The 57,671-nt window shown below is 70.3% G+C and carries 47 protein-coding genes (2 of these 47 cut by a window edge); 28 read left to right on the forward strand and 19 right to left on the reverse strand.

The window, feature by feature from the left end; all coding sequences use genetic code 11:
• On the reverse strand, nucleotides 1–61 hold the start of the coding sequence (locus tag ABEA87_RS03760; protein ID WP_345626558.1) for a TerC/Alx family metal homeostasis membrane protein. The gene continues 926 nt to the left of window position 1, outside the view; 61 of the gene's 987 nt are visible here — the first part of the coding sequence; it begins with the start codon at nucleotides 59–61; its stop codon lies beyond the left edge, outside the window.
• Between the two features lie 519 nt (nucleotides 62–580).
• Here ABEA87_RS03760 and ABEA87_RS03765 point away from each other — a divergent pair.
• Entirely contained in the window at nucleotides 581–1,213 is a 633-nt protein-coding gene (locus tag ABEA87_RS03765; RefSeq protein ID WP_345626045.1) for a DedA family protein, read from the forward strand.
• A gap of 204 nt (nucleotides 1,214–1,417) precedes the next feature.
• Here ABEA87_RS03765 and ABEA87_RS03770 read toward each other — a convergent pair whose 3' ends face one another.
• Entirely contained in the window at nucleotides 1,418–10,633 is a 9,216-nt protein-coding gene (locus ABEA87_RS03770; protein ID WP_345626046.1) for a DNRLRE domain-containing protein, read from the reverse strand.
• Nucleotides 10,634–10,984: 351 nt separating this feature from the next.
• Between ABEA87_RS03770 and ABEA87_RS03775 the strand changes: the two genes are divergently transcribed.
• Nucleotides 10,985–11,866: an AfsR/SARP family transcriptional regulator gene (locus ABEA87_RS03775; RefSeq protein WP_345626047.1), complete on the forward strand. Its 882-nt coding sequence runs from the start codon at nucleotides 10,985–10,987 to the stop codon at nucleotides 11,864–11,866.
• 34 nt (nucleotides 11,867–11,900) lie between these two features.
• Here ABEA87_RS03775 and ABEA87_RS03780 read toward each other — a convergent pair whose 3' ends face one another.
• Nucleotides 11,901–13,916 carry a ricin-type beta-trefoil lectin domain protein gene (locus ABEA87_RS03780; protein WP_345626049.1) on the reverse strand — a complete coding sequence of 672 codons (2,016 nt, stop codon included), beginning with the start codon at nucleotides 13,914–13,916 and terminating at the stop codon, nucleotides 11,901–11,903.
• A 1,046-nt stretch (nucleotides 13,917–14,962) separates the two neighbouring features.
• On the opposite strand from ABEA87_RS03780, the gene ABEA87_RS03785 reads away from it, so the two are divergent.
• Nucleotides 14,963–15,748 carry a hypothetical protein gene (locus ABEA87_RS03785; RefSeq protein WP_345626051.1) on the forward strand — a complete coding sequence of 262 codons (786 nt, stop codon included), beginning with the start codon at nucleotides 14,963–14,965 and terminating at the stop codon, nucleotides 15,746–15,748.
• A 198-nt stretch (nucleotides 15,749–15,946) separates the two neighbouring features.
• On the opposite strand, the gene ABEA87_RS03790 is transcribed toward ABEA87_RS03785, so the two are convergent.
• Complete coding sequence (locus tag ABEA87_RS03790; protein WP_345626052.1) at nucleotides 15,947–16,369, reverse strand: SgcJ/EcaC family oxidoreductase; 423 nt, start codon at nucleotides 16,367–16,369, stop codon at nucleotides 15,947–15,949.
• 243 nt (nucleotides 16,370–16,612) lie between these two features.
• On the opposite strand from ABEA87_RS03790, the gene ABEA87_RS03795 reads away from it, so the two are divergent.
• The 3 genes from ABEA87_RS03795 to ABEA87_RS03805 are packed head-to-tail and all read left to right on the forward strand — an operon-like array spanning nucleotide 16,613 to nucleotide 19,600.
• Nucleotides 16,613–18,082, forward strand: a complete 1,470-nt coding sequence (locus ABEA87_RS03795; RefSeq protein ID WP_345626054.1) for a DHA2 family efflux MFS transporter permease subunit — start codon at nucleotides 16,613–16,615, stop codon at nucleotides 18,080–18,082.
• Nucleotides 18,072–19,061: an RNA polymerase subunit sigma-70 gene (locus ABEA87_RS03800; RefSeq protein ID WP_345626056.1), complete on the forward strand. Its 990-nt coding sequence runs from the start codon at nucleotides 18,072–18,074 to the stop codon at nucleotides 19,059–19,061. The genes ABEA87_RS03795 and ABEA87_RS03800 overlap by 11 nt, the downstream gene beginning before the upstream one ends.
• Nucleotides 19,058–19,600, forward strand: coding sequence for a maleylpyruvate isomerase N-terminal domain-containing protein (locus tag ABEA87_RS03805; protein ID WP_345626058.1), 543 nt, complete (start codon nucleotides 19,058–19,060; stop codon nucleotides 19,598–19,600). The genes ABEA87_RS03800 and ABEA87_RS03805 overlap by 4 nt, the downstream gene beginning before the upstream one ends.
• A 389-nt stretch (nucleotides 19,601–19,989) precedes the next feature.
• Here the strand turns inward: ABEA87_RS03805 and ABEA87_RS03810 are convergent, their stop codons facing one another.
• From ABEA87_RS03810 to ABEA87_RS03835, 6 genes are all read right to left on the reverse strand, one after another.
• On the reverse strand, nucleotides 19,990–20,529 hold the full coding sequence (locus ABEA87_RS03810) for a DinB family protein (protein ID WP_345626060.1): 540 nt from the start codon (nucleotides 20,527–20,529) through the stop codon (nucleotides 19,990–19,992).
• 100 nt (nucleotides 20,530–20,629) lie between these two features.
• Complete coding sequence (locus ABEA87_RS03815) at nucleotides 20,630–21,709, reverse strand: winged helix-turn-helix domain-containing protein (RefSeq protein ID WP_345626062.1); 1,080 nt, start codon at nucleotides 21,707–21,709, stop codon at nucleotides 20,630–20,632.
• Nucleotides 21,710–21,941: 232 nt separating this feature from the next.
• On the reverse strand, nucleotides 21,942–22,940 hold the full coding sequence (locus ABEA87_RS03820; RefSeq protein WP_345626064.1) for a sigma-70 family RNA polymerase sigma factor: 999 nt from the start codon (nucleotides 22,938–22,940) through the stop codon (nucleotides 21,942–21,944).
• Between the two features lie 2 nt (nucleotides 22,941–22,942).
• Nucleotides 22,943–23,110, reverse strand: a complete 168-nt coding sequence (locus ABEA87_RS03825; RefSeq protein ID WP_345626066.1) for a hypothetical protein — start codon at nucleotides 23,108–23,110, stop codon at nucleotides 22,943–22,945.
• 70 nt (nucleotides 23,111–23,180) lie between these two features.
• Complete coding sequence (locus tag ABEA87_RS03830; RefSeq protein ID WP_345626068.1) at nucleotides 23,181–23,921, reverse strand: DUF899 domain-containing protein; 741 nt, start codon at nucleotides 23,919–23,921, stop codon at nucleotides 23,181–23,183.
• Between the two features lie 26 nt (nucleotides 23,922–23,947).
• Nucleotides 23,948–24,253, reverse strand: coding sequence for a hypothetical protein (locus ABEA87_RS03835; protein WP_345626070.1), 306 nt, complete (start codon nucleotides 24,251–24,253; stop codon nucleotides 23,948–23,950).
• Between the two features lie 114 nt (nucleotides 24,254–24,367).
• On the opposite strand from ABEA87_RS03835, the gene ABEA87_RS03840 reads away from it, so the two are divergent.
• Nucleotides 24,368–24,808: an alkaline phosphatase family protein gene (locus ABEA87_RS03840; RefSeq protein ID WP_345626072.1), complete on the forward strand. Its 441-nt coding sequence runs from the start codon at nucleotides 24,368–24,370 to the stop codon at nucleotides 24,806–24,808.
• 87 nt (nucleotides 24,809–24,895) lie between these two features.
• Nucleotides 24,896–25,147 carry a hypothetical protein gene (locus ABEA87_RS03845; RefSeq protein WP_345626074.1) on the forward strand — a complete coding sequence of 84 codons (252 nt, stop codon included), beginning with the start codon at nucleotides 24,896–24,898 and terminating at the stop codon, nucleotides 25,145–25,147.
• An 805-nt stretch (nucleotides 25,148–25,952) separates the two neighbouring features.
• On the opposite strand, the gene ABEA87_RS03850 is transcribed toward ABEA87_RS03845, so the two are convergent.
• Nucleotides 25,953–26,582, reverse strand: coding sequence for a hypothetical protein (locus ABEA87_RS03850; RefSeq protein WP_345626076.1), 630 nt, complete (start codon nucleotides 26,580–26,582; stop codon nucleotides 25,953–25,955).
• 249 nt (nucleotides 26,583–26,831) lie between these two features.
• On the opposite strand from ABEA87_RS03850, the gene ABEA87_RS03855 reads away from it, so the two are divergent.
• The 3 genes from ABEA87_RS03855 to ABEA87_RS03865 all read left to right on the forward strand — a co-directional run bounded on the left by ABEA87_RS03855 (nucleotide 26,832) and on the right by ABEA87_RS03865 (nucleotide 28,774).
• Complete coding sequence (locus ABEA87_RS03855; RefSeq protein WP_345626078.1) at nucleotides 26,832–27,377, forward strand: NUDIX hydrolase; 546 nt, start codon at nucleotides 26,832–26,834, stop codon at nucleotides 27,375–27,377.
• 30 nt (nucleotides 27,378–27,407) lie between these two features.
• Nucleotides 27,408–27,818, forward strand: a complete 411-nt coding sequence (locus tag ABEA87_RS03860; RefSeq protein ID WP_345626080.1) for a RidA family protein — start codon at nucleotides 27,408–27,410, stop codon at nucleotides 27,816–27,818.
• 179 nt (nucleotides 27,819–27,997) lie between these two features.
• Complete coding sequence (locus ABEA87_RS03865; protein ID WP_345626082.1) at nucleotides 27,998–28,774, forward strand: dienelactone hydrolase family protein; 777 nt, start codon at nucleotides 27,998–28,000, stop codon at nucleotides 28,772–28,774.
• 73 nt (nucleotides 28,775–28,847) lie between these two features.
• Here ABEA87_RS03865 and ABEA87_RS03870 read toward each other — a convergent pair whose 3' ends face one another.
• Nucleotides 28,848–29,336 carry a hypothetical protein gene (locus ABEA87_RS03870; RefSeq protein ID WP_345626084.1) on the reverse strand — a complete coding sequence of 163 codons (489 nt, stop codon included), beginning with the start codon at nucleotides 29,334–29,336 and terminating at the stop codon, nucleotides 28,848–28,850.
• Nucleotides 29,337–29,358: 22 nt separating this feature from the next.
• Nucleotides 29,359–29,583, reverse strand: coding sequence for a hypothetical protein (locus tag ABEA87_RS03875; protein WP_345626086.1), 225 nt, complete (start codon nucleotides 29,581–29,583; stop codon nucleotides 29,359–29,361).
• A gap of 271 nt (nucleotides 29,584–29,854) precedes the next feature.
• On the opposite strand from ABEA87_RS03875, the gene ABEA87_RS03880 reads away from it, so the two are divergent.
• From ABEA87_RS03880 to yidC, 6 genes are all read left to right on the forward strand, one after another.
• Nucleotides 29,855–32,197, forward strand: coding sequence for a NucA/NucB deoxyribonuclease domain-containing protein (locus tag ABEA87_RS03880; protein ID WP_345626088.1), 2,343 nt, complete (start codon nucleotides 29,855–29,857; stop codon nucleotides 32,195–32,197).
• Nucleotides 32,198–32,204: 7 nt separating this feature from the next.
• Nucleotides 32,205–32,930, forward strand: a complete 726-nt coding sequence (locus tag ABEA87_RS03885) for a hypothetical protein (RefSeq protein ID WP_345626090.1) — start codon at nucleotides 32,205–32,207, stop codon at nucleotides 32,928–32,930.
• Nucleotides 32,931–33,070: 140 nt separating this feature from the next.
• Nucleotides 33,071–33,622, forward strand: a complete 552-nt coding sequence (locus ABEA87_RS03890; RefSeq protein WP_345626092.1) for a hypothetical protein — start codon at nucleotides 33,071–33,073, stop codon at nucleotides 33,620–33,622.
• 74 nt (nucleotides 33,623–33,696) lie between these two features.
• A complete protein-coding gene (locus ABEA87_RS03895) occupies nucleotides 33,697–34,035 on the forward strand; it encodes a DUF6412 domain-containing protein (protein WP_345626094.1) in 339 nt (112 codons plus the stop codon).
• A 94-nt stretch (nucleotides 34,036–34,129) separates the two neighbouring features.
• The gene (locus tag ABEA87_RS03900) at nucleotides 34,130–34,264 is read left to right on the forward strand and encodes a hypothetical protein (protein WP_345626096.1); all 135 of its coding nucleotides are present in this window, start codon (nucleotides 34,130–34,132) and stop codon (nucleotides 34,262–34,264) included.
• On the forward strand, nucleotides 34,261–35,244 hold the full coding sequence (yidC, locus tag ABEA87_RS03905) for a membrane protein insertase YidC (RefSeq protein WP_345626098.1): 984 nt from the start codon (nucleotides 34,261–34,263) through the stop codon (nucleotides 35,242–35,244). The genes ABEA87_RS03900 and yidC overlap by 4 nt, the downstream gene beginning before the upstream one ends.
• Nucleotides 35,245–35,255: 11 nt before the next feature.
• On the opposite strand, the gene ABEA87_RS03910 is transcribed toward yidC, so the two are convergent.
• Both ABEA87_RS03910 and ABEA87_RS42500 read right to left on the reverse strand, forming a co-directional pair.
• The gene (locus ABEA87_RS03910; RefSeq protein WP_345626100.1) at nucleotides 35,256–37,616 is read right to left on the reverse strand and encodes a DUF6351 family protein; all 2,361 of its coding nucleotides are present in this window, start codon (nucleotides 37,614–37,616) and stop codon (nucleotides 35,256–35,258) included.
• Between the two features lie 271 nt (nucleotides 37,617–37,887).
• Complete coding sequence (locus tag ABEA87_RS42500; protein ID WP_425570743.1) at nucleotides 37,888–38,052, reverse strand: hypothetical protein; 165 nt, start codon at nucleotides 38,050–38,052, stop codon at nucleotides 37,888–37,890.
• 127 nt (nucleotides 38,053–38,179) lie between these two features.
• Between ABEA87_RS42500 and ABEA87_RS42505 the strand changes: the two genes are divergently transcribed.
• The 3 genes from ABEA87_RS42505 (at nucleotide 38,180) to ABEA87_RS03925 (ending at nucleotide 40,125) form a co-directional block, all read left to right on the forward strand.
• Nucleotides 38,180–38,371, forward strand: coding sequence for a hypothetical protein (locus ABEA87_RS42505; RefSeq protein ID WP_425570744.1), 192 nt, complete (start codon nucleotides 38,180–38,182; stop codon nucleotides 38,369–38,371).
• The gene (locus tag ABEA87_RS03920) at nucleotides 38,325–38,726 is read left to right on the forward strand and encodes a VOC family protein (protein ID WP_345626104.1); all 402 of its coding nucleotides are present in this window, start codon (nucleotides 38,325–38,327) and stop codon (nucleotides 38,724–38,726) included. Before ABEA87_RS42505 ends, ABEA87_RS03920 begins: the two co-directional genes overlap by 47 nt.
• 682 nt (nucleotides 38,727–39,408) lie before the next feature.
• A complete protein-coding gene (locus ABEA87_RS03925; RefSeq protein ID WP_345626106.1) occupies nucleotides 39,409–40,125 on the forward strand; it encodes a TMEM175 family protein in 717 nt (238 codons plus the stop codon).
• A 91-nt stretch (nucleotides 40,126–40,216) separates the two neighbouring features.
• Here the strand turns inward: ABEA87_RS03925 and ABEA87_RS03930 are convergent, their stop codons facing one another.
• Nucleotides 40,217–43,897: an ABC transporter ATP-binding protein gene (locus tag ABEA87_RS03930; RefSeq protein ID WP_345626108.1), complete on the reverse strand. Its 3,681-nt coding sequence runs from the start codon at nucleotides 43,895–43,897 to the stop codon at nucleotides 40,217–40,219.
• A 318-nt stretch (nucleotides 43,898–44,215) separates the two neighbouring features.
• On the opposite strand from ABEA87_RS03930, the gene ABEA87_RS03935 reads away from it, so the two are divergent.
• The 8 genes from ABEA87_RS03935 (at nucleotide 44,216) to ABEA87_RS03970 (ending at nucleotide 54,037) form a co-directional block, all read left to right on the forward strand.
• Nucleotides 44,216–44,989, forward strand: a complete 774-nt coding sequence (locus ABEA87_RS03935; protein WP_345626110.1) for a VOC family protein — start codon at nucleotides 44,216–44,218, stop codon at nucleotides 44,987–44,989.
• Nucleotides 44,990–45,039: 50 nt separating this feature from the next.
• Complete coding sequence (locus ABEA87_RS03940; protein WP_345626112.1) at nucleotides 45,040–46,146, forward strand: aldo/keto reductase; 1,107 nt, start codon at nucleotides 45,040–45,042, stop codon at nucleotides 46,144–46,146.
• A gap of 100 nt (nucleotides 46,147–46,246) precedes the next feature.
• Nucleotides 46,247–47,527: an SRPBCC domain-containing protein gene (locus ABEA87_RS03945; RefSeq protein WP_345626114.1), complete on the forward strand. Its 1,281-nt coding sequence runs from the start codon at nucleotides 46,247–46,249 to the stop codon at nucleotides 47,525–47,527.
• Nucleotides 47,528–47,532: 5 nt separating this feature from the next.
• Nucleotides 47,533–48,897, forward strand: a complete 1,365-nt coding sequence (locus ABEA87_RS03950) for a serine hydrolase domain-containing protein (protein WP_345626116.1) — start codon at nucleotides 47,533–47,535, stop codon at nucleotides 48,895–48,897.
• Nucleotides 48,887–49,369, forward strand: coding sequence for a phosphopantetheine-binding protein (locus ABEA87_RS03955; protein ID WP_345626118.1), 483 nt, complete (start codon nucleotides 48,887–48,889; stop codon nucleotides 49,367–49,369). The genes ABEA87_RS03950 and ABEA87_RS03955 overlap by 11 nt, the downstream gene beginning before the upstream one ends.
• A complete protein-coding gene (locus ABEA87_RS03960; RefSeq protein WP_345626120.1) occupies nucleotides 49,366–52,485 on the forward strand; it encodes a type I polyketide synthase in 3,120 nt (1,039 codons plus the stop codon). The genes ABEA87_RS03955 and ABEA87_RS03960 overlap by 4 nt, the downstream gene beginning before the upstream one ends.
• Nucleotides 52,486–52,498: 13 nt before the next feature.
• Nucleotides 52,499–53,308: a class I SAM-dependent methyltransferase gene (locus ABEA87_RS03965; protein ID WP_345626122.1), complete on the forward strand. Its 810-nt coding sequence runs from the start codon at nucleotides 52,499–52,501 to the stop codon at nucleotides 53,306–53,308.
• Nucleotides 53,309–53,383: 75 nt separating this feature from the next.
• A complete protein-coding gene (locus ABEA87_RS03970) occupies nucleotides 53,384–54,037 on the forward strand; it encodes a winged helix-turn-helix transcriptional regulator (RefSeq protein WP_345626124.1) in 654 nt (217 codons plus the stop codon).
• Here ABEA87_RS03970 and ABEA87_RS03975 read toward each other — a convergent pair.
• The 3 genes from ABEA87_RS03975 to ABEA87_RS03985 form a co-directional block, all read right to left on the reverse strand.
• A complete protein-coding gene (locus ABEA87_RS03975) occupies nucleotides 54,030–55,193 on the reverse strand; it encodes a Dyp-type peroxidase (protein WP_345626126.1) in 1,164 nt (387 codons plus the stop codon). The genes ABEA87_RS03970 and ABEA87_RS03975 overlap by 8 nt on opposite strands.
• A gap of 67 nt (nucleotides 55,194–55,260) precedes the next feature.
• The gene (locus ABEA87_RS03980) at nucleotides 55,261–56,610 is read right to left on the reverse strand and encodes a hypothetical protein (protein WP_345626128.1); all 1,350 of its coding nucleotides are present in this window, start codon (nucleotides 56,608–56,610) and stop codon (nucleotides 55,261–55,263) included.
• 113 nt (nucleotides 56,611–56,723) lie between these two features.
• A protein-coding gene (locus tag ABEA87_RS03985; protein ID WP_345626130.1) for an ABC1 kinase family protein crosses the window boundary here: on the reverse strand, nucleotides 56,724–57,671 show its 3' portion. 336 nt of this gene lie beyond the right edge of the window; the window shows 948 of its 1,284 coding nt (coding positions 337–1,284); its start codon lies beyond the right edge, outside the window; the stop codon is at nucleotides 56,724–56,726.

Genomic DNA, 57,671 nt, shown 5'->3' on the forward strand with positions numbered 1-57,671 from the left:
CAGCGATGACGAAATCGGCAACGAGTAGCGTGAGCACGAGCCCGACGGTGCCGAGCCACATCCACAAGGGCGCTGCGCCCAAGCGTCCTCCCAACGAGTGCGCCGGTGAGCGCGAAGCCGCCAGTCCCGCGGGTGCCGCGCCGCCCAGCCGGCGCGCCCTTGACCATCGGGCCGTGCCGGGTGGCGCAGCAGCGTGCTGATGCGGGCAGTGTACGGGTCGGTGGGCGACCTGACAGCCGGTTGTAGGTACAACCATCCGTTCCGGCAATCCGTTCGAGGATTTCGCCACAGCGCTCATCGCCGGAGGCAGTGGCTATACTCGAAGTCACGGATCGATCGGCTGCGGTATTGCCGCATGTGGCGGAAACTGGACCTTCAGCGCTGGCGCCTACCGCGTAGCGTTAAGCGCTGGCCCGGAGGAGATTTCGGCCGGTTGAGTGAATTCGATGACCTCGCAGACCTCCCCGGCTCGCAGCGCGGTCGCCCCTACTCGCCACGCGATGAGGAGCGACACGCGGCCGCACCGAAAACGCGCCGAGTGTCTTGCCCGTGACCTACGGCCGTCGCCGGATGGCGCGCGATGACCGGGTTCCTGCACCGATTGCTGGATCTACCCAGCGCGGTCATCTATCTGATCGTAGGAGTATTCGTCTTCGCTGAAGACGCGGTCCTCATCGGCTTCATCGTACCGGGAGAAACCGTGGCTATCCTGGCCGGCGTAGCGGCCAGTCAGGGTAGCGTCTCCCCGGCCGTCACGTGCGCTGTCGTGGTGTTCGCCGCCATCGCCGGCGATACCACTGGTTATCTGATAGGCGCACGGTACGGCCACAAGATTCTGTCTCTACGCCCGCTGCGCCGGCGCGCGAAGCGCATAGAGTCAGCCCAACAGACACTGGCCCGACACGGCGGCCCGGCCGTGCTCGGCGGCCGGTTCGTCGCCTTTTTGCATGCCGTGATGCCGCTGCTCGCCGGCACCTCCCACATGAGCTACCGCCGCTTCTTCGCCTACAACGCCGCTGGCGGTGTACTTTGGGGAACCGGTACCGTCCTGGCCGGCTACCTGGCGGGAAGCTCCTACGCGGTCGTCGAGAAAACCTTCGGCCGCGCTTCGGCGATCGCTGCCGCCGCCGTTATCGTCGCTGGCCTGGTTGCCTGGCGAGTGCACCGGTGGCGCCGAAGGCGCCACGGCGGAGTGGCGGAGGGCAACTCCTGAAGTCGCGCCCTGAGCCGACAACTTGCGAGACGCCGCGACGACGTGTCCGCGTAACGCGGAGCGTTTTCATGTCGCGCGGCATCGCGACGCGTTCGATCCGTAGGCGCCGGTGCGGGCCGCCCACAGCGCCGTACCCGAGCCGTGATGCGACCGGCGGCGCTGGTTGGCGTCGGCGGCGTGGCCACGCCGGCACGCGGCCACGTGTCACGGCGGGGCGGCTCCCTTGAAGACGTGCTGGATGACGGTGAGGAACAGGTAGAGCCACAGCCGCCAGCCGCTGAGATTCGGCGGGATGGGGCTGGGTAGGCCGGTGCGGTCGTACTTGAACCTTGTGATGTCGTAGCTCGAGGTGTCCGAGCCGGCGGAGTCCACCGGTGTCCGGCCGACCAGGTCCCCTCCGGCGTCCCCGATGGGCTCGAGCTCGGTACCCGGCCCGGTCGACTCCACGCCAGCCGGCTCGATCAGGTCGTCAAGGACCTGCTGCCGCCCGTAGTTGAGCCAGGAGTCCAGCCACGGCTGGGTGGTGGTGTCCACGGCGGTGCCCTGCGAGTCGACGGTGAACCGCGGCTTGCCGGGGCCCGGCTCGTTCGGCTCGTCCGGCCCGTTCGGTGGTTCGTCGGCGCTCGGCGGCGACGGCGGCTGTTCGCCTCCGTTCCCGGCGCCCTCGCCGCCCTGACCCGGCTCGGGGCTGTTGGGCTCCGGGGTGTCCGGCTCGGGCTTGGGTTGGTTGCCGTAGCGCGGCGCCGGCTGGTCGGGCGGGGTGCCGTCGTCCGGCGGCCCCTGGATGTCGTTGTTGGGGGTGTCGGGGTCGGTGGCGGTGGGCGGATCGGTGAACAGGTCGGCGACCTCGATCACCGCTCCGCGCAGCAGGCCCAGACCGCCGGCCAGCAGGGCGCCGACCTGGGTGACGTCCTTGGCGAGCTTGACGAAATACTTGCCGTGCGTGAGCCAGCTCGGCGGTGCCGGGGCGCGCTTGGGGTGCGGGCCGCCGTACACGTCCAGCGGCGGCGGGGGCGGGGGCGGCGGGAGGAACACCGGAGGGGCGTAGCAGGCCCAACTGCACCGGCCGCCGCCGCCTCCGTAGTAGCCGGTGGTGGAGCCGCTGGAGGATGCGCTGCCGCCACCCGAGTGGCTACCGCCACTGCTGAACGGCGGGAACGAACCGCCGCCCACGTCCCAGGGCAGGCCGAAGCCGAAGCAGATGATGTTGTGGTGGCTGCCGCCCCGGGTGCCGTACCCGATACACACCGAGCCGTGGCCGGTGGGGTCGGTGCTGGTCAGCGGCTGGCCGTTGGCGTAGCTGTAGCGGTTGGCGTTGATGGAGTCCGGTACCGGATTGTTGTTCCAGGTGTCCCGGCTGGTGAAGGCTCCGGTGCCCGGGTCGTAGCGGCGCGCGGCCATGTCCACCTGGCCGGTGGCCGGATCGGTCCAGTCGCTCTGGTACCCCAGGTCGGTCTGGGCGCCGGTGCTGGCCGTCTTGTTGCCGTACGGATCGTAGGCGGTTGAACCGGCCAGCGCACCGGTGGCCGGCGCGGTGGCGAACGTGCCGGAGACGTTGTCGTGCACGTCGGTCAGGGCGGCCAGCCCGCCGCCGCCCGCGTCGACCGACGCCAGGTCGCCGTCGGGATCGTAGGCGTAGCTCTGGTCATCGTCGGAGGCCAGCGTGTCGTCAATGCCGCTGTAGGCGAAGGTCTGGGTGTCCGCGCCGACGGAGCGGGTCACCTGGCGGCCGAGCGCGTCGTAGGCGTAGCCGACGCCGCCGGGTGCGGTGACGGTCTGGCCGAAGGCATCTGCGGTGGAACTCTGCGCGCCGCCGCCCGGCGGGGTGACCGACGCGCGGGTGCCGCGGGCCGTCCACCCGTAACTGGTGGTGGCGCCGTCGGTGGTCGAGCTGGTGAGCTGGTCGCGGGCGTCGTAGGTGTAGGTCGTCGCGCCGGCCGTGGTGAGGTTGCCCGACGCGTCGTACCCGTAACCGGTGGTGTTTTCGCCCGTGGTCGCCGAGGCGAGCCGGTCGGCCTGGTCGTAGCCGTAGCTCGTGCTGCCCGACCCGGCGTACCCGCTGGTGGTCTTCGTGGTCAGGTTGTCGTCGGCGTCGTATCCGTAGGTGGTCGAGCTGATCGGGGCGCCACCGGCGGCGGCCAGCGCGTCGCCGCTGGGCCGTCGCAGCGGGTCGTAGGTGTACCCGCGCGTGGGTCCGGTCCCGGTGGCGCTGGCGTAGCCGACGGAACTGACCAGCCCGTCGGCGTTGTACCGGTAGCTGGCCGTGGAGCCGGTGAGTGGATCGCTCAGCGTGGCCAGCCGGCCGGCCCGGTCGTAGCCGTAGCTGGTGGTGCCGGCGGTGTCGGTGCGGCTGGTGAGCCGGTTGTCGGCGTCGTAGCCGAAGCTCGCGGTGCCGGACGGGCCGGCGGTGGCGGTGAGGTTGCCGGCGTCGTCGTAGGTGAACTCATCGGTGCCGCCCGGCGCGCTGGCCGAGGTGAGCCGCCCGGCCAGGTCGTATCCGAAGGTCTGGTCGGCGGTGACGGCCTGCGCGCCGGTGCCGCTGCGCCGGGTCACGTCGCCGAGCTGGTCGTGGGAGGTGGTGATGGCGACGCCGCCGGGGGACGTCTGGGCGGCGGTCTGCCCGTCCGCGTCGTAGACGGTGGTGTAGGTGCGATCGGTGGGGGTGGCGGCGGTGGCGGGCTCGATGACCGACTCGGGCAGGTTCCAGGTGTTGTAGGTGGTCCAGGTGGTGTTGCCCCGCCCGTCGGTGACGGAGGTCTGGTTGCCGTCGGCGTCGTAGCCGTAGCTGGTGGTGATCGAGCTGTCCGGCGATACCGGCTCGATCTGCCGGACCAGCCGGTTGCCCGCGTCGTACTGGAAGGTGGTGGTGACCCCGCGTGCGGTGGTCGCGCTGGTCGGGTTGCCCACCGCGTCGTAGCCGATCGTCGCGGTGCGCAGCGGCGCCGTGGTGCCGCCGGATGGCGCCGTCCAGTCGGTGGTCGAGGTGAGGTTGCCGGCCTGGTCGTAGCCGTCGGTGGTGGAGGTGTTGTCGGGGTGGGTGACGCGGACCTGCCTGCCGGCGTAGTCGTAGCCGTAGCCGGTGGTGTTGCCGTAGGCGTCGGTGGCCGAGGTCAGTTCGCCGGCGTGGTCGTAGGCGAGGGTGCTGGCCACCCCGGTGGGGCTGGTGACCGTGGTGGCCTCGCCCTGGTAGTCGTACCCGTAGGTGGTGGTGTGGTACTGGATGCCGGTGTCCGAGCGCAGCGCCTGGGTGGTGGTGGCCACGTCGCCGAAGTAGTCGTAGGTCGTCTGGGTGATGGCACCGGTCGGATCCGTTGACGAGGTCTGCTCGCCGTCGCCGTCGTAGCCGTAGCTCCACCCGCCGGGCGCCGAGCGCCCGGTCAGCTGGGGGTCGGTGCGGCCGGTCAGGTCGCCCAGGGCGTCGTAGGTGTAGGTGGTGATGTTGCCTAGCGGGTCGGTGATCGCCGACGGCTGGCCGAGCCCGTCGTAGGCCTCACGGGTGGTTGCGGTGATGGTGGCGCCGCCGCCGGGTGGCGTGTAGGCCGGCGTCGTGGTGGCCACGGGGCGGCCGGCCTGGTCGTAGTCGGTGGTGGCGATGTGCCCGGCGGCGTCGGTGGACTGGGTGCGGTCGCCGAAGGCGTCGTACCCGGAGCGGGTCAGCGGGCGGACGGTGGTGGCGTTGCCCCCGTACGCCTGGGCGTCGACCGGTGCGCCGGTGACCGTGGTCAGCGATCCCGCCTCGTCGTAGCCGAAGTCGGTGGTGTAGTCCGCGGCGGTGGCTTCGGCGGCGTTGCCCCGCGCGTCGGTTATCGAGGTGGCCAGGCCCCGCTGGTCCACGCTCCACGTCGTGGTCAGGTCGACCGATGCATCGTGGATGGTGGCGGCGACCATCGCCCCGGCAGCGTTGTAGGCGTAGTCGCCGCGGCTGGCACCGGACGGGTCGCTAAGCGTCCGCGAGGTGACCCGGTCGGCCGCGTCGTAGGTGAAGGCCGTGGTCCGGTCGACGTATCCGGCGGTGGTGTGCCCGGCCGGCGGTGGGTCGAACACCACCCGGGTGGTGCGGCCGGCCGCGTCCACCGTGTAGTTGGTGACCGTGCTGGTCTTGACCGGCAGGTCGCTGGTCGCGGTGGCGACCAGGTTGCCGGCGGAGTCGTAGGTGTAGGCGGTCTGCCGGCCCGGCCCGGTCGGTGGTTGCTGCTGCGCGGCGATCAGGTCTTCGTTGTGGTCGTAGAAGTAGTTGGTGATGCGGCCCATGGCGGTGGTGCGGGAGGCGAGCAGCCCGGCCGGGTCGTAGGCGTCGGACTCCAGCGGGGTGTCCGTGCCGCCGCCGGGGTCGCCGGGGTCGGTGCCGCCGGCCCGCAGTGTCACCGATGTGGTCTCGCCGTACTCGTTGTACTGGTAGGCGAAGGTGTTGCCGTCCGCGTCGACCATCTCGACGAGGTTGCCCGAGCCGTCGTAGGTGTAGCCGGTGGTGGCCCCGGTCGGGTCGGTGATGCTGGCCGGGTTGCCGTTGTCGTCGTAGGTGTAGGTGGTGGTGCGGCTCGGGTCGCCGCCGGTGGTGTCGGCCTGCGTCGCGTCGGTGAGGTTGCCGTCCGGGTCGTAGGTGTAGCGCTCCGCCCGGGTGTGTGTCACACCGGTGATCTGGTTGTGCACGCCCGGGTAGGTCACGCTCAGCGGCTGGTTGACCGGGTTGTAGGTGTAGCCGGTGGTCAGGCCGTCGGGGAAGGCGTCGGTGTAGTCGACCTGGGAGGTGGGCCGCCCCAGGAGGTCGTAGCCGTAGCGAAGCCGCCGGCCGGACGGCTCGGTGAGCTGGACCAGGTCGCCGGCCGAGGAGTACGCGTAACCGGTGGTCGCGCCGTCGGGTGTGGTGGTCGACAGCAGCAGGCCGGCCGGCGTGGTGCCGCCGCCGTCGGCCGGTGTGCCCGCGGTGGAGTAGGTGTAGCTGGTGGTGCGTCCCGACGGGAAGTCGCTGGTGGCCGGGGTGGTGCTGGTGGCCAGTTGGCCCGCCGGGTTGTAGCTGTAGGAGGTGAGGTAGGTGGTGTCGGCCGCGGAGCTCGAGCGGGCGTCGCGCACACCGGTGAGGGTGTTGTTGCGCGGGTCCAGCGGGTCGGCGTCGTTGTACGCGTAGCTGTAGTAGGTCGTGCAGCACCCGGTGCCGGAGGCGGGCTGGGTCGGGTACCAGCTGCGGGAGACCACGTTGCCGTGCGCGTCGTTGGCCAGGCTGACCACGTTGCCGTCCTCATCGGTCACCTGGTCGAGGAAGCCGGCCGCGTCGTAGCCGAAGGTGCGCGTGTGCCCGGCGCCCCGGTCGTAGCTGACCAGGCGCCCGGCGTGCACCGCGTCGTACCCGTACACCTCGTCGCGCCCGGCCGGATCCACCACGGTGACGTGCCGGGTGGCCTCCCCCAGGGTCTCCGGCGAGCTGCGGTACCCGGTGGTCAGCGGCAGCTGGATCTGCCACTGTCCGCCGTCGCTGTCGGTGTAGGCCGAGGCCCGGTCGTGCCCGGCATCGTAGGAGACCTGGCCGCCGGCCCGGCCGGAGGGCAGCGTGATGCCGGTCAGCTCGGCGGATCCCCGGTCGGCCAGCGCGTCGTGCGCGCTGATCGCGGGCTGCCCGAGCGGATGGGGGTAGACCGCGACCTCGGCGATGGAGCCCTTGAAGTGGCCGGCCGGATCGGTGCTGATGACCGGCGAGGTGGCGGTGATGGCCGACGGCCAGTTCAGCCAGAACCCCGCGCCCACCACGTTGTGGGTCATGCTGCCCTGGTCGATGCGCCCGGCCAGGGTGCCGACCAGGCCGCCGTCGAGGTACAGCGACTGGGTGGTGCCGGCGGCGGACAGCACGACGTGGTGCCAGTCGCCGTCGGCGACGCTGTCCGGCGTCGTGATCGGATCGACGGATCCGTTCCAGAACTCGCCGCGCAGCTTGCCGTCTCCGCCCACGTACAAGGCCGGGTTGTGCCGGTCGGCGTTGCCGGTCGTGGAGTTCGCGGTCAGCGGGTCGGCCTGGTAGCCGTACAGCACCCCGCCGCCGCCGGCCGCTTTGAACCACAGGTCCACCGTCACGTAGGTGCTGTCGGAGACCAGGTTGTCGGCCAGGGTCACCGACGAGCTGTACCCGTTGAAGGTGGCGGCGCTCTGCGCCGGCCCGGCCAGCGGCCCGGGGGCGCCGAGCGTCACGTTGGTGTAGGTGCCGCTGTCGGTGCCGAGGTTGACGTCGGTCTGGCTGGTCGCGGCGGTGGCTGCCGGGTCGTCGCCGAGCCGGTAGTACGCGCGGGGCCCGTCGTTGAGCACGGCGCTGCGGTAGTGCGAACCGGTGGCGGCGTAGTCGTAGGAGGTGCAGCCGCCGGTGGGCAGGCAGACCTTGGTCAGCCGGTCCCCGTCGTAGGTGTAGCTCCAGGACAGGCCGGGCTGCCCGGCCGACGGCGCGTCCGTGGTGACCGTGGCGACGTGTGCCACGGTGGTGCCGTCCGGCACGATCCAGCTCAGATGCAGCGCCCGGCCCGAGGCTGCGTCGGTGATGGTGGCCAGGTGCCCGGAACCGTCCACCGTGTAGGTCTGCGCCAGTCCGTTGCGGTCGGCGATCCGGCGCAGCCCGCCGGTAGCGGCGAAGTCGTACCGGTACCCGGACGCGTCCCGCAGCGACCAGCCGCCGTCGCTGTCGTGCACCAGCACGTCGGGGCTGCCCATCGGTGGGGCGAACGTCGCCGTGCCGTTGTTGGCGAAGCGCTGCTCGGTGCCGTCGGCGGTGGTGACCACCACGTTGCCCGATCCGTCGTCGTCCGGGCTCACCCGCATGTCCGTGGTCGTGGACCAGCCCGCACCGAACGCGCCGTCGGTGCGCGGGTCCAGGCTGTGGTAGTCGCGGGCGATGCGCAGCGGTGGTCCCGCCACGGCCACCGCCGCGTCCACCGCCCCGGTGGTGTAGTCGCCGGTCTGCGGATCGGCGGGCCGGCCGGACGGGTCCGCCAGATGTGAGCTGAGCTCCGGCTGGGGCACCGCCGGGGTGATGGACACCGGCCCGACCGTGGTGGAGGTGGTGCCGTCGCTGGCGGTGACGGTCCAGCTGTAGGGCTGGTTCCACGTCATCGCCTGGGTCACCGTCCAGTACGGAACCGGCAGTGGGCCCGAGGTGATGATGCTGGCCGGGCAGGTGATGCCGGGCAGCGGGTGGCAGGTGAGGCTGAAGTTGTAGGTCAGCGCCTTGCCGATCGGGCTGGACGCGGAGGTGGACAGCTGCGGGGTCACCGTCGGGGACAGGAATCCCGTGGGTGGGTACACCCCGGCCACCACCGGCGGCGGGTCCGGCACGTGCAGGCCGACCGCGTAGGGCGCCACGCCCTGGGACGTGAACGACACCGGTGAGGAGGTGTTCGCCGAGGCGTACATGTCGAAGTTGAGGGCGAAGTCGCCCACCGGCAGCGCCTTGACGTTGGCGTTGACATACACCGACCCGCCGGGCGGCACGCTCGCGGGCATCGGGGTGAACACCGGGTGGTCGGCCACCAGCTTGCCGTGGGTGTCGTAGACCCGGTAGGACAGCTCGAAGCCGTTGGTCGCGGTCCAGGTGTCCGCGCCGGTGTTGGTCAGCTTCAGCCGGATCGAGCCGTCCTGGTTGGGCCAGACCTGCTTGACCGGCTGTGGGGAGACCAGTGCGTACGTGGCGCCGTAGCGGGTGTAGGTGAGGGACAGAAACGGGTCGCCGGTCGGGTTGTTGTCCGAGGTGAACCGCTTCCACCCGTAGCTGGACCCCGACGACGCGCCCAGCGCGAGCCCGTTGTTCGCCTTCGTCCCGTGCGTCCATCCGTTGATCAGGTCGTTGCCGCCCTGCCCGAGGTCAATGCCCTCCCATTTCGACGGGCACGGCGAGGAGCCGTAGGGATCGGACTTCCAGCCGGACGCGAAGGACTTGGACGCGATCGCCTTCCCGGTCGAGGGCCCGGGCCAGGATCGGGTGCCGCTGGCGGTCCACGACTCGGTGACCGGGTAGACCTCCACCGGCCGGGCCTGGCAGCTGTAGGACCACGAGTTGAACAGGCCCAGCCGGGCACCCAGAACGTTGTTGTTCCTCAGCGCCGAGGACACGCTGTCGAACTTGAGGAACGACTTGGCGACGTGGCCGCCGCTGTCGTACGTGCCGACCTTGATCTCCGACTCGTCGGAGTGGTCGGCGGATTCACCCGACATCACGTAGGTGGTGGCGCCCGACTTCACCGACTCGACGCTGGGGTCCACGGTCACCGGGAACACCCGCCGCGGGTCGCGCAGCCAGGCCGCGTCGAGGTCCACCCGGATGGCGGGCGAGCCGGAGACCGTGGCCAGCGAGTACCGCACCCCGTCGGAGCGGGCGCCGTCGCCGGTGCGCGGGTCCATCGCGGAGTCCGTCATGAACCCGGCCGGCACCACCGCGCGGACGGTACCCGCGGAATCGGCGAAGGCCACCGAACCGTCGGGCGTCGCCACCGCGTGCAGGCCGTCCAGGCGCAGCGGGAACACCCAGCTGGTCGGGGCGTCGGCGGAGCGCAGCACCAGGCTCTCCTTGACCGATCCGGCCCCGGCGGCGAAAACCACATCGGCATCGGGCCGCGCACCCGGGTAGGTCACCTGGTTGCCGGAGATCCGGCCCGCCACGTGCGCGGCACCGCCCAGCGCGAAGCCGACGCCGTGCGACCCGTCCAGCGGCAGCCGCACGAGGGTGACCGCATCGGCGTACCCGCCGAACGCCTCCGGCTGCGGCGCCGAGCGCACGGTCCAACCCGGCGCCGGGCCGGTCGCGGCGGCCGACGGCTGGGTCGCCGGGCCGGTCGTCGCCGGCGCGGAACCGGTTGCCGGCGCGCTCGCGGCCGACGGCGCCGGGCCGCTGCTGGGCGTGGGGTTGCCCGCCGGTACCAGCGTCGGGTCGATCGGCACCCACGACCCGTCCGGGCGCCGCCAGTTCACCGGCGCCTGGTACACCTTCATCGTCTGGGTGCCGTCGGCGTTGGCGTAGACCTGGCGGTCAGCGCCCCGCTCACCGGTCAGTTCATGGCTGGTCGCCGGGTCGTACCCGGTCTTGGTGTCCCCCGGCGGCGCCGGCAGGACCCGTAGCGCGTCGTCGCGGGAACCGCTGACCGGCAACGTCAGCGGCGACGGCGGGGCGGCCTGCGGCACCGCACCGGGAGCGCGACCCAACGCGGGTGCGACCGGGGTACCGGCGGCAGACACCTTCCCGTCGACCAGCTGCGCCATGGTGGCCGTCGTCGGTACCCGCGAGGGGCGGCCGGCGGCCGAGCCCCACACCGGCTGGCCCGGGCTGTGCCCCACCGGCATCCGTGCCGGTGAATCGGCCACCGCGATGACAACCAGGACCGACGCCGTGACCGCCAGCACCGTCCCGGCCGCCGTATGGCGGTGGCGCACCCGACGCAGAAACCCGCCTCGCATGTGTCCATCTCCTCCGCTCGCCCCGTCAGAAGCGCAGGTGGCGGCGGGCCACACGCAACGCGGACCCGCCCGACCGGGGACAGCCTCGCCGGCGCCGGTAGAGGCGCGGGAAAGTACGGGCATAGCGATCTGACCGCGAGCCGGTGAGAGTGGCGCGACCACTCGAGCGGCGACCGGCTTGCGAGGTGACCGGCTCATGGACACCAGACGAACGGGACCCGTCCGGCTTCGCAACAATCCCTCTCAACGGGACGATCTCCAACGATGGCAAGACCATTGGCAAGGCGCGGCAGGCAGGCTGTCGCCGTTGAGACACCTCGTCGCAGACCGTACAGGGGAAGGGAATTCGCGATGCCGACCGCCACGAGCGCCGCCCCGGCAACGTCTGACGGCGCGCAGGCACCCGGGCCGGCTGGGCCGTCACCGCACCGCGCCGGCGACGCCCGGTACCGGATCCTCGGCCCACTGGAGATTCGCCTCGGTGACCACTGGCTGCCCGTACGCCAGCCGAAGTGGCGCAGCCTGCTGGCCACCCTGCTGGTCGAGGCCAACCGGGTGGTGCCGGTCACGAGGTTGGTCGCCCAGCTGTGGGGGGAGCGCCCGCCGCCGTCCGCGGCGAAGCTGGTTCAGCTCTACGCCGGGCGGCTGCGCCGTACCCTGCACGACCCGGACGGGGCGCGGTTGGTGACCCGCTCCCCCGGTTACCAGTTGCGGACCGTGTCCGGGGAGCTGGACCGCGACGTGTTCGACGACCACCTCCGCGCCGGCGAACGAGCATTGGACGCGGGCGATGCCGAGCAGTCGTTGCGCCGCCTGGACGCCGCGCTGTCACTGTGGTCCGGGCCGGCGTTCGGTGACATTTCCGGGGTCCCGGTCGTGGACGCGGAGCGGATGCGGTTGGAGGAGCTGCGGCTGTCGGCCATGGAGACCCGGGTGGACGCGCTGCTGGCCTGCCAACGGTATCTGGCCGTGCTGCCGGACCTGACCGCGTTGGTAGTCGACCACCCGCTGCGGGAGCGGCTGCGCGGCCAGCTCATGCTCGCCCTCTACGGTGCCGGGCGGCAGGCGGATGCCCTTGCCACATACCGGGATCTGCAGCGGCGGCTGGACACCGAGCTGGGCATCCAGCCGGCACCGTCGGTGCAGCGCCTGCACCTGGCCATCCTGCGGGCCGATCCGACGCTGGAGCACCATGGCCTGCACTGGACGGCATCGGGTCCGCCGGCCTGGTGAGGCCCGCGGACCCGGTGCGGGTGTGCCACAGCGGTCAGGACAGCGCCCACGTCTGGTCGGCCGCGGCTGAGCAGGTGGAGATGACCAGCTGGGTACCGTTGAGGGTGGCGGCGAACGGGTCGGTCAGGCACAGCCCCGATTCGGGGTTGAGCAGGGTACCGTCGGGGCGAACGAGCCACTGCTGGGCGCCGGTGCCGTTGCAGCTGTGCGCCTGGACCGGCGTGTCCGGCGTCTTGCCCGACGCCTTCACGTCCACGCACACCCCGGCCACTCGGATCGTGCCGTCGGATTTGACGGAGAAGGTCTGCGCGGACGTGCCGTTGCAGGTCCAGATCTGGATCGGGTTACCGTCGGTGGCCTTCCCGCCGCTGTCGTTGGCGCACAGGTTGCTCGGCACACCGGAGACCAGCCGCACCGCCGCCGACGCCGGTACCGCGGAAGGCAGGGTCCACCGCTGGTTGACGATGCCCTTGCAGTTGTAGATGACCTGCTGGGTGCCGTTGGTCGTGGTAGCGCTCGGATCGTCCAGGCAACGGCCGGAGTTCGGGTTGATCAGTTCGCCGCTGGGGCCGACGCGCCACTGCTGCCCGACCGTGTGGTTGCAGTGGTACAGGTGCGCCGGATCGTTGTTGGCGGTTCCGCTGACGGTCAAGCAGGCGGTGCCGATGCGGATCGTGCCGTCGGTGGAGAGGGTCCACCCCTGGTTGGCGGTGCCGTTGCAGGTCCAGATGGTCACCGGGCTGCCGTCCGCGGTGCTGCCGTCGTCGTCGAGGCACTTGCCGTACACGCCGGAGGGCAGCGGGCCGGTGATGCTGCCGGTGCTCGAAAAGGACATCGGCCCCTGCGGCGTACCCAGACCGGTAGGGCCGTCGTAGCCGGTACCCGCGTTGCACAGGTACGTCACGCTGCACGTGCCGTCCGTCCCGGCGGTCACGTCGTTGAGAATCGCGGCGCCGGCGTACGGGTAGGCTGCCGGGTACCCGGTGGAGGGTGGCGTGCCGGCCAGCCCGTACGCCGCCGCCACCAGCGGGGCACCCACGCTGGTGCCGCCGCCGACCAGCCAGCCGGCGGCGTTGAAGCTGTTGTAGTACGCGACGCCGGTGGCCGGGTCGGCGACCGTCGCGACGTCGGCCACGGACCGGTTGGCGCACCCGGTGTCGTGCTGCCACGCCGGCTTCGGGTCGTAGGCGGAGCAGCCCGCCGAGGCGAGCCCGTACGCCGACTCCGACCAGCCCCGCCACCCGGTACCGGTACGGGTCAGCGTGGTGCCACCGACCGCGGTGACGTACTGCGAGGCGGCAGGATAGTTGACGCCGTACCCGCTGTCACCCGCGGCCACGGTGACCGCGACGCCCGGGTGGTTGAAGTAGGTGTTGTCGTAAAGCAGGTTGTTGCTGTCCTCCGGTCCGGCATAGCTGTTGGACACGAACCTCGCCCCCAGGAATACCGCGGTGTTCACCGCGGAGCCCAGATCGCTGATGTTCGCGCTGTTCGCCTCCACCAGCAGGATGCGGCAGTTGGGACAGGCGGCGGAGACCATGTCGAGATCGATCGCCGTCTCGTTGGCCCAGGCCGGATCCGGCACGGGGAAGGTGGTGCCGCCGTTCTGGTCGACCCGGGTCAGGCAGCCGCTCGCCACCGTGCACGCCGGCAGCCCGAACTGGCTTCGGTATACGGCCAGGTCCGCCTCGGCGTTGGGGTCGTCGAAGGCGTCCACCACCGCGATGGTCTGCCGGCTGCCCGAGTAGCTGGACGGCAGCCCGTACGCGGCCTGCAGGTCGGCCGGCGCGAACCCGGGCGGCGGGGGGGCGGCCGGCTGCACGCCCGTGCCGGCGCCCAGGTCGGTGCGCACCAGGGCGGTACAGGCCATCTGCCCCGGGGCCGTGGACGGCGCGCACGCCGCGCGTACCCCGTCCGGCAGCTCGGCGACCGCCGTCACCGTCGCGGCCGACCCGGCCGGGCCAGCGGCGAGGGCCGGCGACCCGCCGACCGTCACCGCGACGGCCAGCCCGGCCGTCACGGTGATTTTCGCGAGCTTGGTTCTGAGCACCCAACTTCTCCTTTGGACGCGGTTGCTCCGGCTATGAACACTTCGAGGTGATCGGATAGAAGGTCGAAGCGATGACCACGACGGCGTCGGCGCACCGGATGTCACCGGCCGCGCCGCCCGGGTGTCGGTAGCGTGGACGAACCCGTCGCAGGCCTGGAGACACAGGGGCGCTTCGGGCGCTGGCATCCGGACGCCGCGCACGATCCCGTCCCGCCGCGCACGCGCCCTCCCACCGCCGGCCGCCCTAGGCCCGGGCGGTGGCCGTCCCCCGCCCGATAGTGGCCAAGACAAGGGTGGCCGAGGACGGTAGAGGACCTGGAAAGTATCGGTAGAGCGATGGATCGGCCTCGAAGTAGGGGTGCGGCATGGGCCCAAACGCTCTAGACCGGACGCTCGGCCCGGGGAAGGGTTCTTAGGTCCTCAAGGGTGGCGGATCGGCGGATCAACCTCGGTCGCCGGCTACCCCTGCGCGCGGGACTGCTCGGTGCGCGTCGACCTGGCCGTACACGGTCATGGTGTGGCCCGCGCGTTCGACCCGCAGGTCCGGCAGCAGCCGCCGCAGCCAGCGCATGACGATGTGGTTGCCGCAGAGCACGTCGCATCGCAGATGTGGTGGTGCCGACGGCGGCGACGACGTCCGAGCTCGCACACGAGCAGGTCGCCGATCCCCCGCCGCCGGTACGCCTCGGCGACAACGATGCCGACGTCGACCGTGCGCTCGGCGACGGGGACAGCGCGTTCAGAAACGTGCCGACCGACCCACCGTCCCGGCAGTGGGCCGGCCGGATCACCACCCTGGTCTCGACGACCATGGTTGGGGCGCGGTCTCGGCCATGGCACGTCCTTCCAGCGCTATCGGGTCTGCCGAGCACTATGCGGTGGCGGGTCGCACCGCCGCTACCCGCGAAAGCGGGTAACCGCATCGCGGCGGGGTCAGCTTCCCGCGAGCCGCTTACCGTGGGCGGGTTGCGCGGCGGTGGTTCACTTACACGCTGGAGGCCGGCGTGCGATGTCTTGACCATCCGATGGGTGGAGTGGAGGCGACAGTGGGCAGTCATGGCGGGGCGATCCAGGTGTATGGCCCCTCCCGGATGCGCTGGTCGGCCCCGCTGCTGGCTCCGCCGGCCAGTAGCTACATGTCCTGGGCGATCGTCCTGGTCGCGGGCACTGGAGCGGCGCTGCAGACAACGCACCTGTGGCTGCCCGGCCTAGCCCTGATCGGCCTGGCCGCGCTCATGACTGTCCTCCTTGTGGCGACTGCGCTCATCCGACCTCGCGTGGTCCTCGCCGGGCGTGAGCACCTCAAGACCTGGCAGGGCGTCGAGACGGCCTGCGTGGTCGTCCAGCGGGCCTGGCCGGCCGTCAGGAGCATGACGGGTGTCAAGAATGTCCGGCCGGTTATCGAGGACGCGCGATGGGATCTGGCGTGCCTCATCGCCAGCCGCGGCCGCCTGTCCGGGGCGTGCAACGAGGCCAAGTGGGCCGGGTACGGCCTGGATGATGACGACCCGCTACGCGGTGAACTCGCCACGCGACGCGACCAGCTCGCCGGTCACCTGTCGTCGATGGACGCCGAGATCGCCGCGCGTGCCGATCGGCTGCGATCGTTGGCGGACCGCTGTGCACGCTTCGCCTCCCATCAGGGCGCCCTACGTTGGGCGCCGAAGGTGGCGCGTCGCGCTCGACGGGCCGTACAGGCCGCGGACTCGGCGATGATGGACGAGGCCGCCTGGCGGGTCCGTCCCGATCCCGCGACGGACGTCTCGGAGCGGACCGAGGCGGTGCTGGCCGCGTACCGGGAACTGACCGCGATACCGGGGTACCGCCGGTAGCGGCGGCACGGCGGCACGGCGGGGTGACCCGCTCTCTACCCCTGCGATCCTCGCGGGTTGACCAACTGGTCCATCGGCTTGCGGGGGGGCGTCCCGCTGGGCGAGACCGTAGGCACGGCGCGGTGCGCCCACCACCCCGACCACCGGATACACGGTCAGGGCCGGGTGGGCCCTGACCGTGCACGGTGGCGGCCGAGGTCAGGCGGCCGGACAGTCGTGGTAGGCCTCGATGAGCCATCGTCCGGTTCGGCGGGACAGGACCCAGGTCGCGAGCGACCACCGGTCGTCGGAGGGCGCGCTCTGGCCCGGGAACGCCGTGCCGCTCCGGCTGGTCACGATGGCCGTGGCCTGGTCGAGGAACCGCACGCCGCGTATCTGGTGGATGCGCCGGGTTCCCTTGAGCTGCGCGGCGAAGGCCTCCGCCATCCTGGTCCGGATGTCGGCCCTGTCGAGCAGGGCGAGCCCGGGCACGATCGCGGTCGCGTCCTCGGCGTAGTGATCGACGAACGCCGCCGCGTCGTTGTCCCCCCACGCCTGTGATACGGCGTCGACGACCGCGCGCACCGCGCGCTCGTCCCCGACGAAAGCCGATCCGTTGCTGGGGGATGCTGTCGAATCCATGTTCTTGCCTCCACGTTGCTGGTCTGTGATGTCGTACGCCGCCGGTGGTCGACAGGTCCTCGGCACTTCCGGCGACGTCGGTACAGACTCCGGCCGAGCGCCGCATCAATCGGCGCCGGCCGCGGAAAATGTGGGCCGCCGGCCGGGTCGACGACGCGGGCCGGACAAGGTCGCCCGTTCACCGATGCATTTCGCGCGCCGATCGGGTCTGTATGAGCGACGACCTGATGAGAGGACCGCACAATGACCGTCGCGCAGACCCGCAGACCGGCCCCGCTGGGCTGGGTGCTGGTCGTGACCGCCGTGGCCGCGCTCGTGGTGGCGCTGGACCAGTTGGTGGTGGCCACCGCCCTGCAGACCATCCACGAGGACCTGAACGCGAGCATGTCCAGCCTGGAATGGACCGTCAACGCCTTCAGCCTGAGCTTCGCCGCCCTGATGATCCCGGGTGCCGAGATCGGCGACCGGATCGGCCGCAAGCGTGCGTACCTGGGCGGCCTGGGCCTGTTCGCCGTGGCCTCGGCGGCCTGCGCGCTCGCACCCAATATCGGGCTGCTCGTCGCCGCCCGCGTCGTGCAGGGCGCGGGCGGTGCGCTCATCTCTCCGGCCGCGCTGGCACTGCTGACCGCGGCCACGCCGCCACGCAAGCGCGGCGCCGTCATGGGGATCTACGCGGCGGTCATGGGCCTCGCCGTGGTGGGCGGCCCGCTCGTCGGCGGGGCGGTCACCGAGGGCATCGCGTGGCAATGGATATTCTGGATCAATGTGCCCGTCATCGCACTTGTGCTGCCGTTCGCCGCGGTCAAACTGGACGAGATGAAGGGAAATCGCGTTCGCGTCGACCTCGTCGGCCTCGTTCTGGCCGCCGGATCGATGTTCTGCCTGGTCTGGGCGCTGGTCCGCTCGGGCGCGGCCGGCTGGGACAGCGGTGAGGTTCTCGGCACCCTCATCGGGGGCCTGGTCCTACTCGCCGGGTTCGTCGCCTGGGAGCGGCGCGCAGCGGCGCCGATGATGCCGATGACGCTGTTCAGTGTGCGCGCGTTCGCCGCCGGAAACGCCTCGGCGCTGCTGCTGACCGCGTCCCTGTTCAGCACCGTGTTCTTCCTGGCCCAGTACCTGCAGCTCGCGCTCGGGAACACGCCGCTGGGTTCCGGGCTGCGGTACCTGCCGTGGACCGTACCGCTGCTGGTCATCGCGCCGGCGGCCGGCCGGGTCCAGGACAGGATAGGGCCGCGCTGGCTGATCTCCTTCGGCCTGCTGTTGCAGGGTCTGGGCCTGGTGTGGCTGGCGATCGCCGCGCACCGTCACGTCGGCTACCCGTCCTGCGTCGCCGCGCTGGTCATCTCGGGCATCGGCACGTCGATGGCGATGCCGGCCCAGCAGAGCGCGGTGATGACATCGGTTTCGCCCGCCTCCATGGGCAAGGCGGCCGGCACGTTCAGCAGCGTCCGGCAACTCGGTGGGGCGCTGGGGATCGCGGTGCTCGCGGCGGTGTTCGCCGCGAACGGCAGCGACCGTTCCCCCGCGCAGTTCGCCGACGGCTTTTCGGCCGCGATCCTCGCCGCGGCGCTCATGGCATTCCTCGGCGCGGTCTTCGGACTGTTCGCCCCCGGTCGCAGCTCGGTGATGGGCCGTGCCGAGGGCACGGGGAGCGCTCCCGCTCCTGCCACTCCGGCTGGCCCGGCCGCTCGGGAGGGTGTCGGTGTCAGCTGACGCGCACGTGCTGGACGACGAGTTCGTCCAGCGCGCCGACCCCTACCGGCGAGAACTGCTGGCGCACTGTTACCGCATGCTCGGATCGCTGCACGATGCGGAGGATGTCGTGCAGGAGACGCTCATCCGGGCCTGGCGGGGCTACGAGAATTTCGACGGGCGGTCCTCGATCCGCACCTGGCTGTACCGGATCGCCACCAACGCGTGCCTGACGGCGCTGCAGTCCCGCCACCATCGGGTCCTGCCGTCGGGTCTCGGTACGGCAACCGACGGCTCAGCCACCACGAACCTGTCCAGGGTCGACGGGGTGCCCTGGCTCGATCCCATACCGTCGGGGCAGCTCAGCGAGCGTTGGGATGACCCGGCGACGATCGTCGCGATCCGCGACAGCACCCGGTTGGCGCTCCTTGCCGCGTTCCAGCGGCTTCCCCCTCGGCAGAGGGCCGTACTGCTCCTGGTCGAGGTGGTCGGCTACCGGCCCGCCGAAGCGGCCGAATTCCTGGCCATCTCCGCTGCCGCCGCCCGCAGCCTGCTGCAACGCGCAAGGGCGACCCTGGCGGCCGACGAGCCCTCCGACGTCAGGAGCCCGGCGATCGCCGGTGCCGACGACGCGGTCCTCGACAGGTACATGGCCGCGTTCGAAGCCGCGGACACCGCGGCGATCGCCGCACTGCTGCGGGAGGACATCGCGTACGAGATGCCGCCGATACGCACCTGGTTCCGGGGCAGGGCCGCCGTGGTCGACCACCTGGTGCGCCGCGTGTTCAACCGACCCCGACGGGCCATCCCCACCTCGGCCAACGGGTACCCGGCGCTGGCGACCTATGCCGAGGACGGTGATGGGGGGTTCGTCGCGCACGCGATCCACGTCCTGGAAACCGACGGCGAGTCGATCGCGCGCATCGTGGTGTTCCTCAACCCCACGATGTTCCCGTCGTTCGGCCTGCCGGCATCGTTGCCGGCATCGGTGACGTCATGACCGGGCGCTCACCCGCACTGGGATTGCTGGCGTGGGCGGCCGGTGTGGCCAGCGCGAGCATCAGCGGCGCCGTCCACGCCGACCCCAGGAGCCCGACTCCGTGCGCGGAGTGGGACCTGGGGATACTCGTGCGCCATGTCGCCGACTCCGCCGCGACCATCCGGGAGCTCCTCGAAGGCAGCCCGCCAGCGGGCCCACCACCGGCCGGTTGCGGCGCGGCCCGGGCCGAGTTGAGACGGCTGGCCGAAGCGATCGACTCCACGCCACCCAACCGTCCCGACCTCGACCTGACGGCCCTGACCGGCGCCTATGAACTCGCGGTGCACGCGTGGGACATCGACCGGGCCACCGGTCGCCCCGATCAGCTGCCGATCGGTCTGGTCGACACGCTGCTCGTCTACGCGCCCGCGGTGCTGGGCGAGATCGAGCGTTGCGGACTGTTCGCCGCCGAAGTACCACCCCTGGAGACTCGCACCGACACCGACCGGCTACTGGCGATGTTCGGACGGCGAGGCAACCAACCGTTACGAGGGGATTGACCCGAGCGCCGCCATTGGGCGCGCGGACCTGACACACCAAGACAACGTCCGGGAGTTGAGGCCGTCAAGCTCACCGCAGCGACCTCGGACGGAACCCACGGCCACGGCCAGGGGCCGAGCAGGCCGCCTGCCAGCTCAACGAAACCCCGTGATCTCGTTGGGCTGGCAGGCGTGCGTTGCGTCCCGCACGGGCTCAGTCGGTCACCTGGCTCGCGTACGCGCTGGTGCCCGGCAGGAGGATCGCTACGGCTGTGGCCAGACCGAGCGCGAGTGTGGCTGTTCTCCCGAGTCTCATGGGGGGCGTCTCCTTTCTGATGTCGCGACGTCCAGTCGCGGCATCGGAAACGGGAGCGGCCGAACCTCCGCGGCGCGCGCTCGCACGCTCTGGCTCACTGACCGGTCGATCCGTCCACGGACTCGCGGATGAGGTCGGCGTGCCCGCTATGCCGCGCGTACTCGTCGATCACCGTGACCAGGATCCACCGCAGGCTCGGCGGCTGGCCGTCGGGCCACGCGCGCCGGGCCCGTTGCCCCAGGTCACCGGCTGCCAGCGCCTGCGCCACCAAGGCCCGGGAGCGGTCGGCGGCCTCACGCCAGAACGTGAAGAGCTGCTCGGGTGAGTCCTCGGCGGCCGACTGCCAGTCCCGGTCCGGGTCCGCCTTCCAGTCCACGGTGTTCCACGGGGCGGCCGTTTCTCGCGCGTGCAGCGCGTAGGAGAACCAGTAGTCCTCGACCCGGGCTAGGTGCTTCAGCATTCCGCCGAGGGTCATCGGGGACGGCCCAAGCCGCGCCGCGAGACCGGCCGCGTCCAGCTCGGAGCACTTCCACGCCAGGGTCGCCCGCTCGTACTCCAGGAAGCCCAGCAGCGTGTCGGTTTCGTCGGCCGAGGTGGGCGGTCGAGGGCGGTGCTGCTCGTCCAGGTCGCTCATGAACGGCGAGTCTAGGTAGCCGCGATCGTCCCTGGTACACCCTTAAGCCGACGCTGAAAGGGTGGCGCCAACCGACTTTCGCCCCGCATAGTGGATGGCTCTACGTCGCGGGCTGGGGAGTTGGGGTGGTCGGGATCGCCCCCAGGTCAGATCCGGCGAGCAGGGATCGGCCGAGCGGCGTGAGGTCGTGCACGACCGAGGAGCCGTCACGGACCGTGGTGATGAGACCCGATCGTCGCAGCACACTGGCGTGTTGGCTGGCTCCGGCGGCCGAGATACCGACCCGGCGGGCCAGCGCACTCGTCGTACAGCCGCCCGCAATGGCGGTCAGCGCAGCAGCACGGGTGCGGCCCAACAGTTGCGCCAGCGGCCCGTCGCCGCCGTCCGCCCCGCTCGCCTGCGACTCCGCGTACGGTGTGAAGATCTTCGCGCCACCGGTGAGACTGGACAGCGCCGGATAGAACAGCACCGCGGGCGCGCTCGGATCGTCGAGGCTCCAGAACGGTCCCTCGACAGCGTCCAGGAACACGACGGGAACCAGCTCGATGCCCCGACCCCGCAGGTGCACGTCCGCCGGCGGCCCCGGGCGCGACAACAGTTCGAGCGTGGAGGCGTGCCAGCGAAGCGTGGGGTGCAGCGACCGGAACAGCGACTCGATGCCGCCCGTCGCGATGGCCTGCATGCGTGCGGTGGACTCGACGGCCAGGTGGCGCTGGATGCGGTCCCAGTAGGGGGCCACGACCGCGGCGTGGCACGCGTCGATCAAAGGGGCGAGGATGCGCCCGGGCGCGACGTCGGCGGCCAGCAGGTTCACCCAGGCGGAGGGCCACCGCGTCCCATCGAGCCCGCGCCGCTCGCGCCAGCGCACCGCGGCCTCGATCTCGCTGCTCAACCGCCGGCGGCTCATCGCGATGATGGACTCGAGACCCTCGGCCGCCGTCGGCGTCCTACCGACAAGGGTGAAGATATCGAACGCGGACTCGGGGCCCATCACCTCACCCAGCGGCGCGGTCCAGCGAGGGTGGCCGCGCGTGACCCGTCGCCGCCACAGTTCCGGTACCGCGCCAAGCTCTCCCGTCCGCAGCGCTCGAAAGCCGAACATCGCCTCGACGAGCGGGCCGTGGGTGGGCACGACCCTGACCCTGGCGAGATCCTCCTGGGTGAAGTGGACGCGTAGCACTTCCCACCTCCTGGTGCGTGGAACTCGGCCGGCCGTGGACGCATGCTAGCCCGAGCATGGCTTCGCCGGCCTCCAGGGACGGGATCGCGACGGCCCGAACGGTCGACCGTCAGGCACCGCTGGCCGTGCGGATCGCGTTGGTACCGCCGAGGAATCCAGGTCACAGTCAACTTCGTCGAACTCGACCTCACGGCGGCGCGGGGCCACCCGAACGAGCGGGCCTACCTGCGACTTACTGGCGATGCTCACGGGCTGGGCGACCGGCGGCGAAAACCGGCGGCAGCCCGCACGCGGCGAACAGGTCCGGGTCGAGGAAGGCGACGACGCCGGCGATCCCCGCGGCGGTGACCGTCAACACCTGGATCGCGTGCGGCCGGTACACGCCGTCACGGTCACGCGCGTAGGAAGCGAAGGCGGGCTGACCGTTGACGCCGATCGGGACCAGCCGGTGGACCTCGGGTCCCAGAACTCGGGTGGCGAGGAACCGCACCACGGTGTCCCGGCCGGCGAACCACGCCGGGATCGGCGGCATCTCCCAGGTCACGTCGTCGGTCAGCACCGCCGTGAGCGCGGCGATGTCGGCGTTCTGGAACGCCGTGGCGTACCGGTCGAGCAGCGCCCGCCGGCTCGGGTCGGTCGGCTCGCGCAGCCCCTCCTCGGTCGGCGAGACCTGACTGAGCTGCGCCCGGGCACGCTGCAGCGCGCTGTTGACCGCCGCGGTGCTGGTGCCGAGTACGTCGGCGACCTCTTCGGCATGCCAGGCCAGCACGTCACGCAGGATCAGCACCGCCCGTTGCCGGCCGGGGAGATGTTGCAGCGCGGCCACGAAGGCCAGCCGCGTGCTCTGCCGCGACACGACAATGTTCGCGGTGTCCACGGCGAACAGTGCGTCGGGCGCGGGTTGCAGCCACGGCGTGTCCAGCCCGCGGCGCCGGACAAGGTCGCCTCCGGTGTCGTCGCTTGGGCCGCCCAGACCCGAGGGCAACGGCCGGCGACCCACGCTCTGCAACGCCTTGAGGCATGTCCTGGTCGCGATCCGGTACAACCAGGTACGCAGCGACGAACGCCCCTCGAAGGCGCCGTATCCGCGCCACGCGTGCAGGTACGTCTCCTGGACCGCGTCCTCGGAGTCGTGGATCGAGCCCAGCATCCGGTAGCAGTGCGCGAGCAACTCGCGCCGGTAGGGCTCGCTGAGCCGGACGAACTCCTCGTTACGTGCCGCGGCCACCATGTTCAGGCCGCCGGCCAGAGCATGGCCGACATGACACAGGCCATGACCGCGTGGGCCAGATGCGAGACCCGGGATCGGGTCGCGGCATTGGAGTTCGGGCGCACCGCCTGAACTCCGAACCACAGTCCGATCGCGGCGAACAGCCAGCTCAGTGGTACGGATTCGATCATCACGGAACTCCTCTGGTCGGTACCCGGGGTGGGCTGCTGACGGCCGGCCACCCCGGGTACCGGTCGTGCCTCAGTGGTGGAGGTGGGTGTGCTCGGGCCGAGCCTCCGCGGTGCCGTAGGTGTCGTGGTAAGGGAATGCGTTGACGTAGCGGGTGCGGCCGCGCGGGGTCAGGTCGAGGTAGTGGTACGTGCTCAACATGACCTCGGCACCCCGCCCATAGGTCGTGTAGGTGTGGAAGATCGCGTCGTCCTCGCGGACAAAGACGCTCATCGCCTGACCGTCGCCGTTGATGACGTACGCCAGACCCTCCCGTTCCAGGGTCGCCTTGTCCTTGTAGTTGTACTCGACCGGAGCGATCGACTCGTCGTTGGTCACATGGAAGTCGTAGTTGAAGTCACTGCCGGCCGAGGAGTACCACGGCACCGTCCAACCCATCCGCGCCCGCCACCGTTCAAGCTTGGCCAACGGCGCGCGGGAGACGAGGGCGAACGTGGTGTCCTCTGCGTGCAGGTGCTCCAGCCGGCCGACGTTGTCCACGGCGTAGGAGCAACTCGGACAGCCGTCTTCCCAGTCAGGGTGGAACATGAAGTGGTAAACGATGAGCTGGCCGCGGCCCTCGAACAGGTCGGAGAGGCTTACCGGACCGGCCGCGCCCTCGAAGGCGTAGTCCTTGTCGACCCTGACCATCGGTAGTTCGCGCCGCGTGGCGGTGACCGCGTCCTGCGCCCGCATCACCTCCTTCTCCCGCGCGAGCAGGTCCAGCCTGGCCTCCAGCCATTCGGTTCGGGACACGACCCGTGGAATGCTCACGATCTTTTCCCTCTCATACCCTCTCGTCAATCCTGAAGCAACCGGTAGGAACCAACCAGCGTGGCCCCGGCCCGGACCACCGGGCCGGCCAGGCGCTCGGCCATCCCACGCTGGAACTCCGCGAACGCGCCGCAACGTGCCAACGGATTGTCGTCACCCTCGTTGATCGTGAGGTGGACGAAGTCCAGTCCCCCGTCCAGCTGGAACGCCGCGTACCGCAACCCCGCCGGGTTCGACTCATTCAGTTCGCGGAAGACCCGCGCGATCAACTGCTGGTTCTGCGCCGCGGCGTCAGCGCGCGTCGTGTACCGGACCACAACTGTCTCGCTCATACGGCAACCTCTCCTTCTCGACATGGACCTTGGCCGACGGCGGCACCCACCCGCCGACCGTTCACCGATGCAGAGTCGCCGGCGCCCCGAAATTCATCGCCGGGACCTCAAGGAGTGACGCTGCTCACTGCTGCGGTACCGGCTCGGGTGTCTCCCGGGCGATGGGAGACCTTCACCATCGCCGACCGCTACCACTCATCGGTGCTCGGCCCCACCATGCCCAACCGGCTCATGTGGTCCACCGGCGGCATCGACCAGCAAGGTCTCGCCGGCGGCCCCTTCCTCGAGACGGCCATGAACTACATGAGCCTGACCTACGAGACCGGGGCCGAGACGCTCTACAAGGCCGGGATCAGCGTCAAGCAGTACAACTGCGATGGACGCTTCGACGAGCTGGGGGCCTGCTGGTTCCTGTTCGACCAGGTCTGGAACAACAAGCTTCCCAAGGACCTGCTGAACAGGATCCGGACCGGCTCCACCGACTTCCTGTTCGGTGACGGCACCCCCGGGGCATCGGCGACCCGCTGGCGCCCATCCAGCCGACGGAGCGGTTGAAGGCCTTCCAGGAGGCCCTGGTCGGTCGGCGGGAAGATCTTTTCCGAGGTCAGCAACCACACCTCCTGCCTGCGGCTGATCGAGTCGGTGTCCGTCGCCGGCGGCCTTTCGGGCAACGGCCCGGTCGTCTTCCCGAACATCACCCGGTGGCGCCGGCAGACCTTCAGCGACCTCACCGGCGCGCTCTCGGGACGCCAGCAGCCGGCCCCGTCCAACCCCGAGTTCGACCCGGCGACCCGGGCGGCCAACGTCGCCGCCCAGCAGGCGGCCTCGACGCTGCCGCCGTTCCCAGGCGCGGACCAGACCAAGCCGAAGCAGGTCAAGAAGCCGCACGCCTGATCCCGAACGGGCCACGCCTGGCACGCGGCGTCCCGCGGGCGGCTCGCGCCGACCGGCGGGACGCCGCGGCCCTCCCGTGGGTTCGCCGTCAACCAAGCTCATCTCTACCGCGAACGGGGGCCGGTTCGTCAGGCCGCGGGTCCTACCCGCGGGAGGAGGGGATGTCCCTCTGGATTTTCGGCGGGTCCGGCGGGCGCGGAACAAAGTCGCGAAGAAACTGCGCGTCGCGCCGCCTCCGCCGCCGAACAAGGGTTCCGATGGTCGTCCCGATGGCCGAGCCAAGCACCGCGGCCAGCACAACCTCCAGCGACCACCCAACGGAACGGTGCATCTCGTTACGTTGCACAAGGTAAAGGCCTACACAAATCGCGATGGCAAAGACGATAGAGACGGCCCAGAGAATCTTGCGAGCACCTGACGATCGCATCGACAGCCCTTCCCTGCGAATGGACTGATGCTATGCCGCCGCCGCCAGTAACGGAGATGTCCGCGCGGTGACCGTCAATCGAATTCCGGTCGAGTCGCCGGCCCCCGCGACCACCGTCCGGAGTGGGCACTCGGCTACCGTGCCGCCGGCAGTCAGCGCGCCATCGGCTGGCGAACAACCGCATTGACGCTCAACGGGCACCGCCGAGGTTGGGTCAGGCAGGGCGTGCTGGGAGCGCAGGGCGGGCAGCGTAGCTTCCCGGGAAGCACCACCAGACGCGCGCCGGCGTCGGCGGCCCGACCAACCAATCCCGCTACGGTCGCCGCGGCCGAGACCGTACCCGGTAGCGGACCGATTGACAGATGATCGATACCGCTGTCAGCCGTGGAGCCGCTGCGGCCAGTAGAGCTGGCCATCGTCACCGACGAAGACGAGACCGACGAGCAGGTGCGACACGTCGACCGGCGCCGCGGCGTCAGTGCGTCTAGCCGGATCGCCAGAATCGGCGCTGGGAAACACTGCGACGAAGGTCACCGTCGTGGCTCCGGAAGCAACCAAGACCGACAGATCCTCGCCGGTCTCCCACCAGGAGCCGTCCCGGTACGTCGCGCCGGCGCCCCGCAACCAGGAATAACGCGCCGCGACCTTGGTGTCCCAGGGGCTCGATCCGACGGCGACCCCCGCGCTGCCGGTCGTGATGTAAGACGGCTTCGCATGCGTACGCTCGTCGATCACGTACAGGCTGAAGTAGCCGACCGACCTCGGCGGTCTCCGCCACCTGACCTCGCCCGCGATCAGTTGCCCGCCCGTCCCGATCAGCGGAGCGTTCACCGCTGGCCCCAAGAATGCCTGGGCCTGTTCGTTGGTGACCGGACGAAGCGTGGCCGACGCGTGAAGAGCGGATGGCCGGTACGGCGGATGGTTGTGCCACCACCGCTGGGTGAGCACCGCGCCCGCGGCAACGGCCGCGACGACACTGAAGACGATCAAGGTGCGGACGCGGGTCACGGCGCGACGCAGACCAGTGACGCGTCTCTACTGAACATTCCACTCGTGAACATTCGTCGCCGACATCGCACCATTGACGCTCTCGGGGGCATAACGGGCCCCAATTAGCTTAAGGGAATCGCGGCCAAGCCGACAACGTCACGCAGCACCCGAGCGCAGTTGGGGTCGATACCGACACGAGGTCGGTCAAGTCCGGGGACCCGTCGGCGGTCGTGCCAGAATCACCGCGTGCGGTCTTCCGTTGCCACGGTGCGCGACATCATCCGCGGGCTCGTTCCCGGCGATTCGCTGGAGGCCGAGCACCAGTCGGACACGCTGCGTTGGCTGCGGAGCACCGATGATGTCTTTCGACGGGTCAAGCCGGCAACGCCACCACGTCATCTGGTCGCCTACATCGTGCCGGTCGACCCGACCGACGGCAGCGTTCTCCTGGTGGATCACATCAATGCCGGCCTGTGGTTGCCGCCCGGTGGGCACGTCGAACCCGACGAACATCCCGCGCGGACCGCGCGCCGGGAGGCGCGGGAGGAACTCGGTATCGACGCCGACCGTGGCCGCTTCGACGAACGGCCCACCTTTCTCACCGTCACCCGTACCGTCGGCCTTGACCACGGCCACACGGATGTGAGCGTGTGGTTCCTCGTCCACTGTCGCCGGGGAATGCCTCTCGAACTGGACCGGAATGAGTTCCGGGAAGCCCGGTGGTGGTCTCCATCGGAGCTCGAGGCCGGCGACCCCGGGCAATTTGATCCACATTTCGCCCGATTTTTGTCCAAGACCAAGCAGCGGGTGTAAACCCTGGTTCAAGAACAGCAAGGAGACGCCATGGCCACCATCACCCCCATCTCGGCCGAGAATGCCGCCCCGTTCACCCTCAACGGGGTGCCGGTACACGGATCGCAGGCAGTCCTGGTCGACTGCGGCACCCACCGGCTGCTGTACACCTCGGGTCAGGTCGCCCCCGCCGGCCCGGACGGACGCGGCGACATTGAGACACAGGTCCGGCAGGTGCTGGACCGGGTGCGGGGACTCGTCGAGGCCGCCGGCGGTCAGCTGACCGACGTGGCGAAGCTGATGGCCTGGGCGCCGCGCCGGGAAGACGTCGCGGTCTACGCCTCGGTACGCAAGGAGTACTTCAGCCACGCCCCAGCCAGCACCACCGTGATCAGCGAACTGGTCGAGCCCGACATCCTCATCGAGGTCGAGGCAATCGCGGTGATCTCGCCCGCTCGCTGAGCCGACTGCCCGAGTCCCGCGGATCCCGTCGGAAAGGCCTTCCTGTCCCGGCGGGCAGCCGGAGCCGTGCCGGGTCACGTCGGTCGAATCAGGCAACGGCAGCCTGGCAGACGCGGCGGGCCGTCACCGGTGTGAAACCGCTCGCGTGGACATCGGTGCGCCAGTTACGATCCGCGTTCGTGACGATCGACGTCGCCGGTGCACCGGCCGTGCTGACATCTCGGCACGCCACCGAGGTCGCCGCCCGGCGCGGAACTGTGCTGGTCTACCACGGCTTCGGCGGTGACAAGCTGGGACTCGAGCACCTCGCCGGGGCGCTCGCGGATGCCGGCTTCCTCGCCATCAGCGTCGACATCGTCGGGCACGGTGACCGCCGTCTTCCCGATTGGGACGAGGTTTTCTCGGACAAGCGTTGGGCCGAGGACGAGCACGCGACCGAGGCCAGATATCTCGCGCTCCTCACGGCGACGGCGGCCGAAGTCCCAGTGATCGTCGATGAACTCGTCGCGCTCGGCTGGGCCCACGAAGGCCGGCTGGGCATCACCGGCCGTTCCATGGGCGGCGAGGTCAGCTACGCGGCGATCCTGAAGGAGCCGCGCATCCGTGCGGCGGCGCCGATGGTCGGATCGCCGCAATGGACGCTGCCGTGGCCGGACAGCCCGCATCTGCACGCCCGGCGGTTTTACCCTGTCCCGATTTTGTCGCACAGCGCCGAGTTGGACGAGTCCGTCCCTGCGCATGACATCCGGGACTTCCGCGACCGGCTTGCGCCCCTGTATGCCGAGTGCCCCGAGCGTTTGCGCTACATCGAGTACCCGGGCGTCGGCCACCTCCTGACGCCGGAGCTGTGGCAGGAGGCGTACCAGCGAGTGGTGGCCTGGTTTCAGCGCTGGCTCGGACCGGCCGGTGACCCGCCGCTGTCGGCGGCGCCTGGGACGAGGGTCTTTTCGCGCTGACCCGCGCATCACGCCCGGCCGCGCTACCCGCCACAGGACCCGACGTTGACGAACCGGAGATCCGGCCGTCCGATCAGGGTGCGGGCGAACATCTCCTCGTGCGCGGACGAGCCGACCGGCCGCGCCCGACCAAATGGTCGGCGGCGCCGAAGAACTCGAGCAGCCCGAAGGCAGACTGCCGATCGATGTGCGGCACGCCGCGAAGCTCGACCGGTGGCCCGGCCACCATGGAGGCACGCGCCGCTACGAGCTGAGCGTCGTACTCGGCAAAGCCTGACGGCGCACTGCGCAGCTGTTGAACCTGTGCTGGTAGTGGGCACACAGGTTGAGCAGTGGGCCTTTCCTGGGCACCGCCACGAGCATCAACGTATTGATACGGCGCAAACTCCGCCCACCCACGAATGGCGCGATGTCCGTGACCGATTGGTTCGCGGAACGTCTCGGCGCGGACCGGACCCGTCAGCGCTAAATGCCCGTTAATGATCAGCAATAAATCCGCCCACGCCGCAAACAGCAGCAGTAGGACGAACGGACCGAAAAGCCAACCGGTGAGCGCGGCCACAGACCCCGCCACCATCGCCCTACTACCTCTGCGCACCGATCAGGTCGCCGCTCGACCAGCCGGAGCACGCCAGCGCCCTCGCGGTGCATGGCCGGACCGGTCCGGGCTCGGGCTTGGCCAGTGCCGGACCCAGCCACGCGGCCAACGACACCAGTGCCGCGCCGTACCAGGCGGCCGTGACCGCGACACTCCGCCAGGCGCAACCGGGTCGTCGCGCACCCCGGGTCGCCTCGGCATCCGCGATCATGAATGAGAAGTGTAGCGAAGCGCTATTTAACCAACTCCGGGGGAAGATTTCCGAATAGCGGTGTTCGAAGAATCGGCAACCGGGACGAATACCGCTGCATCAGCCGCGGCGAACCAACCTCATGGCAGTCCGTGTGCCGCCAATCGGATCAGCGACGGCAGCCGGCCCGGCGCCATGTATCGACTTACCCATCGAAGCGGGCCTATAGTGACGGCCGCGACCACATTTCGGGGGTGGGCCGATGCACGATCGATTCCGCGGCAGGAGCTTGTTGGCAGCCGCTCTCGCCGTCTCACTGATTCTCACCGGCGCCGTGGTGGGCCCACGGGCCGCCCACGCGGAGGACGACGTGCCGCCCACGACGGGCGGTTGCGCCAACATGGCCGTACCGGAGGAGAACCACGCCGCCATCCGGCTGCGGGTCGATCAGCCGGCCGCTGACGCGCAGCTCCCCGTCGACGACCACGGAAACATCACGGTCGACGGCATCCTGCACAAGCACGCCACGATGGTCGACGTGTCGGACGGCCCGACGGCGACCAACGATTTCACCATCGGACCGCCGCCGGACGGGGTCCCGGCCTTCGCCTCGTCCTGGACCACGACCATGCGGCCGCCGCACCTGGGTGCGAACCAGCTGTGCGTCCGGGCGAAGCGCGACCCCAAGCGGACCGCGCGGATTCTGCGCTCGTTCAGCGTGGTGGATCTGATTCCCCCCAGCGACGTGCACGACCTGGCCATCGGCCACATCACGTCGACCACGGCCGTCGCCAGCTGGGGCGAGGCCACCGACAACTATGGCCTGGCCGGATACGAGATCAGCGTCGACGGCGGCGCCCCCCAGCGGACCACGGTCGGCACCCGCTCGTACACGATCAGAGACCTGAGCCCGTCCACCGACCACACCGTGTCCGTGGTCGCCATCGACCTGGCCGGCAACCGTTCGACGACCGCCGCCACCGCGTCCTTCAGGACCGCCGAGCCGCCGCCACCACCCAACGGGGACCTGAGCTTCGACCCCGAGCAGGGCGCCGCCGGAGCGACCTGGAAGCCCGATCTGCCCACGGAGGCCAACTACCGCGTTTTCCTAAACGGTCAGCAGTTGGCCGAGTTCCCGGTGGACCAGTACTGCCAGGACGCGGGCGGCAACCCGGCCAGCCCGTGCACCGAGCAGGACGTCGTCAACTACACGATCGCCCCGCTCGAAGAAGGCACGCCATACACGTTCCGGGTCGACACCTTGCACGCCGACGGCACGCTGGCGCGAACCCTGTCCGGCTCGTTCACGACCACGACCAGCACCCCCACCGTGCCGGACGCCGTCGTGCAGCAGATCGCCACCGAGAGCTCGCAGTGCGCCGGCATGGGCGGCAGCTTCTACATCTCGCCGAGCCAGCGCGGCCGGGTGCCGCTGCCGGCGGGCAGCACACCACTGTTCGCCGGTTGCTACACCGTCGCCAACCACAGCTGCCTGGACGCGTTCCTGCCGCCGTCCGGAGACAAGTTGCTCGACTGCGCCGATGACGTCACGCGGCTGCTGCTCTCGCTGGCACCCGCCGGCCACGGGCCGGTCATCTCATCGGTGGACGGCCTGGTCGACTACGGTGCGCAGCCGGCGACGGCGGCCCCCAGGGTCGCCCCCACGGATCTACTGGATGAGTCGGTCACCTGGTGCACGGAGCACACGGCCTGCACGGTGGTCGTCGAGGCGGCGGTGGAGGTGGCGGCCGAGACGGCGATCGAGGCGGTCGCCGCGGCCTCCGTCTCCTGGATCGTCGTGCTGGGCGGGGGGATCGTGCTCGGCGTCGCCCTGGCCGCCGTTCTCGAGGCTCTGTTCCCCACGCCGATCGGCTTCGGCGGTCTGATCGAGTACCCGATCCACTTCGACACCGACTTCGACACATTCGACAACTGGGGTGCGGGCCAGGGCAAGTGGATCGACAGCCTGAAGACGTACGCCGAGGTAATCAAGACCACGAACGAGTTGGCCGCCCAGCGCGGCCTGCCCTTCTCATGGAACTCGACCGAGGACAATCGGCTGAAGGAAACCATCGACCTGGCGTGCGGCGCCCAGGCGGGTAGACCCCCGAACGTGGGCAACGTCTGCGGCAACGGCTTCGCCATCTACGTTCCCGGCGGCCAGAACTATCTGGGCAAGTCCATGAAGGATACCGGGACGCACATCGTGGAGGCCCTGGGCAACGGGATCCCGAACCCGCCGGCGCGGTCCGCATGGTTCTATCCGGCGCGCAGCGTGAACGGCCAGGCCGCCATGAACCCGCCATGGAACTACCGCCCCGGGTGGTACGATACGGCCGCGTTCAAGCCAAATGTCTGTAGCACCCGCAATCCCTCCTTGCAGACCTGCGATGAGTTCCCGTTCTGGTCTACCAACCAGGCGGTCAACCTGTCGGGCCAGCTCGCCGACATCCGACCGGTGCCGGGAGCAGAGACGCGGCCACAAGCCAATGACGTCATCGGCTTCTACAACAAGTGCAAAGTCAAGGACAACGAACGCTTCCTGATCCTTCCCGTACCGTCGTGGGTGGCGGCCGGCGGGCCCAGCTTCGGGTTCCGAGTCGATCAGGGCGCGGCCAGTCTGTGTATGCCGTGAGGACCTGATGCTCGACGACCTGGACGTTCTGCGCGACGCCGTCGCGGCGTACCGTGCGGCGGCGACGGCCGCCGGGGTGACCTGGCCCGACCAACCCGGCCGGACCGACGGGCAGCCGCCCGAGCTGGTCTACCGGCTCTTCGGCGTGGACCACATCGCCGAACAGCTGATCTGGCTGGAATCTCAGGGGTGGCACGCCCAGCCACTGCTGCCCCAGGGCGGCGGGCTCATGCCCTGGTCGACCGACGCGGACGAAGCACTCGACAACCTGTCCTTCGCGATCGCCACCCCGTTCCCCTGGCGACAACAGATGCCGCTCTTCTTCTTCGGCCGGATCTTGTATACGTTCGTGCTCAAGGGCGATCACGAGGGTGAGGTCTGGCGCTCCGAGGCCGACCCCGACGCCTGGGATTCGGTGCGCGCCGCCACGAGCCTGGCCGCACTGTTCACCCAGTGGACGCGCGGGATCGAGGCCGGCGTGGTGTCCTACGGGCCGCAGGTCAGCTGGCTGCAAGTGGGCGACGATGTGCACGACCCGTTCGACGTGCTCCAGGAGCGAGCTGCCCACCTGGACCCGTTCGCCTTTCCCGTGTCGTCCATCGCGCAACAACCACTGCTGCGGGCACGGCAGCGCGAATGCGGCGTCGACATGACGTGTATCGAGCGCGGCTTCGACTGCCAGGAGGAACTGCTGGCCGCCATCGATGCCGTACGCGCATCGCTGAACAGCTGATTTCCCGGGCTGTTCACGTGCCCGAGCGACGCCCTGCGCGTAGCGCCGGTTGATTCCCGATCGCTTGAGCTCGGCTTTGTTGAGGCCGGTGACCCAGCGGCACGCCCGCTCGGATGGACATCGGCGGCTACTGTGTGGCCGTGCAGTCGAGTCAGGATCCGCGACGCATCCGCAGCGCCGGTTGGCCCGACCAGGACGCCGCGTCGCGCGCCTGGACGGACCCGCCGCGCACGCCTACCGGGGTCGTCCTGCGCCGGTTGGCGTTTCCCTCCCTCGCTGTCCTACTTTGTCTGGCCGCCCTGGTGTACGGCTCGCTGACCCTGGGGCCGGGGATACAGGTGGCCCGCGGGGAGGCCGTCCCCGGCACCTTCCATGTGCTCTGGCAGTACTGCCACAACGGCTGCAACGCGCGCGGCGACTTCGTCAGCGACGACGGCTCGATCAGACGCGAGGACGTGGACCTCTACGACGCCTCCCGTCGCGACGGCGTGGACAGCGAGGTGCGCGCGTTGGATTCCGGCAACCCGTTCGGGGTCTATCCGGCGACCGGATCACACGGGTGGATCTGGAGCATCATTCACCTCATCCTCGGTAGCGCGGGCCTGCTCGGCTGGATCTGGCGCTACCCGCTACGAGCCCTCAGACGGCGGCGCCGGGCCGGCAGCGCGTCCGGCTCACCTGGCCAACCGTAAGGAAGCGGTCGCCCCTGAGGCGCGGCTCGCCGCGACCACGACCCGAGTGACGCCAGTCGGGGCGGTGAGGGCCGGTGCCGTTCACCATCGCGTTCATCGGCGTGGTTGCGAATCACAGGTATCGTGGTGGTGTGATCTGGTTCGGCGCGCTCTGGCACGTGGTCGGCGTGCTGATCGACGTCGGCCCGTCCGGCCTGCTGGTCGGTACGGCCGCCGCGACCGGCATCCTGCTGACGGCCATGCTCGCCGCCTCGATCCTGCTCCGGCGGGTGGTTGCCGATTCCTGCCCCGGGGTTACCCGGCGGGTCCTGCGGCAACATGCGCAACGGACGGGCATCCCCCGCCATCGCGATCCTGACGCGGCGGGCCGATCCCGCCCCAGAGCCCCCACAGCGGTCCTCGCGGCCGCCTGAGCCTCGTCGCTCATTCTTCCCACCGCTCGTCGGCGGCCGCTTGTGACTGTTTCGTGTCCAGACCAGTCATCGGTCGTCCCCGAGGGGGTTCTCCATGCTCATTCCACTGCTCGACGATGCGATCGCCGTCGGGTCTCCACCCGTCGCTGGCCTCGCCGCGCCGCTGCTGTCCATGTCCGGTGAACGTTCCCGGATCAACCTGTACCGAGCGGGCGGAGCGGTGCGATGAGGACACTGTTCAGCCCGCTGATGGCACCGATCTACTGGGTCATCTCCGAGGTCCTGAAGCTCTGGCAGGCCGCGTGGCATCAGGTGCTTGGAAACGCCACCTGGCTGGGGACCGACTGGTCCTGGGTGCTCGGCATCGTCTTCCTGGTGCTGACCGTCCGCGCGATCCTCTTTCCGATCTTCGTCAAGCAGACCAAGTCTCAGCGTGCCATGCAGGCGTTGCTGCCCAGGGTCAAGGCGCTGCAGGAAAAGCACAAGGGCGATCGGGAGTCCCTGCAGAAGGAACTCGTCGAACTCTACCGGTCGGAGAAGTCGAATCCGCTCATGGGCTGCCTGCCAATGTTTCTACAGGTACCCGTCTTCATCGGCCTGTTCCACGTGCTGAAGCACCTCACCCCGACGATTACGAGTGAGAAGTCCCGCACGTTGTACGGCTGGACGCTGGATCAGTTCGACAGCGCCTCGCACGCCAAGCTGTTCGGCGCGCCGATCGCCGCGAGTCTCAGGTCGACGTCCGCCGCGCTGGAGCCGCTGGGCGCCGGCGGCGCCACGGTCAAGATTGTCGGGGCGATCCTGATCGTCATCATGATCGCCACTACGTTCCTGACCAGTCGTCAGATGATTCGCAAGACCGGCCGGGCCGAGGACCCGCAGCAGCGGATGGTGCAGCAGCTAATGCTCTACGGTGTGCCGCTCTCGCTGCTCATCTCCGGTTCGATCTTCCCGATCGGTGTGGTCATCTACTGGGTGACGCAGAACCTCTTCGCGCTCGCTCAGCAGTCGTGGGTGCTGCGCAAATACCCGCCACCGCGGGTGGACGGCAACACCGGCGCGGCCGAGCAGTCGGGCGAGCCGCGGGCCAGCGCCGGGGCCAACGACAGCAGCGGCAACGGGACGGACCGGCCCGCCCCCAGTGCGCCGGGCCCGAAGGTCGGGGCGAAGCCGGTCAGCCCCAAGAAGGGCGGTGGAGCCAGGCCGTAGGTGGGGCTGTCCTACCTGGACCCACCGGTGAGGTCGGCCGGGGGCTTGCGGTAGTCGCAGACCCCGGTCGGGAAAATCTGTTCCAGCCGGGCCCGCTGGGCCTTGTCCGGGCGCCAGGTGCCGTAGCCGCCCTGCGCGATCGCCTTGGCGACCGGCTCGAGCTGGCACTTGAAGCTGTCCTCGTCGAAGGGGCCGCCCGCGACCACACGGGAGGTCGAGTGGATCGGGAACACCTGCGTGCAGGCTCCGGCCGGCCGGTTGTCGAGGATCCCGTCCCAGACGTGCGGGCCGGCGGCGATCTGCGTGCCGTCGGTGGCGAAGCACCGGTCGGTCGCCAACGCCGGCTTGTTGCCGGCCACTCCACGGGCGGGATGCTGGCGGATGTTCGTCAGCCACTGATCCATCACCTGGAACGCCTGGCCGATCGCATCGCTCTGCGGCCCGTCCGGGCGCGCGTCGGTGAACCAGATGACCTGGTTGTCGGCGTTGCCCTTGGCCTCGATGATGCGCTGCCGGCTCACGAAGGACTGCCGGCTGTTGTGCATGTTGAGGGCGTCCTCGAGGTAGTTCCGCCAGTCGATGACCGGGATGTTGATCCGGCCGCGGAACACCAACCCGTTGTCGTAGGCGGCACGAATCGCACCGAGGTCGCCCTGGGTCCGGGCCGCCGGGGTGGCGCCACCGTTCGGGCTCAGCGTCATGTTCCGCGAACTCCACGGGTCCCAGCTGCCGCCCGGGACGAACGGAGCCCCCTCGGGCACCATGTCCTCAGAGCTCTTCCAGCCCCCGACCGTCGCGTTGAGCTTGAGGAACTCCTCCGGTGAGATCTTGTGATCGACCAGGGCCTGCAGGCCGTACTGCACACCGACGTTGTCGTACGTGGTCCGGGCGTAGCCGTCCGGCTTGACGCCGTAGATGTTGCGCAGGTCGTCGTAGGTGGTCCACTTCACGGTGTCCATCACGCCCGCGGGCTCCATCAGACTCTGGTTCGAGCCCGCCGAACCGTACGTCGGGTCGAGCAGCAGCGGCGTGAGCCCACGCCACGCGTTGACGCACTCGTCGGAGCCGTTCGTGCCGGTGTACGGGTTGGCCACCGTGTCGCTGGCGTTGAAGCCCTCAAGCAGCGACCGGTTCGTCCAGTCCTTCCACATCGGATTGCCCGCGTCGGTGACGTCCATGAAGTATTCGAGCAGTTCGCAGTCGCCCACGTGGATGGCCTGCGTCACCTCGTCCGGGTAGGAGTACACGGGGATCGCGGCGTCGATCAGACCCGGGAAGTCCTGGCCGAAGACATACGATTCGATCCCGCCGCCGGACGCGCCGACGCCCACCGTGTACTGCGGGACGCCGTGCTCCTCGATGAAGTGTTCCTTGACCATCAGCGCGGTCTCGCCGGCGAGTTGGAGGTTGTAGTGCACCCCGGTGACATTGCCGGTGGAGTAGGCCACCGCGTAGCCGGCGGCGAGTCCCTGGGTCGCCTCGAACATGGAGTCCGGCGTGCTGCCCAGCGTGCCCTGCTGGTGGCCGATCCCCACGCCGCCCGAGCTGAAGCTGTAGATCAGCCGACGGTTCCAGGCGGAGTCGTCCGGGTGGGCCGGATCGTCGCCCAGCGGCGCGAGCATGGCGATGCTGTAGATGAACCGGTCGATCGTGCCGCGTTCCCAGCGGACGATGAAGTCCCGGGTCCTACCGTCGAGGGTGGTGGTCGTGGCGAGGTCGGTCGGGCGGCTGCCGTCCGCCGGCAGCGGCTTCCACTGATTCTCGGTGGTGCGGTAGAGGTAATCGACCCGGGTGGTGGCCGCACAGTTGCTGCTCCAGCCGACGATCTGGCTGGTCTTGTTGCCGCCGGCGTCGAGGGCGAAGACCGGCAGGCCCGTGTGGTTGTGATTGTCGACCAGCGGCTGGCCGAGTCCCGACTGCTCGGTGTCGCACACGAACGGCTGCTGCTGCGGCCCGGAGAAGATCGGCCCGCTGGTCGGGAAGTCGGTCAGCCGCAGGCTCGTCGACCCGCGTTCCCGGGCATGGCCCCTGCCGGTGGCGATCAGAGTGTTCGCGCCGAGGCGCAGGCCACCGACGAGGCCGACGAACGAGCCCGGGGCATCGGAGTGGAACTCGGCGGTGACGTCGGAGCCGTTGCGCCGCACGGTCACGTCGGACAGCGACGCGGCGCCCGGCACCTGGACCTGGACGAGGGCGTTGCCGCCGGTGACCTGATCGGGCCGGCTGGACAGCACGGTGATGCCCACGCGGTGACCGGCGTCGGTCGCGGGGGCGGCCGCCGCCGGCGGTACCAGGCCGGCCGTCACCACGACCGCGGCGGCAAGGATGACGGCTGCGCGCCGGCGCGAATGCCGGCCGATGGCGGCGAACATCGAGCATTACCTCCGTGGTTGACGGTCGGGCTGGGCGACGACGGCACGGTCGGGCGGGACGGCGGTGGCACAGGCATCGAGTTCCGTTAACATTCTTGCTCATGCATGCCGCCCCTGACTAGATCATGATTTGAGCGTGAGCGAGGATCGGCGGGCACGGGCGTGGGAGTTCGCGGTGGCCGCGCCGCACAGCGCGCCCGGCGTAGTGTCGATGGTGGGCTACCGCGCCATCGACGTCCCCGAGGGCATCCATCGGGGACTGCCGTCCGCCCTACTGACGTTCATCGTCGCCCTTGACGGCGGGATCGAGGGCGCGCCGACCGCGGAGGCGCTGGGTGACACCCACCCAGTGGCCGTCGTGCTCGGCGGCCTGCACGTGCGGGCCAGTCACGTCCGGCAGCGGCCCGGCCAGGCCGGCGTGCAGCTCGCGGTGCATCCGCTGGCAGCGCGAACGTTGTTCGGGGTGCCGAGCGCCGAGCTGAGCGTGTCCGACTTCGACGCGAGCGCAGTCCGCGGAGATCGCCGCCTCGGTCCGGCGCTCTGGCCGAGTGAGTCTGGCGAGCGTGGCGGCGGCGACCGGCTACTACGACCAGGCACACTTGACTCAGGAGTTCGTCCGGTCCACCGGTGTCACGCCGCGAGCATGGGTGGCCGAGGAGTTCGGAAATATCCAAGACGGTAGTCACGCCGGTCGGCCAGAGTGGGACCATGACCAACTCGAACCCGACGGTATGGCTCACCCTGCAGGCTTCTGATGCCCCGGCCCTGATCGATTATTACGTGGACACGTTCGGCTTCGTCGTGGCCGCCCGGTACGGCGAAGGGAACACTGTCGACCACGCCCAGCTCAATTGGCCCGAAGGCCGCGGCGGCATCATGCTGGGCAGCCACCGCCCCGGCAACACCTGGTCGCGCCAGCCCGGGACCGCCGGAGGCTACGTCGTCACCACAGACCCGGACGCTTTGTATGAGCGCGTCACCCAGCGCAAGGCGGACATCGTCCGGCCGCTGGCCAAGACCGACTACGGAGCCCGCGAGTTCGCGGTACGCGACCCCGAGGGCAATCTCTGGTCCTTCGGCGACTACACCGGTGAACTCGCCGCAGGCTGACGAACCACGGCTCAGGAACGTAGCAGCGTGCTGCCGACCACCGTCGCATCGCACGCGGCGACCGGTTCGTACCAGCCGTAACCGAGGTTGAGGGGACCGCGAACGCCGCGGCCGCGGCGATCGCGACGCCGAGCGCGACCGCGGCGCGACGCAGACTTCTTACCAGCATGGATGGATCACTGTCCTTCCTTCGGTCACGACGTGAGGTGCAGGCCCTCGACGGGAAAGGTGCGACAGCGCCGCTGCTGCGCAAGCACGGCGAACTGCTGATCCCCTGGTTCACAGGCCGCGTTGTGAACTCATGAGAACAATTCGCCGGCCCTCAACCCGGATCGCGGATGAACGCGGACCGGCCGGTCACCGGTATGGCACCGCGAACACGTGATCATTGTGGCCGCGACCCGTGGCGCCTGTCGTGGATTCCGGGCATCGCCGGAATTCTCCGAAAAACGCCGAGCACCCAGCCGATGATCATCGACTCATCAACGCCCTGACCGCGGCCGGCGACCCGCCGTGCCGAACGCCGATGGCCATAACTCGGACTTTCGTTCCGGTACGTAGAGATAGCCGGCTAAACTCTCGATATCGCCATCGATTGATCAGTTCCGTTCCGAGTCGGGGGGCCCATCCGCGCCGTGACACCGTCATTCCCCGGTACCCGGCCAGCGCGGTGGACGCTTCAATGACGAGCTGGATCCGCTCCCTGGCCCAGGCCCAGAGACCGCAGGCAGGCGCAACCGACCCAGCGTTCGGGATGGAGCGCGGGCCCAGGAGGGTTACCGGGTTCACCGATGCGGTCTTCGCCATCACGAGCACTCTTCTCGTCCTGGACATCCGCCTCCCCAACGGAACCGAAAATCTGGACCGAGGACTTCTGACCCTGTGGCCGTCCTACCTCGCCTACGCCGTCACCTTCCTTCTGATCGGCCAGACCTGGGTCAATCACCACATCATGTTCGATCACATCCGATCCGTCGATCGGCTCCTGCTGCTGCTCAACACCTTGATGCTGATGATCGGCGCGTTCCTGCCCTTCGCCGCGTCGGTCCTCGCTCAGGCGTTCCGCACCGGGCAAGGCGAGCGCCCAGCCACCGTCTTCTACGGCGTCACGTTCATGCTGGGGGCCATCGTCTTCAACCTCATCTGGCAGTACGCGCGGCATGACCACCGGCTGCTCGGCAGAACCATCGATCCAGAGGGCGCACGCGTGATCAGCAGGCGTCTGCTGCCCGCGCCCTTCTGGATCGCCCTCGGGACAGGGCTCGGCATCGTGGTTCCCTTGCTGGGCGTCTTGGTGATCGCTTCGCTGATCCCGTTCTACTGGCTGTCGATCCCGGGCGAGAACCGGTCGAGGCGCCAACGAGGCAGTACCGGCGACCGCGGGCAAGCGCGCGAATGACGCGCCGCATCTCACGGCCGAGACGCGCGACGGCGATGGCGCGACGGCGCGAGCCAGTTGGTGGCGGGACTTCCGGCGGACGAGGCCGACCTCACGGGGCGCCGCCCACCCCGGCCGTCGCGGTGAAGGCGTCCCACATCCGCGCGTAGGCGCCACCGGCCGCCAGCAGTTCGCCGTGCGTACCGTGCTCGACGATCCGGCCGCCGTCGAGCACGACGACGCGGTCCGCGCGGGCCGCCGTGGTGAGGCGGTGCGCGACGACCAGGGTGGTTCGCGCCCGATCCGCTCCGCCGGCTGCCCGCAGCACGGCCGCCTCGGTGGCGAGGTCGAGCGCCGCCGTCGGCTCATCCATCACCAGGATGTCCGGCTCGACCAGCTCCGCGCGGGCCAGCGCGAGCAGCTGGCGCTGGCCGGCCGACAGATTGCGGCCGCGCTCCGCGACCGGGTGCAGGTATCCGCCGGCGAGCCTTCTGATCATCTCGTGCGCGCCGGCCGCCCGGGCCGCAGCTTCGACCTCGGCCTGGCTGGCGCCGGGCCGGCCGTAGGCGATGGCGTCCCGCACCGTACCGGGGAACAGGTAGGGCTCCTGCGGTACCAGGGCCAGGCGGTGCCGGTACCGGGTCAGGTCGAGGTCGCGCACGTCCGTTCCGTCGATCCGGATCGCGCCGGCGGTCGGGTCGTAGAACCGGAAGACCAGCTTGACGAGCGTGGACTTCCCCGCACCGGTCTGCCCCACCAGGGCCACCGTCTCGCCCGGCGCGACCCGCAGGTCGATACCGCGCAGGGCCTCGGCGGCCTCGGCGGAGTACCGGAAGCGCACGGCCTCCACGACCAGCTCCCCGCGCAGCCGGGCCGGCACCGGTATCGGATCGGCCCGCACGGGCGTGGAGGTCGGCGTACCGAGCAGTTCCCAGGACCGGCGCAGCCCCACCGCGGCCTGCTGGTACCCGTCGAACACCTGGGACAGCTGCTGCAACGGCGAGAAGAACAGCTCGATGTAGATCAGGTACGCGATGAGCCCACCGGCGGTCAGCGTGCCCCCGCGTACCATGCCCGTCCCCGCCGCGAGCACGCCCGCGGCCACCAGGGTCGACAGCAGCTCGATGAACGGGAAGTACACGGCGGCGGCCCGCTGCGCCCGCATCCGGGCGGCCCGGTACGCGTCGCTGCGCTGGGCGAACCGGCCACGGTTGTGGGTCTCCCGCCGGTACGCCTGGGTGACTCGCAGCCCCGCCACATTTTCCCGCAGGTCGGCGTTGACCGTGCTGACCTTCTCCCGCGCGTCGGCGTACGCGCGCGCCGACACCGAACGGAACACCAGCGTGGCCGCCACCGCCACGGGCAGCGCCGCGACCGCCACCAGGCCCAGCTCGGGACTGATCACCAGCAGGGCGAGCAGGATGCCGGCGAGGGTCAGCAGGCTCACCACGGTGTTGGTCAGACCGTCCTGGACGAACACCGCCACCGCGTCGGCGTCGGTGGTCATCCTGGTCAGGATGCGCCCGGACATCTCCCGCTCGTAGTAGTCCAGGCCCAATCGCTGCAGGTGCGCGAACATTCTCAGCCGCAGCGTGTAGAGCACCCGCTCGCCGGTGCGGGCGGTCACCAGCACGTGCGCCCGCACGATGAACAGGTTCACCAGCGCCACGGCCAGCGCGATCCCGGAGACCACCGCCAGCGCACGCCCGCTGCCGCCGACCACGCCCCGGTCCACCCCGTCGCGGGTGAGGACCGGCAGCACCAGCGCGCTCAGCGCGTCCAGCGCCACCAGGACCAGAGCGCCCAGCACCGTGGCGCGGAACGGGCGCAGTAGCGCGCGGATCCCCGGGGCGGGGCCCGCCTCGACCGCGGCCCGCTCGTCCACTGCGGGCTCGTCGCGGGCGGGCGGCAGCGCCGCCACCCTGGCCAGCATCTCCCGGCTGGGCGCCATCAGCCCGAAGATGCCGGCGGGGCCGGTGGCCCGACCCTTCGGTGCCTGACGCGCGATGGGTTCGGGCACCCGGGTGGAGTCCCAGAGTGAACCCTCCGGCTCGACGGCCACCTCGCCCGCGTCGACCCCCTCCGCGTCCTCGCCGGGGCCGGAGACCAACAACCGGTACCGTGCGCAGCGCGCTCGCAACTCCTCCCGGGTGCCCACGTCGACCAGCCGGCCCTCGTCGAGCACCGCTATCCGGTCGGCCAACCCCAAAGTGGCGCGGCGATGCGCGATCAGCAGGGTGGTGCGTCCGCGCATCACGTGCCGCAGCGTGCGGTGGATGTCGGCCTCGACGCGGGCGTCCACCGCCGAAGTGGCGTCATCCAGGATGAGGATGTGCGGGTCGGTGAGCAGGGCGCGGGCCAGGGCGACGCGCTGGCGCTGCCCTCCGGACAGCGTGAGGCCCCGCTCGCCCACCACCGTGTCGTACCCATCGGGCAGCGCCGCGATGAACTCGTGCGCCTCGGCCGCCCGCGCGGCGCTCACCACCTCGGCATCGGACGCGTCGGGACGCCCAAAGGCGATGTTGGCCCGCAGGCTCTCGGAGAACAAGAAGCTCTCCTCCAGTACCAGGCCGATCCGGGCGCGCAGCGAGTCGAGGGTGAGGTCGCGGACGTCGTGACCACCGACCCGGACGCTGCCCGACTGCGGGTCGTAGAACCTCGGCAGCAGCAGCGAGATCGTGGACTTCCCGGAGCCGGACGTGCCGATCAGCGCCAGGGTCTCCCCCGGCCGTACCCGCAGCGACAGGTCGCGCAGCACCGGTTGCGAGGGCAGGTAGCCGAACGTCACGCCGGCCAGCTCCAACGCGAAGGCGGGCTGGTCCGGCAGCGCCACCGCGCCGGGGACGTCGACCACCTGCGGCTGGGAGTCGATCACCTCGAAGACCCGGGACACGCTGGCCCGGGCTTGCTGCCCCACGGCCAACAGCCTGGTCAGCGACTGGATCGGTCCGGTGAGCTGGGCGAGATAGGCCCAGAACGCCAGGAACGTGCCCAGCGTGATGCTGCCCCGCAGCGCCAGCGTGCCGCCCAGCGCGAGCACCCCGACCTGCCCCAGAGCGGGGATCGCCTGCATCTGTGACTTGTACCAGGCGCCCAGCCGCAGTCCCCGGATCCGCGACGCGTAGAGCCTGCGGGCTGCGGTCGACAGCTTGGCCTGCTCCTGGTCCTCCTGACCGAATCCCTTGACGACGCGCACCCCGCCTACCGCGTCGTCGATGACGCCGGCCACCTCGGCGGCCTGCTGCTCGGAGTCCCAGGTCGCCGGGAACAGCCTACGGCGGCCACGCTCCCCGATCCACCAGGTCGCCGGGACCACCGCCAGTGCGACGAGCGTGAGCAGCGGGGACAGTACCAGCATCACGACCAGCGATACGGCGAACAGCACCAAGCTCCCGACCGCCATCGGGATCGACGAGACCAGGGTCTGGGTCATCGCGACGTCCGAGTTGGAGCGGCTGAGAATCTGGCCGATCTGCAGGCTGTCCTGGCCGAATCCGTCCAATCGCGACAGTGCGTCGAAGATCTCGGTACGCAGGTCGTGCTGCAAATTCACCGACAGCCGACCGGTCAGAACCCGGCGCAGGTACGTGGTGACGAAGATGAACACACCCAGCCCCATCAGGGCGCCGACCAGTGGCCAGAAGTTCCGGTCGCGGCCGGAGACGACGCCGTCCACAATGGACCGCTGGAGTAACGGCAGGACCGCGGACGCACCCGTGCCGAGCACCGAGGCCACCGCGATGATGACCATCGTGGCGTGGTGACGCCAGCAGTAGCTCAGCAACCGTGGCATGACGCGATGGTAACCAACGACATGAGGGCAGCTCGTGAATCTCGCGTAGTGTGCGGACAGCGTCAAAACGCGGGCTGCTACGCAATCTCCGAGAAGTCTCACGACCCGGCGGCGGACTATCGTGCCGGTGCCGGCCAAGGAATGTCCGCCCGGGACCCTCGAACTCTCTCTGCGGTGCGCGCGCTCCACGCGGGGCGTCGGCTCGGATCGCGGTGCGCAAGAACGAAGAAGTGCCGCCCGCGCGGCCTGGTCGAGACTGGCGGAAGTCGTGACGGTACGGGCAGGGGCAGCCGGGGTTTGCGAGGATGGAGTGGCGTCGTGATTACCAGGATCAACACCGTGTCCCTGTACGTCGCGGACCAGCAGCGCGCGCGTGACTTCTATGTGGACACCCTGGGCTTCGAGGTCACCGAGGACGCCGATCTGGGCGATCAGGGGCGGTGGATCGAGGTCACGCCGCCGGGCGCGCGCACGGCCCTCGTGCTGGCCGACGCGGCGGGCTTCGGGCGTACCGACCGGGTCGGAGAGCCCGCGGACGTGACGCTGAACTGCTCCGACGCGGATGCCCTGCACGCCGACCTGGCGGCCCGCGGCGTAAAGGTCACCGAGCCGGAGCAGCAGCCCTGGGGAACCTTCTTCACGCTGACCGACCCGGACGGGCACGAGATCGTGATCAGCCAGGAGACGGAGCGGGAACACGAGCGCAGGCTCCAGAAGTTCACCGCGTTCAAACGCCGGTTCGAGCAGGCCAGTCGCGACAAGGATCGGGACGCGCTGGAGCTGATGATCCATCCCGAGTTCAGCATGGTGACGCCGGACGGGGACGTGGTCGGCAGGAAGGGCGTACTCGCCGCGATCACCTCTTCGAAATCGACCTTCATGCCCTTCTACCAGCGGCAGGAGCGGACCGTGTCGTTCGACCCGAACGGCGACCTCGTGCGGGAAATCGCCGATGTGAACATCGGTGGGGAAATCCCGGGCCGCGGCGAGCTGACCGGGCAGTACACCCACTCGGCCGTCTTCGTCCGGACGGAACGCGGCTGGCAGTTCTTCGGCAACACGCTGACCCGCAAGGTACGGGCCGCGGACTAGACACGCCGCCCAGGCGCCCGCGACGACCCTTCCCCGGAAAGAGACGTGCCATGCGCTACAAGTTGCTCGGCAACAGCGGACTACGGGTCTCCGAACTGGGCCTGGGAACCATGACCTTCATGGACGACCTGAGCTGGGGCACGACGCGGGAGCAGAGCTGGCAGATCTTCGACGCCTTCGCGGAGGCCGGCGGCAACTTCATCGACACGTCCAATTCCTACGGTACGAGCGAGAGGTACCTGGGTGAGCTGATCAAGGCCGAGCGCGACCGGTTCGTCGTCGCCACCAAATACACCGGCAGCGCCCGCGGTGAGCACGTCAACGGTTCCGGCAATCACCGCAAGAGCCTGGTGGCCTCGGTCGAATCCAGCATCCGCCGGTTGCAGACCGACCACCTCGACCTGCTGTGGCTCAACGCCTGGGACTTCATGACCCCGGTCGAGGAGATCATGCGGGCGCTGGACGACCTCGTCCGGCTCGGCAAGGTGCTCTACGTCGGCGCCTCCAACGCCCCGGCGTGGTTCGTGGCGGCCGCGAGCACCCTGGCCGCGGCGCGGGGGTGGACCAGGTTCATCGCCGTGGAGGTGCTCTACAACCTGCTGGAGCGCGACGGCGACCGGGAACTGCTGCCGATGGCCCGCACCCTGGACATCGGCGTGACCGCGTGGACCCCGCTGGCCAGCGGCTGGCTGACCGGCAAGTACCGCAAGCCACCGGACGAAGCCCCGGCCGGCACGCCCGCCCCGGCGGGCCGCCTCGACGGGCCCGGCGCCTCGCGCTTCGTGCGGCGCGACGAGCGCGCGGTCGCGATCCTGGACGAGGTGGTACGGGTCGCGGGCGAGTTGGGTTGCTCTCCCGCCCAGGTCGCGCTGAACTGGTTGCGGTACAAGGACGTGATCCCGTTCTTCGGCGCCCGCACCGCCGAGCAGGCCGGGGAGAACTTGCGCTGCCTTGAGGTCACGCTGCCGGACGAGCAGGCCCGCCGCCTCGACCAGGTCAGCGACATCGCTCTGGGGTACCCGCACGACTTTCTGGCCAGCGGCATGGTGAAGCAGCACATCCACGGCGGCTGGTTCGGTGACATCGACGACCACCGGGGGGCCACCGACCTGATCCGTTCCCGCTCCGCCGTCGGGGGGCGCAGCCGTGCCAGCTGACGAAACCCTCCCGCCGCGCCCAGGCGACCCGCCGCGCCCAGGCGCCCCGGCGCGAGTCGGTGATTCGGCGCGAGTCGGTGACCCGAGGCGCGCCCGGCGGGTGACCAGAGCCGTACGGGCGCCAGCGGAATCGGCCTGGGAAGCGCTGACCGATCCGCGGCTGGCCGGGCAGTGGTGGGGCGAGGTGTCACCCGAATTCCGGGTGGGTCAGCTGTCCCAACTGGTGATGGGCGACGGCGACGTGTACGCGCTGGAGGTCCTGCGGCTGGACGCGCCGCACCGCCTGGAGTACCGCCGGCGGCGCTTCGGCATCGACGTCAAGGAGACGATCTGCTGGGACCTCACCCCGCACGGGGACGGCTGCCTGATCACCGTCGGCTACCCCGAGGGCGGCACCGGCGCCGACCGACGGGAACCGGAGCACGAGGAGTGGCTGCGCCACACCGACCGCCTGGAGCGGTGGCTCGTCGGCGCGCCCGTACCCCCGATTCCACCGACCCAGGAATTCATCCTCAGCACCGACCTGCCCGGCGACCCGCCTGCCGTCCGGTCGGCCATGGCGCAGTTCCTGCAGAAGGCGTTCCAACTCCCTGGCGACCCCTATTCCAGGTGGTTTTCGACCACGCTCACCCTCACCGACGGCGGGGAGCCGGGCGAGTTGCGCCTGACGCTCGGCGCGGCCGGCGACCTGAGTGGCCCCAACGACCTGAGCGGCATCGATGGTGCCGGTGGCAGCGGCGATGAGCGCACCGCCAGCGATGGCGGCCAGGACGGCATCGACAGGGGCGCCGAGCCGCTGCTTGTCGAACTCGAACACCCGTCCTGGTGGTTCCCGACCGCCGCCGAGCTGCTGCTACGGCGGCAGGGTCAGGGCACGAGGCTGACCGTGCGCCACCGGGGATGGGAGGGCACCGGCGCCGACGACGACGCCCGGGGCCGGCAACGCCGGCGGTTCGCGCAGTTCTGGCACCGGCTCTTCCTGCGCTTCACTCTCCAGTACGCCCGGTCCCTGCGGATACCGACCCTCACGGCGGTCGACCTGAGCAACCGGATGGACCGGCCCGACCTGTTCGTCTTCGACGCCAACCGCACGACGCTGTGGCAGCGCGGGCACGTGCCGGAGGCCGTCTTTGTCGGGCAGGAGGACATCCCGGTCGACCGGCTGCCTGCCGACCGGCAGGCACAGCTGGTCTTCTACTGCCGGGACTCGATGTGCCTCACCGCCTACCTGAGCGCGGCGAAGGCGCGGACTCTCGGCTATCCGAACACGTTTGTGATGGAAGGGGGCCGAAGGGCCTGGGCGGAATCGGGATTTCCCCTCGTGTCGGAGACCGGTGAAAGCGCCGCCGACTGGGAGAAGCCGGAGTCCTTTGAGGAGTGACGTTGATGAACCAGCCACAGTGGTGGCGCCGGGTCACCGAGGAAATGAGCACCTATCAGGCAGCCCACCCGGACAACCTGCCCGGTACCGCCTTCGGCGCCGAGACGAAAGAGGACGGCCGGCTGCTGGGCAGCGCCGGCCAGGCGTGGGATGTGAACACCATCTGCGAGATCGGTTCCATGACGAAGCCGTTCGTCGCCGCGGCGGTGCTGCTCGCGCTGGAGGAGCGCGGGATGCTCGACATCGAGACCCCGGTCTTCACCCTTCCGGGAATGGATTTCTACGCGCTCGATCCGCTCCGGCGCGGGATCCTGCTGAGGCACCTGCTCCAGCACACCTCCGGACTGCCGCACACCCGCCACTACACCGACTGGCCCCGCACCTCCTGCAACGATCCGGCCGGGCCGCCACCGGCCGCGGGCGCCGGCCCGCTGGACCTCGGGCCAACCTCCGAGTGGCTCGGCGCACCGGCGCTGACCAACGAGTACGTCCACGCGAATGGCCGCTGCCAGCCCGCCAGGTGCGTCGACCTCGACGGCGTCAGCCTGCACATCATGCGCACCTACCCGGTGAGGGCCACCCCGCCGCCCGGTTCGGAGTACTCCTACGCCACCGTCAACCACATCCTGCTCGCCCGCATCGTCGAGCAACTGACCGGGCAACCGGTCAACCAGTACATCAGGCAGCGACTGTTCACCCCGCTGGAGATGTCCGACTCCTTCTTCATCGCGGGCCGCACCGGCGATCCCGAGGTCGACGAGCGCCTCGACGAGGGAGTGACCGACGAGCAGCGCGCCCGCGTCGCCGACTTCGTGCTGATCACCAAGGACGGCCGGTTTCCCCCGGAGATCGCGTCGGGCCCGGGCGGCGTGCGCGACAGGCTGCGCTCGGGGTGGCGCTTCGTCAATCCGGACGCCGGGATGTTCTCGTCGGTCAACGATCTGCTGAACTTCCTCAGGATGCTGCGCGACGGCGGCCTGTTCGGTTCCCGGAGGGTACTCTCGCCCCGGATCGTCAGCCTGCTCGTGAAGGATCAGGGGCACGGGCACACGATGGGGTTCGGGTACCGCAAGCGAATCACCCCGTACGGCCAGCGCGGCGGCACCCTGGAACATCTCGGCATGAAGATGACCTACTTCTGGTACGACCCCGACCCGGACAACCCGGTGCTGGGCGTGTTCCTCAGCCAGCGCATGCCCAACTTCATCGCCAACACCAACATGGGCGAGGGACTGGCACCCATCTTCAGGGTCTTCGTCCCGCTGGTCACCTCGCGCGCGGCCGACCCACCGCAACCGCGCGCCGGGGAGTTGGCGGACGGTGAGGCGCCGGACAGCGAACGGACCGCCGGGGCGGCGCGTGGACACTGAGGCCGCGCGCTCGCGGCGGATCCAGCGGGCGATCGAGGCCGTCTGGCTCGACGTGCTGAAAGTCCACGAGTTCGACGTGGACGACAACTTCTTCGAACTCGGCGGGACCTCCTTCGACGCGGTCATGGTCAGCGCCCGGCTGAACGAGGAGTTGGGCACCGACCTCTCGGAGATCGGCCTGTTCGAGAGGCCCACCATCCGTGCGATGACCGAGTTGCTGCGGGCCCTTCCACCGGCGCGGCCCCTTCCGCCGGCGCCGCCCCTTCCACCGGCGCCGCCCGCGAACCCGAGCGGCGATCCGGAACCGCCGGGCGATCCGGGAACGGAAGCGGCGCGCGGGCAGGCGGCGGCGGACGCTGCGGAGAGGGACGGCGTCGCCAGTACCGCACCGTCCCTTCAGGACAGTCTCCTGCGGGGACAGCGGCGGCGGGGGGACGGCCTGGCGAAAAAGCGGCGGGGTCGGATGCCGTGACCGCCGGGCCGGAGGACGAGCTGGACATCGCGATCGTCGGCCTGTCCGGCCGGTTCCCCGGTGCCCGCGACGTCGAGGAGTTCTGGGACAACCTGCGCCGCGGCGTCGAGTCCATTTCGTTCTTCGACGATGAACAGCTCCTTGCGGCCGGGGTGCGCCCGGAGGAGCTGCGCGACACCCGTTATGTCAGGGCCGCGCCCGTGCTGGCCGACGTCGACCGGTTCGACGCGCGGCTGTTCGGGTACCCGCCGCAGCAGGCCAGCCGCATCGATCCGCAGCAACGGATCTTTCTGGAGTGTGCCCGGGAGGCCCTGGAGGTCGCCGGGTACGACCCGGCCAAGTTCGACGGCTCCATCGGCGTGTACGCCGGCGCCTCGATCGGCACCTACCTGCTGTTCGGCGACCTCCTGCCGCAACTGCGGGAGGACTACCTGCTGACCGTGCTGGGCAACGACAAGGATTTCCTGCCCACCCGCGTGTCTCACAAGCTCGATCTGACCGGTCCGAGCATCGGCGTGCAGACCGCCTGCTCGACCGCCCTGGTGGCGGTTCACCTGGCCTGCCAGAGCCTGCTGACGATGGAGTCCGACCTGGCGCTGGCCGGCGGCGTCTCGGTCCGGGTACCGCAGGCGTCGGGGTACCGCTACCAGGAGGGCGGGGTGCTCTCCCCGGACGGCCACTGCCGGGCGTTCGACTCCGGGGCGGCGGGAACGGTCTTCGGCAGCGGTGCGGGCGTCGTGGCGCTGCGACGCCTGACCGACGCCCTCAACGACGGCGACCACATCCGCGCGGTCATCAAGGCGTCGGCGGTGAACAACGACGGCGCGACCAAGGCGGACTTCGCCGCGCCCAGCGTGATAGGTCAGTCCCGCGCGATCGTCGAGGCCATCTCCCGGGCCGGCATCGATCCGGCCACTCTGTCCTATGTGGAGGCGCACGGCACCGGAACGCCGCTGGGCGATCCGATCGAGGTGGCCGCGCTGTCGGCCGCGTTCCGGGCGTTCACCCCGGCCACGCGGTTCTGCGCGATCGGGTCGGTGAAGACGAACATCGGCCACGCCGACGCGGCGGCCGGAATCATCTCACTGATCAAGACGGTGCTTGCCCTGGAGCACCGGCTCATCCCGGCCACCCTGCACTACCGGCGACCGAACCCCGCCTGCGACTTCGACAACTCCCCTTTCTACGTCAACGACCTGCTCGCCGACTGGGCGGGCGGCCCCGGCCCCCGCCGGGCCGGGGTCAACTGCCTCGGGATGGGTGGCACCAACGCCTTCGTCATCCTGGAGGAGGCCCCGCCCGCGGCGGCCGCCGAATGGGCGCGCGCGCACGAGGTGCTTCAGCTAGCCGCCGGCACCCGACCCGCGCTGGAGGCCGCGTCGACGCGGCTCGCGGAGCACCTGGCCGGGCACCCCGAACTCGAGCTGGCCGATGTCGCCTACACACTTCGGGTCGGGCGCGCGGATCTGCCGTACCGGCGGGTTGTGGTGTGCCCGGACGCCTCGTCGGCGGTCGACGCGCTGCGCGTACCCGACGATCCGTCCGTGCTCACCGCGCACACCGGCTCGGCCGGCCGCGACGTGGCCTTCCTGTTTCCTGGGCAGGGCACCCAGTACGCTCGGATGGCCGCCGGGCTGTACCGGACCGAAGAGGTGTTCCGGCGGCAGTTCGACCGCTGCGCCGAGATCCTGCGACCGGTGCTGGCGGAGGATCTGTCGCAGGTGGTGTACCCGGACCCGGCGGCATCCCGATCCGAGGACCTCGACCGCACCGAACTCACCCAGCCCGCCCTGTTCGCTGTGGAGTATGCGCTCGCGCGGCTGTGGATGTCGTGGGGAATCCAACCCGCGGCCTGCATCGGGCACAGTCTCGGGGAGTACGTGGCGGCCTGCGTGTGCGGCGTGTTCTCGCTGGAGGACGCGCTACGGCTGGTCGCCTACCGGGGGCAGCTCATGAGCCGGTTGCCGGCCGGGTGGATGCTCGCCCTGCCGCTGTCGGAGAACGAGGTCCGGCCGTACCTGTCCCCGGCGGTCTGCCTGGCAGCGGTCAACGGGCCGGCCCAGCTGGTGGTGGCCGGCCCGGCGGCCGAGATGAACGGGCTCGCCGAGCGGCTGGCCCGCGACGGTGTCACCGGCCACCGCCTGCGGGGGTCGCTGCCTTTCCACTCGGCGGCGGTCGACGGTGTGATGGACGACCTGGCCCGGTTCGTCGCCGGCATCGAACGGCACCCGCCCCGGATTCCGTACGTCTCCAATGTCACCGGTACCTGGGTCGCCGATCGGGAGCCGACCGATCCCCGGTACTGGGCCCGGCAGCTACGCGGCACCGTACGGTTCGCCGAGGGCGTCAAGGAGCTGATCGACGGTACCGACGGCGTCCTGCTGGAGGTGGGCCCCGGGCACACGCTGGGCAACCTGGCGCGCCCGTACCTGGGCCACCTGCCCGGCCGCGCGGTGCTCGGCTCGTTGCCGGATTCCCCCGGCGCCGGTCGGCGCTCCGACGAGGCGGTGCTGGCCGCGACGGTGGGCAGGCTCTGGCTGGCGGGATGCGGGGTTGACGCGACGGCGTACCACGCGGGCCAGCGGCGGCGCCGGGTGCCGCTGCCGACCTACCCGTTCGAGCGCGAACGCTACTGGATCGACCGAGCCGATCCGGCCCACGGCGCGCACCCGACACCGGCGGCGGCCCGCGACCCGGTACCGGCGGCGCCCGGCGGCCCTCCGGCATCAGCGAACGGCGGGCCGGCTCGCCGACCGGGCGGCGAGGGAGCTGCCGGGGCCGGTGACGGCGCGCCCGTCGCCGGCGCCCCACCTCCGGCCGGCGAAGGGCCCACCGCGCCGCACACGCCGGTGCAGGCCGCCATCGCCACCATCTGGCACACGGTGCTGGGGATCGACCGCCTCGGCGTGCACGACGACTTCTTCGCCCTCGGGGGCACCTCCATCCTGATCCCCCAGGTGCTATCGCGGCTCAACGAGCTGTTCCAGGTCGACCTGCCCGCGCTGACCCTGCTGGAGTCCCCGACCGTGGCGGGACTGGCCCGACGCGTCGAGGCGGTGTACCGGCTCGCGAACCCGCCCACCGCCGGCTCGACCACGCCGCGTGACACCGACTGACCGGGAGGAACGTGTGAACGGCCAGACCAAACTCACCGGGGTACCGGAGACCATGCTGCTGACGCTCTACCACCGGGCCCTGGAGACCGCCCGCCCGGACCGACTGTTCGCGGACGAGTTCGCCGTGTCCTTCGTCGAGCGGATCGACCACGACTTCGCCAAGTTCGACGACTGGCGGATGCGCTGGGCGATCCCGGTCCGTACCTGGCTGATCGACAACGCCGTCCGGGAGTTCCTGCGCCGGCACCCGGAGGGTACGGTCATCACCCTCGGGGCGGGGTTGTGCACCCGGGCGCTGCGCCTGGACAACGCCCAGGCGCAGTGGTTCTCCGTCGACCTGGCGGAGATCCGGCCCCTGTGGCAGGAGCTGATCGGTGAGTCGGCACGCAACCACCTGGTCACCTGCTCCGTCACCGACCTCGCCTGGATGGATCGGATCCCCCCGGCGGCCACCACCCGACCCATGCTGTTCGTGGCCGAGGGGTTGTTGCAGTACCTGGACGAGTCGAGCGTCAGGGACCTCGTGCTGGCCATCCGGCAACGGTTCCCGGGCTCCGAGCTCGTCGTCGAGGTACTGGGCACGTTCACTGTCAAGAACACCAGGCTCAACCCCACGGTGGCCGGGACCGGTGCGGTGTTCCGGTGGGGGTGCGACGACTGCGCGGAGCTGGAGACCTGGGCGGAGGGCATCGTCCTGCTCGACCAGTGGTACCTGGTGGACTACGAGCCGCAGCGCCAGAGGTACCTGGCCCGGCTGCCCGGCATGCTCGGCGGAAAGGGGCAGTTCGGCAAGGTGGCCCGGCTGCGCCTCGGGACGCGATGAGCGGCGCCGGCCGCCGCGCGGTCGCGGCGTGGCGCCGTTCTATGCTAGGAAAAGTGAGCAATCGGGAGGAGGACGATGGCGGAGCGGCGGCACTACGGGCAGTTCTGCGGACTCGCCTCCGCGCTGGACGTCGTCGGTGAGCGCTGGACGATCCTGATCCTGCGGGAGCTGCTCATCGGGCCGTGTCGCTTCAACGACATCTTCGACAACCTGCCCGGCATCGGACCCAACATCCTCACCGAGCGCCTGCGCATGCTGGCCGACGAGGGAGTGATCACCTCCGAGGTCGTCCCGAACGACAAGCGGGGCAGGAGCTACCGCCTCACCCCGCTGGGCGAGCAGTTGGGCCCGCCGATCCTCGGCCTGGCGCACTGGGGCATGGGCCGGCTGACCGAGGAGGCGGCGAGCACCGAGGCCAGCCGCGCCGCGTGGGGCTTTCTCGCGGTACAGGCCATGATGGACGCCCGCCGGATTCCGGAGGTGACCGAGAGCTACGAGTTCCGGGTCGACGGCGAGGCGTTCCACATCTCGGTCGAGCAGGGTACGGCCAAGGCGGCGCGCGGCCCGGCGCCGGACCCGGTACTCGTGATCACCACCGACGCCGTGACGTTCATCCGGATCGGGGCGCAGCTGGTGAGCGCGTTCGACGCGGTGATCAGCGGGTTGATGAAGGCACAGGGCGACCCGGCCGCGGTCCTGCGCTGCACGACACTGCTCGGACTCAGGTAGTCGCGGTCGCGAGGCCGTCGAACCCGTCCACCGGCGCGCTGGTGACCAGCGTGCGCAGCACCTCGCCGAGGTCGCGCTGCGCCCGGGGTACGAAGTAGTAGCAGCCGGTCAGTGGCTCGACGAGGCCCGCCTCGGGTGACAGCAACGGATCGGGAGCCCCGTTGAAGTCCGACAGCAGCCATTCGTTGTGGATGAATTCGAACCCGCCGTCCTGGATGTCCGCCTGGAACGCGAGGAACAGCAGGCCCTCGGGGTCGCTGGTCGGATAGCCGCGGCGCAGCAGCCGGACGTCGGGCGGCACCACCTCGTGGCCGAAGTTGGTCAGCCCGCGGCCCCGCGGGTTTGCCTTGCGCAGGTGGGACTGCCGCAACGCCGAGGCGCCCTGGGCCTCACCGGCCCGCCTCGGCAGGTGGTCGCCGGTGTCCGCGTCCAGCACGCTGCCGCAGGACCGGCACCGGCCGATCACCTGCTCCGGGGTGAGCGTCCTGGTCTGTTCGCCGCGATCGTCGGGCACCACCACCGGGTCACGCATTCGCTGCGGGAACAGCCGGTACCGGCGGAACACCAGGTACGTACCCTCGAGGTCGAGATCCGCCTCGCGGTGGATCAGGTGCTCCTCGTACCGCCGAGGGTCCTCGGCGCGCAGGTCCTGCAGGTTGCTGACGCCGTCGTGGAAACCGAACGGATCACGGCCCTGGGGCCGCAGCTGCCCGCGGTGTTCGCGGACCGCGCCACCGAGCGGGCCGGACATCTCCCGGACCGCTCGGGACAGCTGTTCCGGGTCGGCGGACTCCAGCAGGGCGATGAGGTCCGTCTCGTGGCCGACGCGCTGTTGGTCGGTCCGGAACGACGGGAAGTCGTTGTCACGCTTGGCCTGCATCGCGCGCAGCGACGCCGGGCAGCGCACCGGCCGGCCCCAACGGCTGGAATCGTCGGCGTCGTCGCGCCACGGCGTCCACGGCCCCTTCAGCAGCCGCGCCGAGACGCCGAGCAGGTACGTCGCCGTGGGTGCCGGCGGCGGCCCGAACCCGGCCGCGAATCCCGCGCCCTCGACGCCGCGCACGACGGCACGCAGCACGGTGGCGCAGGCGTCGGGGTCCGCTCCGGGCAGGTCGGCCTGCACCACGGCCAGGTACGGCGCCGGGGTGGTGTCCACGCCGACCCACCTGCCCGAGGGTGCCGGGCCACCGACGGGCGGCGGCCCGGCACCCTCACAGTGGGTGCTACGCACCAGGGAACTTGAAGGTGATCGGCGTGATGCCCAGGACCGCCGGCTCGGACAGCGACATCACCGCGAACGCCACCCGCTGCGACACCAGGCGCTTGCGGATCGGCGCGTTGACCTCGACGACCTGGGTGGCCGTCTTGGAGCCGGCGGGGCCCAGGGTCAGCGGAGCGTCCGTGCTCGCGAACGTGACATCGGTGTGGTCACCGATCATCATCCACCGACCCGTGAACGGGGTCTCCGTCTGGTTGGTGACCTGGAACGCGGTCTTCAGGACGCCGGAGGCGAGGGTCTTGGCCGCCAGCTTCTTGATGGTGACTCCGTTGTAGTCGTACAGCCGCAATTCGTTCTTGATGATCTGCATGACCTCGCGGTCGGGTGCCGCCTCGTCGTAGAACGTGATCGGCCTCGACAACTGCATCGGTGTCGCGTAGACCGGCCAGTTCATCGACGGGTTCGGCAGCCGCATCGGGTCGGTGGAGATGGCCGAGCCGCCGAGGTCGAGCATCTCCATCCGACAGTAGAGGACATTCTCGGCGCTGGCCGGGAAGAAGCTGGCCCCGCCGAGGCTGTCCATCGTCACGGCGGAGAGCTTGTCCTGCTGGTAGGTGAAGCGGAGCAGGCCCAGGACGTCATCGCTGCCGTAGTACCGCGCGTGGCGCCAGCGGATCTCGCGGTGCGTGGCGCTGAACGGGATCACGTTGCCCATCACCGCGGCACGCACCCGCAGCTGCGAGGTCACGGTGTTCGCTCCGACGGCCGCGACGGCGTCCTGCCGTTCGGCGGTCATGTGCGCGGCCATGGTGGTCATGAGCGCGCCGATACTCTCCCCGGACAGGGCCGAGACGCAGGCGCCGCCACCGGCCATCGCCACCCGAGCCTCGGGATCCGCGAGGTCGCCCGGGTAGGTCACGAGCGGCGTGCTGTCGCCCCCCACCGATCCACTGGCCTTCACCCCAGCGGCCCGCGCGGCCGCGGTGTCCGCCGGAATCACGGCGCGCGCCGAGATCTGTTCGCCGACCTCGGCCTTGAGCAGGATGTCACCGGTGTACGGATCTTCGGTGATGGTGCCCGCGCCCGAGGTGACCTCCACGTTCAGCCCGTCGCGCATGCGCAGCGGTGCGCTCATCGCGGTGCCGGCGACCCGGGCCCGCGCCTCGAGCACGTAGAACCCGTCGACGAAATCGACGACGTCGAGACGAACCGACGGGTCGACGGCCGCCGAGGCGCTCGCCGCCGCCTGGCCCGTGAGCTGGGTGGCACCGATCGCCGCCGCGGCGAGGCCGGCCGTTCTCAGGACATCGCGGCGACTCGCACCGCTCCCCTCCGCATCTCGCTGGTCTGTCATCGTGACACTCCCCCATTTCCCCCATAGACGTACAGCGATTACTGTCGAAATAGTAAGTGACCCCCTCCACGGGGCACAAGGGACAACAGCCCCGCGTCGGAAGGGCGACCCGCCTACCGCTCGATCGGCGTGACCAGGCTTTCCAGCAGCACCGGAATGGCCAGCGCCTGGAAGTCGACGCCCGCGTCGAACTCGTTGACCATGCCCTCCACCACCAGCAGGCACAGCAACGGGAAGACGAACTCGGCGGCGGCGTACAGGCCGTACCGGCGCTGCAACGAAAACAACCGCCCGGCGAACCGGGCGAGGTCGAAGTCGGCCGCCCGGGTGCCGCTGGCCTCCTCGACCAGGGCGACGATCGCCGCGCGGAAACCCGGCAGGTCGCAGCGGTCATCCACCATCGACGCGCTCTCGATGACAATGTCCGCGCAGCGCGGCCCGCGCCCCAGCGCCATGTTGAGGAAGAAGCCCGCGAACAGCCGACGCACCCGGTCGGACAGGCGCACCACGAAGCCCGCGTCGAGGACGACGATGCCCGCGTCCGCGGTGAGGTAGAGGTTGCCCGGGTGCAGGTCGCAGTGGACCAGGCCGTCGAGGAACAGCATCCGGTAGACCGCGCGCAGCGTCCGGGCGACCACGGCGGCGCGCCGGTCGCGGTCCAGCCCGTCGGGCCGGTACCTCACCAGTCCCGGCACGTACTCCATCACCACCAGGTCTGGCGTGCACAGTTCCTCGAACACCGCCGGGACCCGGACCGCCTCGTCGTCGCGGAAGTTCGCCGCCAGCTCGCCGAGTGCCCGCCGCTCGGCCACGAAGTCGAGCTGCCGGAGCACGGCGTCCGCGACCTGGCCGACCATCTGACGCACTGGGATTCGCCGGAGGCCGGGCAGCCCTCCGGCCAGCCGCGCGCAGGCCCGCATCAGCGCGAGGTCGGCGCGCATCGCGGTGTCGATGCCGGGCCGGCGCACCTTCACGGCGACTCGCCGGCCGTCCGGCAGCCGCGCCCGGTGGACGCTGGCGATGCTGCCGCTGGCCACCGCTGCCCAGTCGAAGAAGGCGTA

The sequence above is a fragment of the Rugosimonospora acidiphila genome, from assembly GCF_039543385.1.
GTDB lineage: Bacteria > Actinomycetota > Actinomycetes > Mycobacteriales > Micromonosporaceae > Rugosimonospora > Rugosimonospora acidiphila.

Excerpts from the sequence above, each read along its gene's own strand:
- ABEA87_RS03765 (WP_345626045.1), top strand. The coding sequence starts at position 581 with ATGACCGGGTTCCTGCACCGATTGCTGGATCTACCCAGCGCGGTCATC.
- ABEA87_RS03770 (WP_345626046.1), bottom strand. The coding sequence starts at position 10,633 with ATGCGAGGCGGGTTTCTGCGTCGGGTGCGCCACCGCCATACGGCGGCC.
- ABEA87_RS03775 (WP_345626047.1), top strand. The coding sequence starts at position 10,985 with ATGCCGACCGCCACGAGCGCCGCCCCGGCAACGTCTGACGGCGCGCAG.
- ABEA87_RS03790 (WP_345626052.1), bottom strand. The coding sequence starts at position 16,369 with ATGGATTCGACAGCATCCCCCAGCAACGGATCGGCTTTCGTCGGGGAC.
- ABEA87_RS03795 (WP_345626054.1), top strand. The coding sequence starts at position 16,613 with ATGACCGTCGCGCAGACCCGCAGACCGGCCCCGCTGGGCTGGGTGCTG.
- ABEA87_RS03805 (WP_345626058.1), top strand. The coding sequence starts at position 19,058 with ATGACCGGGCGCTCACCCGCACTGGGATTGCTGGCGTGGGCGGCCGGT.
- ABEA87_RS03810 (WP_345626060.1), bottom strand. The coding sequence starts at position 20,529 with ATGAGCGACCTGGACGAGCAGCACCGCCCTCGACCGCCCACCTCGGCC.
- ABEA87_RS03820 (WP_345626064.1), bottom strand. The coding sequence starts at position 22,940 with ATGGTGGCCGCGGCACGTAACGAGGAGTTCGTCCGGCTCAGCGAGCCC.
- ABEA87_RS03825 (WP_345626066.1), bottom strand. The coding sequence starts at position 23,110 with ATGATCGAATCCGTACCACTGAGCTGGCTGTTCGCCGCGATCGGACTG.
- ABEA87_RS03835 (WP_345626070.1), bottom strand. The coding sequence starts at position 24,253 with ATGAGCGAGACAGTTGTGGTCCGGTACACGACGCGCGCTGACGCCGCG.
- ABEA87_RS03860 (WP_345626080.1), top strand. The coding sequence starts at position 27,408 with ATGGCCACCATCACCCCCATCTCGGCCGAGAATGCCGCCCCGTTCACC.
- ABEA87_RS03875 (WP_345626086.1), bottom strand. The coding sequence starts at position 29,583 with ATGATCGCGGATGCCGAGGCGACCCGGGGTGCGCGACGACCCGGTTGC.
- ABEA87_RS03885 (WP_345626090.1), top strand. The coding sequence starts at position 32,205 with ATGCTCGACGACCTGGACGTTCTGCGCGACGCCGTCGCGGCGTACCGT.
- ABEA87_RS03900 (WP_345626096.1), top strand. The coding sequence starts at position 34,130 with ATGCTCATTCCACTGCTCGACGATGCGATCGCCGTCGGGTCTCCACCC.
- yidC (WP_345626098.1), top strand. The coding sequence starts at position 34,261 with ATGAGGACACTGTTCAGCCCGCTGATGGCACCGATCTACTGGGTCATC.
- ABEA87_RS03910 (WP_345626100.1), bottom strand. The coding sequence starts at position 37,616 with ATGTTCGCCGCCATCGGCCGGCATTCGCGCCGGCGCGCAGCCGTCATC.
- ABEA87_RS42500 (WP_425570743.1), bottom strand. The coding sequence starts at position 38,052 with ATGCACCGCGAGCTGCACGCCGGCCTGGCCGGGCCGCTGCCGGACGTG.
- ABEA87_RS03920 (WP_345626104.1), top strand. The coding sequence starts at position 38,325 with ATGACCAACTCGAACCCGACGGTATGGCTCACCCTGCAGGCTTCTGAT.
- ABEA87_RS03925 (WP_345626106.1), top strand. The coding sequence starts at position 39,409 with ATGACGAGCTGGATCCGCTCCCTGGCCCAGGCCCAGAGACCGCAGGCA.
- ABEA87_RS03930 (WP_345626108.1), bottom strand. The coding sequence starts at position 43,897 with ATGCCACGGTTGCTGAGCTACTGCTGGCGTCACCACGCCACGATGGTC.
- ABEA87_RS03940 (WP_345626112.1), top strand. The coding sequence starts at position 45,040 with ATGCGCTACAAGTTGCTCGGCAACAGCGGACTACGGGTCTCCGAACTG.
- ABEA87_RS03950 (WP_345626116.1), top strand. The coding sequence starts at position 47,533 with ATGAACCAGCCACAGTGGTGGCGCCGGGTCACCGAGGAAATGAGCACC.
- ABEA87_RS03970 (WP_345626124.1), top strand. The coding sequence starts at position 53,384 with ATGGCGGAGCGGCGGCACTACGGGCAGTTCTGCGGACTCGCCTCCGCG.
- ABEA87_RS03980 (WP_345626128.1), bottom strand. The coding sequence starts at position 56,610 with ATGACAGACCAGCGAGATGCGGAGGGGAGCGGTGCGAGTCGCCGCGAT.